Here is a 43,689-nt window from a genome sequence, read left to right as displayed (position 1 = left end):
ACGCGCCGAGAACCCCGGCGGTCGCGCCGCTCGCGCCGATGCTTGGAACCGTAACGTCGTAGTTCAGTATGGTGTGAACGATGCCGGCGCCGAATCCGCAGAGCAGATAAAATACCAGGTACGTCAGATGGCCCAGCCGGTCCTCAATGTTGTCGCCGAAGATCCACAGGTACCACATGTTTCCGATCAGATGGAGCCAGCCGCCGTGCAGGAACATGGAGGTGAAGAAGGGGGCGATCCGCTCGGCCCAGGAGCCCGAGCCGGAATCGAGCTGGTAGCTGATGCGCCCCGGCGTGAGGGCGAACTGATCGAAGAAAGCCTTGAGCCCATCGGTGGGCAGGGTCACTTCGTAGAGAAATACAACGGTGCAGGCCGCGATCAGCAGCACGTTGACGATCGGGAAGCTTCCCGACCGGTTCTCGTCGCGGAGCGGGATCATTCAAAGCGCCCGGCGCGGCGCCGCCGCGGAACGGCAGGCCGGAGCGCGCTGGAATGTCCGATCATTTCGCGTATCCTCTGCCGCTCATGGCGAACCCTCCAGCGCCTCGGGCGCGCTCCCGGTCCCTCGCCCGCAAATTCAAGCCGCTCTCCGTGTTCCTGCGGGACCGCATCGCCGGCGGGCTGATCCCCGGCGCCGTCGTGGTCGCGGGCCGCCGCGGCCGCGTAGTCTATCACGCGGCCTACGGCCACCGGGCCCTGCGCCCGCGCCGCGAGCGGGTGACCCGGAACACCATCTTCGACCTGGCCTCGCTCACCAAGGTGATGGCGACCGCGCCGGTGCTGGTGGAGCACGCAGCGCGCGGCGCCTTCTCGCTCCTCGACCCGGTCGAGCGCCACCTGCCCGAGACGGCCGGCACCGAGGTGGGCCGGATTCCGCTCCACCGCCTGCTCACCCACACGGCCGGCTTCGTCCCCGACAATCCCCTTCCCGACTACGGCGGGAGCAAGCGCGCGCTCTTCGCCGCGATCGCGCGCGAGCCGCTCGAGGCGCCGCCGGGGGCCCGCTTCACCTACAGCGACGTCGGCTACGTGCTGGCGCAGGGCGTGGCGGAACGGCGGCTCCGGAAGGGACTGGACCTCCTCGCCGCCGAGCTCCTGTTCGAGCCGCTCCGGTTCCGCGACACCCGCTTCGGCACGAGCCGCAAGGACCGCGGACGGGTGGCGCCGACCGAGCGGGTGGACGGGAAGTGGCTGCGCGGAACGGTGCACGATCCGCGCGCCCGCACGAAAGCCCTGGGCGGGATCGGCGGGCACGCCGGGATGTTCGGCACCGCGCGCGAGGTGGCGCGCTTCTGCGAGATGATTCTCCGCCGCGGCATGCTCGGTCGCCGCCGGATCCTGGCCGAGGAGACGGTGCGCGCGATGACCACCGATCAGTGCGAGGGCAATCTCGGCGTTCGGCGCGGCTTCGGCTTCGACATCGAGAGCCCCTACTCCGCGCCGCGCGGCGCGGTCTTCTCGCGCGCCTCGTTCGGTCACAGCGGCTGGACCGGCGTCTCGCTCTGGATCGATCCGGAAATGGACGCCTATCTCGTCCTGCTCACGAACGCCGTCCACCCGGACGGGCACAAAGATCTGAAATCGCTCCGCTACGAAGCGGCGACGCTCGCCGCGAGGGCGATGCGCTAGTAGCGGTACTGCGGCTCCCAGTCGTTCACACCCTCGGCAAGAAGCGCGAATAGGTGCCACACGGAACAATAGGAATCGAAGGGACCGAATCCATCGTGCGCTACGCGCACGATTGCCTCGGTCGGCTCCAGGTGGAACGTCGAGACGCCGGGCATCCACCCCTTCTCGCTCCGGAATCCCATGTCCTGGATGAACGTGGATTCCTTGCCCGAGACCATCGGGAAGCGCCAGCCGCGCCCCGACGCGAACTCCTTCTGGACCTCGACGGCGTCGGGCGAGCAGACGACGAACGCGGCGCGGTCGGCCAGGTGCGGATAGACGCCGTTGAATCCGTCGGCCCAGAGCGTGCAGTAGCGGCAGCCGCGCCCCATGTTGTGCACCACGATCAGGTCGGGCTTCCCCGCGAACAGCTCGCTCAGCTGCACGGGGCCCTTCCATCCGGCGAGGGTGTAGTCCTTCACGGCCGGGCGCGGCGCCTTGCGCTTCAGCCCGGCGAGGCGCTCCCGCCCCTCGAGCAGCTCCCGCTCCAGGCGGTCGATTTCGGTTTGAAGGGTTGCGGTCTCGGGATTCATCGGTAGGATTCCCTCCTCTCGGGGCGGAGGGCCCCGGTTCGGCGCGATCGGCAGGTCCGGCGTGGCGCCGCGCGAGCTTATCACGGAGATCCCCATGCGACCTCTCCTCGTAGCCAAGACCTGGTTCCAGGCGGCCATTCTGGTCTTCCTCTTCGGCTTCTTCGTCCTCGGCTTCCTCGCGATGCGCACCTACCAGGCCGAGCCGCCGATCCCGAAACAGGTCCAGGACGAGAGCGGCCGCGTCCTCTTCACCGGCGCCGACGTCACCGCGGGGCAGCAGGTCTTCCTCAAGAACGGTCTCATGGAATACGGCTCGATCTTCGGGCACGGAGCCTACCTCGGACCCGACTACACGGCCGACTATCTCCGCCGGTCCGCCACGATGGTGCGCGACGCCTACGGCGGCGCGAGCTCCGACCGCGCGCGCGACCTGACGGTGGCGGCGTTCAAGACCAACCGCTACGAGCCGGCCACCGGCATCCTGCGCTTCGACGCGGCGCGCTCCGCCGCGCACGATTCGCTGGTCGCGCGCTACGCCGCCTTCTTCTCCGAGCCCACCACCCGCTTCGGCCTTCGCCCCCGCGCCATCACCGACCCGGTCGAGCTGCGGCAGCTCACGGCCTACTTCGCCTGGACCGCCTGGGCGGCCTCCACGCGGCGTCCCGGGAAGGACTACTCCTACACGAACAACTGGCCACCCGAGCCGCTCGTCGAGAACCGCCCCACCGCCGACGTGCTCCTCTGGAGCGTCCTGTCGCTGATCGCGCTCCTCGGCGGCACCGGCGTGATGCTCGCCGTGTTCGGGCGCTGGCGCTTCCTGGGATGGCACGGGCGCGACCAGGAGCGGATCGGCTTCCGCGCGCCCGGGGAGGTCGCGCTCACGCCGGCGCAGCGGGCGACCGCCTGGTACTTCCTGGTGATGGGACTCCTCTTCCTCGGCCAGGCGCTGCTCGGCGGCTCGGTGCAGCACTACCGCGCCGAGATCGCCGGCTTCTTCGGCATCGACCTGGCGCGCATCCTCCCCTTCAACCTCGCGCGCACCTGGCACCTCCAGCTCGCGATCTTCTGGGTGGCGGCCTCCTACCTGGCGGCGGGGATCTTCATCGCGCCGATGATCGCGCGGGGCGAACCGAAGGGGCAGCACTACCTGGCGTACGGGCTCCTCGGCGCCGTCGCGCTCGTCGTGTTCGGCAGCCTGGCCGGCGAGTACGCGGGGATCTTCGGCTACGCCGGGCGGCTCTGGGAGTGGTTCGGAAACCAGGGCTTCGAATACCTCGACCTGGGGCGGTTCTGGCAGGCGCTCCTCTCCGTGGGTCTCGTGCTCTGGGTGGTGATCCTCTACCGCGTGCTTCGCACGCGGCTGCATCAGGAGCACCGGGGGAACATGCCCTGGATGTTCTTCTACGCGGCGCTCGCCATCCCCGCGTTCTACGCAGTCGGGCTCCTCGCGCAGACCGCGTCGCACGTCACGAGCGCCGAGTACTGGCGCTGGTGGGTGGTGCACCTGTGGGTCGAGGACTTCCTCGAGCTCTTCACGACGGTGATCGTGGCCTACATCTTCGTGCTCCTCGGCGTCGTGCACGAGCGCGTCGCGCTCACTTTGATCTACCTCGACTTCATCCTCTATTCCATCGGCGGGGTAATCGGGACGATGCACCACATGTACTTCAACGGCACGCCGGTGGAGGCGATGGCGCTGGGCGCCACCTTCTCGGCGGCCGAGGTGGTGCCGCTGACGTTCCTGACCGTCGAGGCGTGGAGCTTCCTCCAGCTCGGCGCGGCGCAGGTGGGCGAGGGGAAGCGCGCGTTCCCCCATCGCTGGGCGGTCATGTTCCTCGCCGCGGTCGGCTTCTGGAATTTCCTCGGCGCCGGGATCTTCGGCTTCCTGATCAACCTCCCGATCGTCTCCTACTACGAGATCGGCACCGCGCTCACGGCGAACCACGGGCACACCGCCTTCATGGGCGTCTACGGCATGCTCGCGATCGGGATCGCGCTCTTCTGCCTGCGCTATCTCACCCCGCCCGACCGCTGGTCGGACCGGGCGGCCAAGTTCTCGTTCTGGGCCCTCAACATCGGGCTCGCGTGGATGTCCTTCGCGACTCTCTTCCCGCTCGGCGTGCTGCAGCTCTACCACTCGGTCAAGGCGGGCTACGTCGAGGCTCGCTCCCTCGAGTTCCTCACCAGCGGGATGAACGTCTGGATCGAATGGGTGCGTCTCCCCGGGGACCTCCTCTTCATCGCGGGCACGGTCCCCATCCTCTGGCTCGCCTGGAACGCGGTGCGCGGCGCGCGGCGGGTGCCGGAAGCGGTCGGCGAGGCGGCGCCGCTCTTCATGGACGCGGCCACCCGCACCGAGCCGGCCGGAGCGGAGCGGTGACCTCCTTCGCGGGCCTGACGCCGCTTCAGGAGGCGGCGTTCGTCGGCGGCTACGCCCTGTTCCTGGTCGGCGTGGCCGCCGCGCTGGGCTGGGCCGCGCGCCGTTCGCACGCGCGGGTGCTGCGCGTGAAGGCGATCGGCTTCCGCTATCATCAGGCCTTCGACGCATGGCAGTGCTCGGAGGGAACCTACCTGTGGCGGATCGAGCGGGACGAGAAGGCGCGGCTGGTCCGCTACCGGGCCAAGGCGGAGATGTGCAACGCCTGTCCGCTCAAGAACGCATGCACCGACTCGAACGACGGGCGGGAGCTGCTCCGGCCGATGGACGCCTGGCCGCACACGGAAATGGCGCGCTTCCAGGGGGCGATCTCGCTCGCCCTGATCCTGCTCGCGGGAATCCTGGTGGCGGTGGAGGCGGGGCGGCAAGCCGATCCGCGGCTGCAGGCGACCTTCTGCGGCGCCACGCTTCCCTGCTTCGTTCTCGTGCGCCGCGAGATCGCTCGGCTCCGGGCCGTGCGCACCGCGCTCCCGCGCTGAAGCGCGCCGCGCTCGCGGCGTTGCTCGGGTACGGGCTCGCGGCTGCCGTCGCCTGCGTGGAAGGCGCCCCGCCGCGCCCTGCCCCGCGGGCGATGGCTGCGCCACCGCCCGCAGCATCCTTCGAGTCCTGGTGGCAGGATGGCCGGGCCGAGCTGAACGGCTACAGTTATCACGTCACCCGCTACGGCCAGCGCCGGGCGGGACGCTGCGCCATGATCGTCGTCACCGAGCCCTTCAGCGCGGCGAAGCGCGTGAAGGTGGACGACCCCGCGAGGAACCCGGCCGACACGTTCGAGGCGCTGAAGCTGAACCTGTCGCGCAGCTTCCAGACCGGGATCTACGACTACCACACGATGATCTCCCTCTTCACGCACAGCCGCGACTTCTCTCCGGTCAAGACGGCCTTCAGCTGCACCGAGTGGTGCGGCCAGGTCTACGAGGAGCAGGCGTTCGGCCCGCGCGCGGTCAGCGGATTCGTGCGCTCCTACTTCGAGGACGAATCGCGCGCCCTCTCCCTGCCGATGAAGCCGGGGGGGATCGCCGAGGACGACCTCTTCCTCGTGCTCCGCGGGCTGCGAGGCGACTTCCTTCCGCCCGGGCGAACGCGCTCCCTTCCCCTGCTCGCGAGCCCCTTCATCACCCGCCTCGCCCACCGTCCCGCCGCCTGGGTCGCGGCCACGATCGCCCGCGCGCGCGATCCGGTTCGCGTGAGCGTCCCCGCGGGGCCGTTCCCGGCGATCCTCTACACCGCGACCCTGGATGACGGACGCACCGGCCGTTTCTGGATCGAGGCGGCCTGGCCGCACCGCGTCCTCAAGTGGGCGTGGTCCGCCACGGGGACTCCGCGCGGCAGAATGGGCCGCGACGGACTGGACGAGGGGGAGCTTCTCCGCTCGACGCGGCTTCCCTACTGGCGCCTGAACGGGCCGGGTGGCGAGCGCTACCTCCGGGAGATGGGGCTCGCGCCATTGACGCCCTCCGCCGCCGGGCGATAGGCTTTTCCCTGCATCGGTTCCGCCGCCGCGTCCCGTGCGGCGCGCGCCTCCACCGGGAGCCCTCCACGTGCCCAAGGCCCTTCTCCGCCATGTGAACCTCGGGTTCGGCCTGACCCTCTTCGCGCTGATCCTGATCGGGGTCGTGTCGTTCCTCTCCATCCGGGCCCTGATCCGCAATTCCGACTCCGTCGCCCACACCCAGGAAGTCATGGCGCACGCCGCGCGCGTGGGATCGCTGCTCGCCGACGCCGAGACCGGGCAGCGCGGCTACCTGATCACGGGCGATCCGCTCTTCCTCGAGCCCTACACCACCGCTTCCGTCTCGCTTCGCGCCGAGGTGGATTCGCTGGGGCTCCTCACGCGCGACAACGGCCACCAGCGGGAGCGCGTCGCGCACCTCCGCTCGCTCACGAACCAGCGGCTGGCCATGCTGGCCGAGGGGATCGGGATCCGGCGGCGCGGGGGCGCCGAGTCGGCGCGGCAGTGGCTGCTCCACGACCGCGGGCGGATCGTCATGGACGAGGCCCGCGCGATGCTGCAGGCCGTGCGCCAGCAGGAGTCGATCCTCCTCCACCATCGCGACGAGGCGGCGCGGCAGAGCGCCCTGGCCTCCACGGTGCTCATCCTGCTCGGCTCAATCGTCGGGATCGTGACGGTCGCCTTCGCCACGCACCGGGTGCGCCGCGACGTGCGCCGGCGGGCGGAGGTGGAGACCGACCTGATCGACGCGCGCGACCGGATGGAGGAGCGCGTCCGGGAGCGCACGGCCGAGCTCGAGGCGGTGATCGAGACCTGTCCGCTGCCGATCGCGGCCATCGATCCCAAGGGAAACATCACCCTCTGGAATCACGCGGCGGAGGTGACGTTCGGCTATGGCCGCGACGAGATGCTCGGCAAGCCCTACAGCCCCATGGACACGGAGGATCGTAAGAATTACGAGGACGTCCTGAAGCGGATCAGCGCGGGCGCCCCCGTCACGGCCTACGAGACGCGGGGGCGGAGGAAGGACGGGTCGATGATCGACATCGCCGTCTACAGCGCGCCGCTCCGGGTGCCCGGCGGCCGTCCGCTCGGCGTGCTCGCGGTGATCGCCGACCGCACGGAGCGGAACCGGCTGGAGGACCGCCTGCGCCAGTCGCAGAAGATGGAGGCGGTCGGGAAGCTGGCGGGCGGGATCGCCCACGACTTCAACAACCTCCTCACGGCCATCACCGGCTACACCGACCTTCTGTACCTGCGGCTCCCCGGCGACATCGGCAAGCGCGAGCTGAACGAGATCCGGAAAGCCTCCGACCGCGCCGCCTCCCTCACGCGGCAGCTCCTCGCCTTCAGCCGGCAGCAGGTGCTGCAGCCCAAGGTCATCGACGTGAACGAGGTGGTGGGGAACCTGAGCGGGATGCTCGGACGCCTGATCGGCGAGGACGTCGAGCTGGTCGCGTCGCTCGATCGCGAGGTCGGCCGCGTGAAGGCCGATCCTTTCCAGCTGGAGCAGGTGCTCATGAACCTCGCGGTGAACGCGCGCGACGCCATGCCGCGCGGCGGCAAGCTCACCATCGAGACGGCGAACGTGATCCTGGACGAGAGCTACACCCGGGGCCACCCCGACGTGAAGCCCGGCCCCTACGTGATGATCGCGGTGAGCGACACCGGGATCGGGATGGACTCGGAGACGCGGGCCCGCATCTTCGAGCCCTTCTTCACGACCAAGGCGCTCGGCAAGGGGACGGGCCTCGGCCTCTCCACGGTGTACGGCATCGTGAAGCAGAGCCAGGGGCACATGTGGGTCTACTCGGAGCCCGGCCAGGGCGCGACCTTCAAAGTCTACCTGCCGATCCACGAAGCGGGGGTCGAGCCGCCGCTCGCCACGCCCCAGGCGCGCGTCGTGCCGCGCGGCTGGGAGACGATCCTCGCGGTCGAGGACGAGGAGTCGCTGCTCAACCTGGTCGCCGAGATCCTGAAGGACGCGGGCTACAGCGTGATCCCGGCCCACGGGCCGAAGGAGGCGCTCCGTGTCCTCCTCGAGCACCGCGAGGCGATCCACATGCTCCTGACGGACGTCGTGATGCCCGGGATGAGCGGGCGCATCCTGGCCGACCAGGTGCTGCGCGAGCGGCCCGGCATGCGGGTGCTCTACATGTCGGGGTACACCGACAACGCCATCGTCCACCACGGGGTCCTCGACGCGGGGGTGGCGTTTCTCCAGAAGCCGTTCACGCCCGACGCGCTGATCAAGAAGGTGCGCGAGGTTCTGGACGCGGCGGAGGTGTCGGCCTAGCCTAGCGGAACTCCCCCGCCCACTTCCGGAACGCCTCGTCCTCCACTACGGCCCCGCGCCGCCAGCGCACCGCCAGCGAGTCGGGCCCGGTCCGCTCGACCGAAAACCCCGCCAGCTTCCCGTCCGGGTCGTAGTACTCGTCCAGCATGAACGAGGGCCCCACCTGATCCTCGCTCCGCTCGCGATGGCGGTAGGCCCACACCAGCCCGTTCCCCCGGTACTGATAGAGATCCTCGCGGTAGCGCGCCCCGTCGGTTTGCCGATAGCTCCGCTCGATCAGGGCGTTCTGGCCGTCCCAGACGTAGAAGGGGCCGGCATAGCGGGGGCCGCGCCACGTCCGGGAGGCGCACAGATACCGCGCCGACAGGGACTGTCCCGGCTTCCGCTGCCGGATGTCCGACAGCGCCACGGGGGTGCCGCGCACGTAGGTGCGCAGCTCCAGGGCGCAGACCCGATCGCTGTCGCCGACGCTGGGGGCCCACCGGCTCGGATCGAGGGCGGCGGGGTTCTCGTTCGGAAAGGCGGGCAGGAGGGCGGTCGCGGGGTGCAGCAGCGCGCGGACCGATTCGGGCACGGTGTCGAAAACCGCCTCGGTGCGCCCGGGCGGCGCCGGCACGGGCGAAGCGGCGGCGAGGCATACGGCGGCGAGGCATGCGGCGGCCAGGGCCGCGGCGGCCAGGCGAACGACGGCTTGGATTCGACGGATCAGGGACCCTCCCTCCCAGGATGCCAGGGAGGTGATTCTAGCGCGTGCGGGGCGCCGGCGCGGAAACGGGCTCGTGCGCGGGACGCGGCTCGGAGCCGCCCCCGTTCATGGCGGGAAGGTCGTCGGCGGGGAGGGTGGACTCGGCGATCCGCCGCGGAGGCGCCACGTTGTGCGTCACGTGCGCGATCGCAAGCTGCACCGCCGTGTAGACGACCAGGACCGCTCCGGAGATGGGCAACAGGACGGCGATCAGGTAGCGGACGCCGACGCCGCGGACCGAGGGATGGCGCATGCCGGATAGATCGGCATGCGCCTCCCGTTCTTGATCAGGCCCGGAACTGGGCCGCTTCCGTCGATTCCTTGAGCGCCAGGGTCGCGCAGTCGCTGCCGGCCGCGATCACCTGCATCACCTCGTCGAAATAGCCGGTCCCGACCTCGCGCTGGTGGCGCGTGGCGGAGTAGCCGTCCTTCTCCGAGGCGAACTCGGCCTCCTGAAGCTGCACGTAGCCGGTCATCCCCTTCTCCTTGTAGGCCCGCGCCAGCTCGAACATCGAGTGGTTGAGCGCGTGGAAGCCGGCGAGCGTGACGAACTGGAACCGATAGCCCATCGCCCCCAGCTCGCGCTGGAACTTGGCGATGGTCTCCTCGTTCAGGTTCTTCTTCCAGTTGAACGAGGGGGAGCAGTTGTAGGCGAGGAGCTTCCCCGGGAATTCGCGGTGAACGCCCTCGGCGAAGGCGCGCGCCTCGTCCAGGTCCGGCGTCGAGGTCTCGCACCAGAGGAGATCGGCGTAGGGCGCGTAGGCCTTCGCCCGCGCGATGGCGCAGTCCAGGCCGCCCCGCATCCGGAAGAACCCCTCGGGGGTGCGCTCCCCCGTCAGGAACTCGTGGTCGCGCGGGTCGATGTCGCTGGTCACGAGCCGCGCGCTGTCGGCGTCGGTGCGCGCCACGACCAGCGTCGGGACGTCCAGGACGTCGGCGGCCAGGCGCGCCGCCACCAGGGTGCGGATGAAATGCCCGGTGGGGATGAGCACCTTGCCTCCCAGGTGCCCGCACTTCTTCTCGCTCGAGAGCTGGTCCTCGAAATGGACGCCCGCGGCGCCCGCCTCGATCATCCCCTTCATCAGCTCGAACGCGTTCAGCGGGCCGCCGAATCCGGCTTCGGCGTCGGCGACGATCGGCGCGAGCCAGAAGCGCGGCGCCTTGGCCGGACCGTGTCCGTTGCCATTCCCGTTGCCGTTGGCCGCGCGGACCCGCTCGGCGTTCTCGATCTGGTCGGCGCGCAGGAGCGCCTGGTTGATGCGGCGCACCACGCTGGGAACGCTGTTGGCGGGATAGAGGCTCTGGTCGGGGTAGGTCTGCCCCGCCAGGTTGGCGTCGGCGGCCACCTGCCAGCCGCTCAGGTAGATCGCCTGGAGCCCCGCCTTGACCTGCTGCACCGCCTGGTTGCCGGTGAGCGCGCCCAGCGCCGACACGTACGGCTCATCGTGCAGCAACGACCACAGCCGCTCGGCGCCGCGGCGGGCGAGCGTGTGCTCGACCTGGACCGTGCCGCGCAGGGCGGCGACGTCCCGGTCGGTGTAGGGACGGACGATCCCGGCCCAGCGGTCCCTCTTCTCGAACGGTCCGGTCTGACGAATTCGCGATTTCATGGTGTGTTCTCCCGTAGCGCAGGTCGCGCGGTCAGTCCCGATCCACCCGATCCAGCAGATCGTAGGCGGGAAGGGTCAGGAAGGGCTCGAGCGCTTCGGCCGTCGAAAGCCGCACGAACAGCGCCCGCGCTTCGTCGTAACGTCCATCGCGGAACCGTTCCGGCCCCACGTCGCCGGCGATCCGCGTCATCTCATCGTCGACGACGCGCCGGAAGAGGTCCGGAGTCACGGGCCGCCCGTCCTCGAGCGTCGCGCCGTGCCGGATCCACTGCCAGACCTGCGTCCGCGAGATCTCCGCGGTCGCCGCGTCCTCCATCAGGTTGTAGAGCGGCACGCAGCCGTTGCCGCAGAGCCACGCCGCCAGGTACTGGATGCCGACCCGCGCGTTCAGGCGGAGCCCATCCTCGGTGCGCGTGCCGTCGGGCACTTCGAGCAGCGCGGGCGCGGAGGGCTCCACGTCCTCCCGCTTCCGGTCGATCTGGTTCGGCCCCTTCATGTGCGCCTCGAACATCTCGCGCGCGATCGGGACCAGGCCCGGATGGGCCACCCAGGTGCCGTCGTGGCCGTCCTTCACTTCCCGCAGCTTGTCGGCGCGGACCTTGGCCAGCGCGCGCTCGTTCGCCTCGGGATCGCCCTTGATCGGGATCTGCGCCGCCATCCCGCCCATCGCGTGGATGCCGCGGCGGTGGCAGGTCTTCACGGCAAGCTGCGCGTAGGCGCGCAGGAACGGCTGGTCCATCGTGACCTGCGAGCGGTCGGGAAGGATCGCCTCGGCCTCGTGCGCGCGCGTCTTGATGAAGGAGAAGATGTAGTCCCAGCGGCCGCAGTTGAGCCCCCCCGCGTGCTCGCGCAGCTCCCAGAGGATCTCGTCCATCTCGAAGGCGGCGGGCAGGGTCTCGATCAGCACCGTGGCGCGGACGGAGCCGCGCGGCACGCCGAGCGCGCCCTGGGACGCCACGAACACGTCGTTCCAGATCGCCGCCTCGCGGTGCGACTCCATCTTGGGGAGGTAGAAGTAGGGGCCGGTGCCGCGCGAAAGAAGCTCGCGCGCGTTGTGGAAGAAGTAGAGGCCGAAATCGAACAGGCATCCGGGAACGGGCTTCCCGTCCACGAGGAGATGCCGCTCGGGAAGGTGGAGGCCGCGGGGCCGGACGAGCAGCGTCGCGACGCGCTCGTTCAGCGCATAGGACTTCCCGCTCGCCGGATCGGCGAAGGCGATCGTCCGGCGCACGGCGTCCCGAAGGTTGATCTGCCCCTGGACGTTGTTGTCCCAGGTCGGCGCGGTCGAATCCTCGAAGTCGGCCATGAAGCAGTCGGCGCCGGAGTTCAGCGCGTTGATCACCATCTTCCGGTCGACCGGTCCGGTGATCTCGACGGCGCGCTTCAGGAGATCGGCCGGGATCGGAGCGACCGTCCATTCCTCGGGGTGCAGGTTCAGGAACTCGAGCTTCTCCCCCGCGGCCAGGCGCGCCTGCCGCTGCGCGCGGCGGGTCAGGGCTTCCTCGATGCGGGGACGGAATTCGCGGGTCAGACGAGCGAGGAACGCGAGCGCCTCGGCCGTCAGGATCTCGTCGTAAAGCGGGCGCATGGGGCCTCGGACCTCGATGCCCTCCGCGCGCTCGCGGGTAATCGTCGTGGCTTCCACGGTTCACCTCCTGACTGCGAACAGCAAAGGGGCAGGACGCGGTCGTCAGCCCGTCCCACCCCTCGTTGACGACATTCACGATAGTAAAGGCGACCTGGTTTGAAGTCAACAAGTATTTGAAAGACATGAAGTTAAGATGATAACGAAAGTACGTATCTTTCGGTAAAGTTGTAAATGATGTAAACTCTGAGAATGGCGACAGGGCTGGGCAAACGCATCCGGGCGCTCCGCGCCAAGGAGGGTCTCTCGCAGGCGGCGATGGCCGCCAAGCTCGGGATCTCCGCCTCCTATCTGAACCTGGTCGAGCACGACCGGCGCCCCCTGAGCGCCAACCTCCTGCTCGCCCTGGCGCAGCGCTTCGAGGTGGATCTCCGCGCCTTCTCCGGCGGCGAGGACTCGCAGATCTCGGCCGACCTCCTCGAAGCCTTCGGCGATCCCCTCTTCGAGTCGCAGACCGTCTCGGAGCGCGACGTGCGTGAGTTCGTGGCCACCACGCCCGATCTCGCGCGCGCCGTGCTGCACCTGCACCACGCCTACACCGCCGCGCGCGGCTCGGCCGAGATGCTCGCCGCCGAGGTCGTGGACCGCCAGGACCTCGCGGGGATCGACCGGAGCGGCCCCTCCTCGGAGCAGGTCTCCGACCTGATCCAGCGCCATCAGAATCACTTCCCTGAGCTGGAGGCCGAGGCCGAGCGGCTCTGGAAGGACGCGAAGCTGGACACCGAGGATCTCTTCGGCGCGCTGGCCGAGTACCTGGCCAAGCGGCTCAAGGTGCGGGTGAAGGTGCTGACCGTGAGCGAGATGGGGGGCGCCGTGCGCCGCTTCGACCCCGAGCGGCGCGAGCTCTGGATCTCCGAGGTGCTGCGGCGCGGCTCGCGCAACTTCCAGCTCGCGCATCAGGTCGGGCTCCTCACCTGCTCCGACACGCTCGACCTCATGTCGCGCGACCCCTCGCTCACGTCCGAGGAGGCGCGCTCGCTCTGCCGCGTGGCGCTGGCCAATTACTTCGCCGCCGCCGTGCTCACCCCCTACGAGGAGTTCCACCGTGCGGCCGAGAGCCTGCGGTACGACCTGGATCTCCTGGGACACCGCTTCCGCGTATCGTACGAGCAGGTGTGCCACCGGCTCACGACGCTGAACCGCAAGGGGGCGAAGGGGGTCGCGTTCGACATGGTGCGGATCGACCTGGCGGGGAACATCTCGAAGAAGTTCAGCGCGACCGGCATCCGGCTCCCGCGCTTCGGCGGGCTCTGCCCGCTCTGGAACGTGCACACCGCCTTCCTGCAGCCCGGCGTCATCCACACGCAGCTCTCGCGGCTGCCCGACGGCAACGCTTTCTTCTCCGTGGCGCGCACCGTGCGGAAGCACCGCGGCGGCTACCGCGCGCCCGACGTGCTCTACTCCCTGCAGCTCTCCTGCGACGTGGACTCGGCCCGGAAGGTGATCTACGCCGACGGCTACGACCTCGTGAACCTGGCCGCCTCCACCCCCGTCGGGATCACCTGCCGGCTCTGCGAGCGCAGCGACTGCCGCGCCCGCGCCTTCCCGTCCGTCCACGAGCGGCTCCGCGTCGACGAGAACGTGCGGGGCGTGTCGTTCTACGCTCCGGTGAAGGAAGAGGAGTAGCTCGGCCTAGAACGACATCCCGAGGCCGCCCAGCAGCCGCCAGTCGGTCTCGTGCTGGGTGCCGTTCACGCTCTGGACGACCGGGAATCCCGCCGAGAGGCTCGCGCTCCACGACCCCGTGCCGAAGCGCACTCCGGGCGAGAGATAGACGAGGTTGCCGCCGCTGTTGGGGTCGGTGATCCCGCCGACCCGCTCCTTCGCCCTCGATTCCCCGTTCAGCTCGAGGATGAGGTCGGCTCCCACGACGGTCGGATCGCGATGCGGCGGAGTACCGGGCGCGTGATGATGCTCGTGCGCCCCCGAGACCTTGGTCGAGACCGCCACGTTGTAGTGCAGCAGGTTGCCGAGGGTGGACTCCTGCGCGCCGTGGGTCGCGAGGACCAGCAGCAGGTTCGCGTCCAACGATCCGAACGGGACCCGCGCCGATCCCGAGATTCCCTCCAGGAAATCGAACGATCCCGACCCGGGCTGGTGCTCGGTCTCGAGGCGCTCCCCCTCGACATCCGCCACATGCGTCCGGCCCGTGGGGGCCTTGACGCCGGTGAGGGCCGCGACCTTGGCGCGCTCACGGTCCCAGACCAGGAACTGCCCCGTCAGCGTGATGTCGCCGAACCCTCGCGAGTCGCCGTGATGGTGCGCCACCGCGGTGGTCCCTTCGAGGTGCCCCTCGCGGATGTCCTGACGCACGACGTAGGGGAGCCGCGCGGCCGCCGTGAAGGTCCGGCTCACGCCGTAGGCCACCGACAGCGACGGGCTGGTCACGTTCCGAGTGCTGTGGGCCTCGATCCCGTTCTGGGCCAGTCGCACCAGCTCCGAATCGGAAAAGGTGCGGAACGAGATGTGCTCGACCCTCGCGCTGGCCGCCCACTTCCCCGCGGGCAGCGTGTAGGCCGGGATCGTGATGATCGGCCCCGCGATGCCCGACCCGAACCCGACCGCGGGGTGGTCGGCGCGCGCGGGGCGCGGCACCGCGATCAGGGCCAGCAGGGCGCACAGCGCCACGAGGCATCTCGCGAGGGAGCTAGGGAGTGGGGCGGGCGAGAGGCGGGTCTTGGCGAGGCGTGACATGCCGACCATACTCTCTGAATGATGGAGCCGCTTCAAGTCTCGCTCGATCAGGTGCGCCGGCACGAGCGGATGGAGACCGACTACTGGCGCGACTGGTACGAGGCGGCGCCCGCGGAGATCCGGGAGCGCTACGGCACGACCGCTGAGGTCGCCGAGGGCGCGCTCCTGCTCCTCAAGCCCCGGCTCGACGTTCTGATGTTCAATCGCGTGATGGGTCTCGGGATCGAGAAGCCGGTCACCGAGGCGCAGCTGGACGGCATCGTCGCCCGCTACCGGGCGGCCGGGTCGCCCCGCTTCTTCGTCCCGTTCTCGCCCGCCGCCGAACCCGCCGAGGCGCGGGAGTGGCTGCTCGCGCGCGGGCTGGTCCGGTATAACCGCTGGGCCAAGCTGGAGCGGGGCGTGGATCCCGTGCCCCCGATCCGCACCGACGCCCGGATCGAGGAGATCGGCCCCGAGCATGCGGCCGCCTTCGGCCGCGTGCTGCGCGAGGGGTTCGGCCTCGACCCCGGTCTTCAGCCGTGGGCCGCGGCACTGGTGGGGCGCAAGGACTGGCGGCACTACTTGGCGTTCGACGGCGCGTCCCCCGTGGGCACGGCGTCGCTCTACGTGCGCGGCGAGTGGGCGTCGCTCGGATTCGCGGCCACGCTGCCGCAGGCGCGAGGACGCGGCGTCCAGAGCGCCTTGATCGCGCGCCGGATCGACGACGCCCGGGCGCTCGGCTGCCGCTGCCTCTCCGTGGAGACCGCCGAGGACAAGCCCGGCCAGCCCGCGCCGTCCTTCCACAACGTGACGCGCCTGGGCTTCCGCATCGCCTACTACCGCGACAACTATCTCGGAGTGACCGCCGCGGGCTGAGCTCGTTCTGGCCCGCGCGAATCGCCGCGGCGAACCATGACGAAAACGGCGCATCGCCGCGCGGACATTTCGCGATGCAACGAATATTTTCTCCGCGCCTCCCGGCCGCGCGGATTTTTTTTGCGCCGCGCGCGCGAACGCGCAATACTTCGCGGGCAACAACGTCCCCGCGGTGATCGCGGCCGCTCGGCTGCCCTCCGGGGATATCGCGCGCCATGACCTTGCCGGGGGGATTTCGTGAGCGCCATCCGCGTGGAAGATCTGCGGAAATCGTACGGCGACCTGCTCGCCGTCGATGGCGTCTCGTTCGACGTCCGCCAGGGCGAAACCTTCGGCCTCCTCGGCCCCAACGGCGCCGGCAAGACCACCACCATCGGGATGATCGCGGGAACCCTGCGCCCCGACGGCGGCTCGGTGCGGGTCGACGGCCAGGAGGACCCCACCCGCTCCTCCGTGCGGCGCCGCATCGGCGTCGCGCCGCAGGCGCTGGCCCTCTATGGCGACCTCACCGGCGAGGAGAACCTCGCCTTCTTCGGAAGGCTCTACGGTCTCTCGGGCGCGCGGCTCCACGAGCGCGTGGAGTGGGCGCTCGCCTTCTCCGGTCTCGCCGACCGTCGGAAAGACCGTGTCCATCGCTACAGCGGCGGCATGCAGCGCCGCCTGAACCTCGTCTGCGGCCTGCTCCACGATCCCCCCGTCGTCGTCATGGACGAGCCGACCGTGGGGGTGGACCCGCAGTCGCGGAACCTCATTTTCGAGAACATCGACGAATTGAAGCTCCAGGGACGCACCATCCTCTACACCACCCATTACATGGAAGAGGCCGAGCGGCTCTGCGACCGCGTCGCGATCATGGACCATGGCAAGATCCTGGCGCTCGACACCGTGAACGCGCTGCTGCGCCAGCACGGGCGCCTCTCCACCGTGGAGATCGAGTTCGCCGACCGGCCGCGGTCGCTGGAGGGGCTGGGCGGCTCGTGGGACAAGGGGACCTGGCGGGTGCAGACGGAAGAGCCGGTGCAGGTGCTCCAGCGCGCGAGCGCGGCGGGGCACCCGGCCAACGTGTCGATCCGCCGCGCCAATCTGGAGCATGTGTTCCTGCAGTTGACAGGGCGATCGTTGAGGGATTGAGGGTCACCGGGTGTGGTGCGTGGGGTGGTGGACGTGATCGGGTCATAGGGGTGAGCCGCCGGTGAAGGCTCTCCTCACGATCGCCCGTAAAGATCTGAAGCTCCTGATCCGGAACCGGGCTTCGTTCTTCTGGGTGCTGGGCTTTCCGGTTCTCGTGGCCCTGCTCTTCGGGGCCGTCTTCTCCGGCAGCGGCGGGCGGCCCAGCCTGCCCGTCGCCGTGGTGGACCTGGACCGCACCGACTACTCCCGCGCGCTGGTGCAGCGCCTCCGCGAATCGGAGGCGCTCCGGGTGCGCGAGACCCCGCTCGACTCCGCGATCACCGCCGTGCGCCACGGCGACCTCACCGCCTACATCGCGCTCCGTCCCGGCATGAGCGAGAACTTCGGCTTCGGAGGGGACAGCACCTCCGGGATCGAGATCGGCATCGATCCGCGCCAGCGCCCGACCGCAGACATGCTCCGCGGCCTCGTGACGCAGGCGGTCTTCATGGGGATGCGCCAGTCGTTCGGGACCGGCGGAGCGGGCCGGGAGCTGATCGCGCGGCAGCTCGAGAAGCTGCAGGCCGACACGACCGCCTCGACCGACCGCCGGCTCCGGGGCGAGCGCGTGCTCCGCTCGCTCGAGTCGTTCATGACGGTGCTCGACTCGGTCGAAGCCCCCGAGCAGGCCGCCGCCGACAGCGCGGGACCGGCAGCCGGGATCGCCGCGGGCAGCGACTCCACGAGCAAGGCCATGGGCGGCCCGCGCATCCACATGGTCGAGGTGACCGAGCAGGACAACGGTCCGCGCACCGCGTACGAGGTGACCTTCCCCTCGGGGCTCGCCTGGGCGCTGATCGGGACCTGCATGGCCTTCGCGATCTCGATCGTCTACGAGCGGCTCACCGGAACGTTCCTGCGTCTCCGCCTCGCCCCGGTGAGCCGGGCGCAGGTGCTGGCGGGAAAAGCGCTCGCCTGCTTCATCGGCTGCCTCATCTCGACCGGCTTCCTCTTCGCGATCGGAAGATTCTTCTTCCACATCCGGGTGAGCGACCCGCTCATGCTCGCGGCCGCCGTCGGCGCGGCGGCCTTCTGCTTCACGGGGCTCATGATGCTGATCGCAGCGATCGGCCGCTCGCCGCAGAGCGTCTCGGGCGCGGGGTGGGCCGTCATGCTGGTCCTCTCCATGACGGGCGGCGGCATGATCCCTCTCTTCGCGATGCCCCCCTGGCTGCAGGCCCTCAGCAACTTCAGCCTCGTGAAGTGGGCGATCCTGGGCGTCGAGGGCGCGGTCTGGCGCGGCTTCGGCTGGGCGGAGATGGCGAGGCCGCTCGGCATCCTCGTCGTGGCGGGCATGATCGCGTTCGCGCTCGGGGCCGCGGCGCTCCGCCGCTCGGAAGGCTAGGGGCCGGCCGGCGCCCGCCGCGAACCGACCCTCCGCACATGACCGAATCCGCCGGCGAGCGCGACACCTACCGCGTCGAGGCCTTCAGCGACGGCGTCTTCGCGATCGCGATCACGCTCCTGGTGCTGGAGTTCAAGGTGCCGCGCCTGGGACCGGCGGCCTCCGGCCCGGAGCTCTGGGCGGCGCTCCAGACCCTCTGGCCCTCGCTGGTCGCCTTCCTCGGCTCTTTCGCGGCGATCCTCATCATGTGGATCAACCATCACGGCCTCTTCCGCATGGTGCGGCGGGTGGACGCGCCCTTCCTGTACGCGAACGGGGCGATGCTCCTCATGGTGACGTTCGTCCCCTTCCCCACCGCCGTGCTCGCCGAGTACCTCGGCCACGCGGGCGAGCGGGTCGCCGCCGCGTTCTACTGCGGGACGTTCGTGGCGGTCTCCCTCACGTTCCAGCTTTGGTGGTACACCGCGAACCGCCGGCGCCTGCTGCAGGCGCACGTGACGCCGGCCGCCGTCGCGCGGATCTGGGGCGCCTATCGCTTCGGGCTCGCCGTGTACGTCGCGGCGACCCTGCTCTCGTTCTGGAAGGCCGTCGCCGGACTGGGGTTGTGCGTGGCGCTCTGGGTCTACTGGGCCGCGCTCAGCTACCGGGCCGAGAGCTGAGTTTGGCGCGCCGATCCAACGAATTCGGGGTTGAGGGTGTCTCCGGAAGCAGGGATGATTACGTAGGGTCGAGCAAAGGGGGACCCAAACATCAGGGGCCGGATCTGAGCGGCCCTTTGGATACAGTCCGTGTCCAGGAAGGACCCCCATGTTTCGACGAGCCTTGCTCCTCGCGCTCGTGCCGGCCCTCGTCATCTTCGCCGGCTGCAGCGACGACGACCACCACGACTTCAAGCCGATCGTCACCACCACCCTCATCAGCAACCTCTCCGGCGCGGAGAACGCCGAGATCAGCCTCGACAGCGGACGCGTCGCGGCGGTCGGCTTCACGATGCCGGACACCTCCTACGCGTTGACGGCGGCGCGGCTCAAGCTGCGCGTCGGCGCCGGCGAGTCGGACAGCATCGTCGTCCGTCTCTTCCGGAACAGCGGCGGCAATCCCAGCTCGCCGATCCTCACCTTCAACAAGCCTCTGCTGCTCCCGGAGAACAACACGCCGACGGTGAGCACGTTCACGACCCCCGTCCTGTACACGCTCCAGGCGGACTCGACCTACTGGATCGTGGTCTACAACGCGGGATCGGGCTCGGTGGGGTGGACCACCGGCAGCCCGTCCCTGACGCCGACCGGGCTGGCGACGTTCGCGGGGGCGCGATTGGACAGCCTGATCGCACCGGCGCCGCCGACGAGCAACACGAACGCGATCGGGCAGTTCTCGGTGATCGGGACCCGAATCAATCCGTAGCGAATCCTTGATGATGCCGCGCGGCGCGAGGCGGTGTACGCTTCGCGCCGCGTGCACGCTCCGGCCTATTTCTTCGCCGCGGGATTCGTCGCCGAGGTCATCGCCACGATGGCCGGCTTCGGCTCGTCGACGCTTCTCATGCCGGTGGCGACGCTCCTCTTCACGTTCCCGACCGCGCTCCTCCTGGTCGGGGTGTTTCACGTGGCCGGCAGCGGCAGCCGCGTGGTCTTCTTCCGCCACGGCCTCGTGCGGCGCGTGCTGCTGGGGTTCGGAATCCCCAGCCTCGCGCTCACGCTCCTGGGTGCCCTCCTCGTGCGCTCCACGCCGGAGCCGACCTTGAAAGGGCTGCTCGGGCTCTTCCTGATGGCCTATGCCGCGATCTCGCTAAAGCAGAGCCTGCGGCTCCGCCCCACACTCGGCGCCATGGCCGCCGGAGGGGCGGTCTCCGGCTTCCTGGCGGGGCTGATCGGCACCGGGGGCGCGCTCCGCGGCGCGTTCCTGAGCGCCTTCCGGATGCCGCGCGACGAGTACCTGGCCAACGCGGCCGCGATCGCCTTCGCGGTGGACCTGACGCGGCTCCCCGTCTACTTCGGTCAGGGCTTCTCGCGGAGCGTGCCCTGGACGTACTATCCCCTGCTCGTCGGAATCGCGTGGCTGGGCGCGTTCGTCGGGCGGCGTCTCGTCGCCAGGATCGCCCAGGAACCCTTCCGCCGGGTCGTTTTCGCCCTGCTGCTCCTCACGGGGCTCGTCTTCACGATTCGCTGGATCCAAGGAGCCGCCTGACCATGTTCGAGCCTTTGATTCCGCCCGATCAGATCCGCCTCCTCGAGCGGTACGAGATGACCTGCTGGCGCACCTGGTTCATGGCGCCGGGGCCGGCCCTGATCGACCAGCTGGGCCTCCGCTTCGAGAACCTGTACGGCGCGCAGCTCGCCATCTCCTCCAAGCTGGACCATCTCCTCTTCAACCGGGTGCTGGGCCTGGGGAACGAGGAGCCGGTGAGCCCCGCCATCGTGGACCGGATCATCCAGACCTACATCGCCTCGGGCGTGCCCCGCTTCTTCATGCAGGTGAGCCCCGTCGCCGAGCCCAAGACCATCACGGGATGGCTCAAGGATCGCGGCTTCGAGATGATCGAGCCCTGGGCCAAACTCCGCCGCGGCCTGGGCCCCGCGCGCGAGATCGAGTTCGCCCCGCGCATCGTGCAGATCCCCGCCTCCGACGGCCATCTGGCCAAGGTGTGGGGCGGCATCGTGCAGACCGCGTTCGAGTATCCGCCCGAGACCGCCGAGTGGTTCTCCGAGCTCGTGGACCTGGGCCGGTGGCGCACCTATCTCGCCTACGAGGGGGACAAGCCGGTCGGGGCGGCCGCGCTGTTCGTGAACGGCGAGTGGGCGTCGTTCGAAATCGGGGTCGTGCTCCCCGAGGCGCAGGGGCGCGGCATCCACAGCGCCCTGATCGCGCGCCGGATCCAGGACGCCGAGGCGGCCGGCTGCAAGGTGATGACGATGGAGACCTCGGCCGAGAAGGGACAGGGCCGCGCCCAGTCGTTCCGCAACGCCCGGAGGATGGGCTTCGAGCTGGCCTATTTCCGGGAGAACTGGGAGTGGAACGGAGCGGTGATCTAGCTCGTTGCGGGACGCTTCGGAGGGCGGGGCGCGATCCCGCGGGCCGCCCGGAGCGCGCCCGGCGGGCGGCTACTCCGTCCCCAAGTGCTCCACCCTCCCCCGCTTCTTGCGCTTCCACCGCGCGGCGAGCACACCGCGGTGGCAATCGGCGGGGCTGCGCTCGAAGCACATGATGCAGACGCGCTTCTCCGCCCGGGCGTAGTCGCCGATCAGCGTCGAGAACTCCTGGAGGATCTCGGGGTGGGCCTCGAGGTGTTGCTCGTAGGCGCGGATCAACCCCTCGGTTTCCGACTCCTTCGCGCGCAGCTTCTTCGGATTCCCCGCAAACTGCGCGTGCACGTATTCGAGCCCGGCGGTCCGTGTGGTCTCCGACAGCGTCCCCTTGGAAAACCCGGGCTTGTGGCTCCAGGCCACGTCGCGCACGTCCATGAGGACGTCGATGCCGGCGCGGCGCAGGATCGCGAAGAACTCCTCCTGCGTCCGTTTCTCGTAGCCGATCGTGTAGAGCGTGGGGGTCATGGCGTGCTTCCCGGCTTCCGGCGCGTCCGGGCGTCCAGGCGCGTTCAGCGCGCCGAGAGCCCCGCCGAGATCGCCGTCTCCTGATCGCGAAGTCCGTATCCGAAATCGATGCGCAGCTCGCCCCGGCCTCCGAGGCTGGCGAGCCGCAACCCGCCGCCGACGTCGAACTGCCAGGGGATGTCCCGGGGGACCAGCGGCTCCCAGGCTTTCCCTGTGTCGAGGAAGGCGGCGAGGCCGATCCGCACGGTCTTCACTTCCCACGGAAAGACGCGTCGCTCGAAGTTCCCGTAGGCGAGCCGCCTTCCGAAGATCAACCCATTCACGATGCCCTCCTCGAGCAGCGGGTGCGCGCGGAGGAGCGGGTCGCGCCCCGAACCGTTGCTCGCGCCGGGCCAGAGTGCGAGCGGCGCCCGCGAGGAGGCGGCCGAGAATCCGGCGCGCATCAGCCAGTCCCCGTGATTGAAATCGTCCGAGCCGTAGCGGGCGAGGAGATCCCCGGCGCGGAACGCCCGCTCGCCGCCGGTGGCCCATCCGGCGCCGGACAGCGTGAACGCGAAGTGGTCGCCGACGCTGTGCGCCTCGAGCGCGCCCTGGACCGTGGCCCAGTTGTGCCCTCCGGCTTCCACGACCACGAAGCGCTCCAGGCCTCCTCCGAACTCCATCCGCCAGTCGGGCGAGATCCAATCGCCGTAGCTCACCACGACGCGCCGCCGATCCTCCCGCACGCGCACGCCCTCCACCGAGGGCTGGAGGGCATAGGTCTGGCGTTCCCCCATGCCCTCCAGGCGGAAGAGCCCCGGGCGTCCCCCCAGCGCGGGCGCGTCCATCGTCAGCATCCCCCGCGGGCGGTTCTGCTGGAAGCGATAGCGCGCCGTCCACAGCTCGCCCAGGCGAAGGGGGCTGGAGAGGCGCAGGGCCACCTCGTTGCTCGCGACGGCGCGGCCCGCCGCGATGCCGAGGTCGAGCGGGCCGTCGAACAGGAGCGGGCGCTCCGAGACCGCGATGCGCACCTGAGCGGCGCCGTCGGCCGAGGGGCGCACTTCCATGCGCGCGCGGGAGGCCGCGGGGACTTCGTCCAGGCGGCGCTGCGCGCGGCGGTACTCGTCCCACGTGATGAGGTACCCGGGCGGGAGATCCACCTGGTCGGACACGGCCTCGTAGCGCGTGCGCCGGAGTCCCTCGACCTTGATGAGGTCGCTGCGCGGCTCGGAGACGTGGTTCCAGGCTTCGAGCGCCTCCTGCACGTCGCCGTCCATGTATCGGCTCCCGGCAAGGAGGCGCCACGTATAGGCGTCGTTCGGCTCCAGCTCGATCGCCCGCCGGGCGAGCGAGCCCGCGTCGGCGTAGCGCTTCTCGCGGAAGCGGAGTCCCGCAAGCTCGCGCACCGGAGCGGCCGACGTCGGACAGATCGTGGCGGCGGCGTTGAGGAGCCCGGCGGCCTCCGCGTCGGCGCCGGTCCTCGCCTTCTGGACCCCCTCGCTCACCATGCCGTCGCAGCCCGAGATCGTCGGGCCGCTGGTCGCGACCTCCGGGATCACCGGCGTGTCGAACGCCGTGGTGTCGGGCGGAGGCGGAGCCGGCGTCCCGGTTCGCGACTGCTCCAGCGCGACGCGCGAGGGATCCGCGAGACCCTCCCTCCCCTGCGGCGGAAGCACGAGCAGGGCCCAGCGGCCCGCCGCGTTCCAGGCCTTGTCGAAGTCCTGCGCGGATCGGGTCTGGAAGGGGCCCACGGCGGGATCGTGGAGGATCACGCCGGTCGGGGTGGCCGCGAGGAGCACGACGTAGTGGCGCACCGGAGTGCCGGTATCCAGAAGCGCGATCACCGGCCGTCCGCGCGCGAGATGGTCCCGCAGGTCGGCCGCGGTCGCCTGCATCGGAAAGACCGGGCAGCCGCGGGCCCGCGCGGCCGCCACGAGCGAATCGCCCCGGATCCCGTTCTCCCCCGGGAGCACGAGCGACGCGAAATCCTCGGCGCGCGCGCGGGGATCCCCCCAGTAGCGGAGCACCATGGCCAGCGCCGCCCCGCCGCAGAGCCGCTCGCTCTGGGGGACGTAGGGAACGTCCAGGAGGCGGACTACGGGAGCGGCTTCGGCGCCGGGCGCGGGTTGTGTGGCGGCAAGCGCCGTCGGGGCGGCGGGGCTCGCCGCGGACGCCGGAATGCCGTGAAGGGCGGCCGACGCGACAATCGCGCCGGCCGCCGCCAACCGCAGCATCGTCATCACGGCTTGGGTCAGAGGATCGCGATCAGCACGACGAGCGCGACCACGACGATGATCACCATGGTCCATGTCATGGTGATCGTCTTGCCGCCCGCGAGCTGGGAGTCGGCGTCACGCGCCTGGGCCGCGAGACGGGTCAGCTCGGGACCGGAGAGGGTGCCGATGGCGGCGTCCGCGCGCCGGAGATCGAGCCCCGCCTGCCCCGCGACGCGGCGAACGTCCGGCCGTGAGAGCAGGTCGCGGATCGCCTGGCGGTCGTCCGCTTCGGACTGGATCTTCTGATCGATCCGGGCCTGGATCTCGGGGCCGGAGACGATGTGGTCCGGCTCGGCCGCATGGCCGAACGTCGGGGCGAGGCTCAGGATCAGGAGCGCTGCGAGGAAGAGCAGGGGCATCATTCGGGTCTTCATGTAGGTCCTCCAGGGCGGGCCGGCTCTGCGTCCGGCGCGCCGCGCGTGAGCGGCGAACAAAAGGGGGCATGGACCCACGGTCCAGCCCCCGCACCATTGTGGAGGAATTGCTCCGGCCAAGGAACAAACGTTTTGGAACTTCTCAATAGACCCCGGGCACCAGCCGCGACGTCCGTCCCATGTAGCCGCGATACGTCTCGCCGAACTCCTCGACCAGGAGCTGCTCCTCGACGTCCATCCGGCGCTTGAACATCCAGAAGACGATCGGCAGGAGCGCCACCGCGATCGAGCTGCGGAAGACGCCGGCGAATCCAATGTCCATGAGGAGGATTCCCACGTACGAGGGGTGCCGCACGAAGCCGTACACGCCGGAGGTCTGGAGCGAATGCCCCTTCTGGATGGCCGCCACCGACGCGAAGCGCCCCCCCAGCGCCATCATCGGCCAGACGCGAAGCAGGGCGCCGGCGGCGAGCACGGCCAGCCCCGTCCAGCGGAGGGCGTCGCCGCCCGGCAGGACCCAGATCTCCCGCGCGTCCATGTACGGCATGACCCACGCGGTGGTCAGCGAGTGCGCCATCAAGAGCGGGAAGAAGGGGCGCCAGTCGGGAGCGTGCTTCACGCCGCGGCTCCGCCCGGCGGTGCACAGCGTCATCACCGGCATCATGAGCAGGTGGATCGCGACGACGCCCACCCGGACGGGGTGGGCGAAGAAGCCGTCCCAGCTTCCCCACGCCATCACCATGAGGAAGAGGAACAGCACGACGTTCATCGGAATGCCGATGAGCTGCTTCAGCGGAACTCGGGACATGGGCGGCCTCCGGAGGACGGCGCGGGCCCATTTCGGCCCGGCGCAACGGGTCCCCAGGAAAATCGGCCGGATCGCCCCAAACTTGAGCCGCTATCCCCTCCGCCCCGCGTTCAGCGCCGCGGCCAGCGGCGCGTCGTATCCATAGATATCGTTCGCGTAGTGCACGTCGCCCTTTGCCCCGACGCTGACTGTCCAGTAGACGATCAGCACCGGGATCGGGTGCTCCAGCGCCACGTTCCGCGTCGCACCCTCCGCCACGGCGTTCCGGACGCCGCCGGCTCCGATCTGGTCGCGAAGCAGGAGATCCGCCAGCTCCATCGCGTTCTCCACGCGGATGCACCCGTGGCTGAAGGTCCGGTCGCGCGCCGCGAAGAGGCGCTGGTTCGGCGTGTCGTGGAGGTAGATGGAGTACTTGTTCGGGAAGAGGAACTTGACGCGGCCGAGCGGATTGCGCGAGCCCGGAAGCTGCCGCAGCGTGTAGGGGAAGCGGTCGGGCGACGCGTTCCAGTCGACCGAGGCGGGGTGGACCTCGCGTCCGCGCCGGTCGTAGATCCTGAGCCCCCACTTCATGAGCACGTTGTCGCCGTTCCGCATGGCGTCCAGCACCTCGTATTTCGCGATCGTGGGAGGCAGCGTCCAGTCGGGATTGAAGACCACGGTCTGCATCGTCGAGCGGAAGGTCGGCGTCTTCATGTACTCGTCGCCGACCTGCGTCCGCGCCTCCCAGATCCGGCGCTGGTCGCGGATCAGGTAGGCCTTGAAGGCCGGGATGTTCACGAGCAGGAAGTCGTCGCGGAGGCCGTTCAGCACCCAGCGGGCCCGCTCGAGATTCGCGCGGACCTGGTTGATCCGCTCCTGCACCGGCACGTTCATCGCGGCGACCGTCGTGGGACCAATCACGCCGTCCGCGGGGATCCGATGCAGATCCTGGAAGCGGCGTACCGCTTTGGCGAGCGCGGCGTCGTAGTGCGCCGGGTCGGCGCCCGCGCCTCCGCGGAATTCCCCGCTCGCCTCCAGCCGGCGCCGCACGGCGGCGACCCGCTCGTCGCGGGCGCCGGGCGCGATGGGGCGCCCCGAGGCGACGCGCGGCCAGCCGCCCTGGTCGGCAATGTCGCGCAGCGACGCCAGCTCGCGCACGAGTCCCTTGTAGATGAAGTGGTTGGGCCGACGCGCCTCGATCGCCCGCGACAGGTCGGGCGCCGACCGGATCTCGGCCAGCTGCTGCTCCACCGGGGGCGCTCCCTCGCGCGGATCCACATTCCAGGCGGCATTCAGCGTCACGGGCCGCACGCGCCCATAGCGCACGTGGTCCGCCATCGCCGCCACCGCGTCGGAGAGCAGGATGTCCAGGTCCCCTTCCAGCTCGGGGCTCGAGCCGTTGTCCCGCTCGGACACCATCTGCTCGATCGCCTTCAGGTGGTAGTCGGCGGGATTGAGACCGTCGGCCGTCACGCCGCGGATCGCCTGCACGATGTCCTCGGCGTCGCGGCCGCTCCAGGCGGGACGGGCCTGGCGCGCCCGATAGAAGCGCCCCAGCGCCTTCGGCTGCCAGAGCCGCTCCCCGCGCAGCGTGAGCGAGCCCTGCTCCAGCCCGGGCAGGCGCACCTGCACCCGCTCGGTCACGCCGGGCGGGGCCGGCGCATAGTTGGCCGTGGCCAGGATGAGCAGGACGAAGAGGGCAGGGATGGAAACGTTCCGTAGCGAAACCATGTAGGGCTCCTCGCGCGGGGAGCGGCGCCCGGCGCGGCCGTCCGGAGTCCGAACGGCGGCGCCGACGCGCGGTCAGCGACTCCCGGGATGCGCGCTCGAGTAGAGAACGTGGGTCTTCATGCGGAACTCGTCGTAGGGGACGACCGTTCCCATCCAGGCGTACGCCGAATCGCGGGAACGGGCGGTCATGTCCTCGTAGGCGACCGCGATCAGCCGGCCGTCCTTGGAGAAGAACTCGGACAGGAACTGATAGGGGCTCCCGCTGATCCGCGCGGACCGGCGCTTTTCCTCACGCCGGGAATAGCCCAGCAGCTTCCCATTCTTGTAGTAGGTGTAGTCGTGCGTCACGAGGCGGGTGCTGTCCGGCTCGTACCAGATCCGCTGGATCAGCTTCCCCTTCTCGTTCCAGAGATAGCGCGGACCCCAGCCGGCGTTGGCGGCGTCCCACCGCGATCGTGTCGTGTCGTAGAACAGCATCACCCGGCTGTGCTCCTCGACGTCCTCGAGCGACGCGACCGCGATCGCGTCGTCGTCGTCCCACGCGTGAATGCGGAGCGCGCAAGGCACCCCGCCGATCGTCATGGCTTTCGGCCACCGCTTCGCATCCAGGAGCCGCGCATCGTCCATGGGAAACACCGGGACGTCGCGCGCGGCGAAGTGGACGCGATCGCGGATGGAGGCGGGGAGCGTCGCGCGGTTCCAGTCCCCCGCCGCCGCCGTCGACCCGGCGACTATTGCGAGCAAGGCGAGGGCCAGCCGCGACGGCCAGCCCCATGAGAGAGCACCGGATCTCATGGAAAAAGAATAGCAGCCCCCGAATCGGCCCACGTACCCTCCCCGTCTAAGGAAAGCGTCGGTCGACAGTTGGCGCTCCGAAGCGCCGGAACCGCGCGGGCCGCGAACCCCGCGCTCAACGAAAGGCGATTCGATGAAGATCGGAATCCTGGGATCGGGAAGCGTGGGGAAGGCGATCGGCGCCGGCTTCGCGGCGCTCGGCCACGACGTGAAGATGGGGAGCCGCGAGCCGGATCGAGACGACGTGAAGGAGTGGCGAAAGGGTGCGGGGGGCAAGACCTCGTCGGGAACCTTCGCCGAGGCGGCCGCGCACGCGCAGCTCGCGGTGCTCGCGACCGCGTGGAGCGGCACCGAGAACGCGATCAAGCTGGCCAAGCCCGAGAACCTCGTGGGCAAGGTCGTGATCGACACGACCAACCCGCTCGACTTCAGCGTCCCCGGCCGCCCCCCCGTGCTCGCCGTCGCGGGCGGCGACTCCGCGGGAGAGAACGTCCAGCGCTGGCTGCCCCAGGCCCGCGTGGTCAAGGCGTTCAACATCGTCGGCAATCCCGACATGTTCCGGCCGAGCTATCCCGGCGGACCGCCCACCATGTTCATCGCCGGCAACGACGATGGCGCCAAGAACGAGGTGCGGCAGGTGCTGGAAGCGTTCGGATGGCCCGACACCGTCGATCTCGGCGGCATCGAGAACGCCCGCTACCTCGAGCCGCTCGCGATGGTCTGGATCGTGAACTACTTCCGGAGCGGAAAGGGCGGCTCGGCGTTCAAGCTGATCCGGAAATAGGGCGCGTGACGGGACACGGCGGTCCGCCCTCGGGACAAGGCGCCTTGCCGGCGCGTCACCCTCGCGGTCTTGCGTCGTTGCGCCACATCTTCCACTGCCCGGACTCGTACTTCCAGACCTGCACGAACTGGCCCGAGTCGATCGAGGACGGTCCGCCTCGCACGGGAACGGTCTCGAACCGGTAGGTGCCGGTCTCGTAGGCGCGATCGCCCTCGACTCGGAGGGTGCGCGTGATGATCGACCCTTGGCGCATCCGGATCTTCGAGAAGACGTTTCCCATGACCGAGGTGATCCGCTCGCGCCCCTGGAGGAGCTTTCCGTCGCGGCGCATCAGGGTGCCCTCCTTCGCGAAGACGTTCGCGAAGAGATCGGCGCTTCCCACTTTCCAGGCCTGGATGTACTGGGCGTTTCCGGAATCGATGTCGGCGCGGACCTGCTCCAGCTTGGGGCGGAACGCCAGGCTGTCCAGGTCGGTGGGGATGCCCGGGGATCCCGGAGCACGCTCGGAGACTCCGGGGGCGCCGGGCCTTCCGGCAAGGCTGTCGGTGATCTGCAGGGGCGCGTTCTCGGTGCTCCGGGTCTCCGATTTCCGGCCGCAGCCGGAAAGGATCATCGCGGCGATCAGCCCCGCCAGACCCGCAACCGTCACCAGGGCCAAAACCGCCGGCCCGCCTCGCATCCTTCGGCTCATGAGCCACCTCCACCGTGGCCCCCTGTCACCTCGTCCCGTCCTAAGTGTCACCGTGACGAGCCGGCGATTCAAGATCTCCGGCAATCGACGCCGGAGGGACGGGGGTGTATACATGAGGTGCGCGCGCATCAACCAGGGCGGCGACGCGGCGCCGTCCGTGTCGAGGAGTATCCCATGACCACGCCCCGTCTCGCTCCGCCGCCGGCGCCGCACCGCCTCTCCGCCGTCATCCCCTGTGGCATCGTCCTCACCCTGCTCTGGGCCGTCTGGCCGACTGCGGCCCGGGCCCATTGCGACGGCCTCGACGGTCCCGTCGTGACCGCCGCCCGCCAGGCGCTCCAGGCCGGCGATCCCAATCTCGTGCTGATCTGGGTTCAGAAGAAGGACGAGCCCGAGCTCCGCCGCGCGTTCGAGCGCACGATGAAGCTTCGCAAGCTCGGCGCCGACGCGAAGGACCTCGCCGACACCTGGTTCTTCGAAACGCTGGTCCGCGTCCACCGCGCCGGCGAAGGCGCGCCCTACGACGGGCTGAAGCCCGCGGGACGCGACCTCGGCCCGGCGATCCCGGCCGCCGACAGGGCGATCGCGACCGGCGACGTCGCGCCACTCGTGAAGCTGCTCCAGGGGGGCGTCGAGGAAGGGCTACGCGAGCAGTTCGAGAAGGTCGCCGCGCTCAAGGGCTACGCGCCCGGCGACGTCGAGGCCGGCCGGAAGTACGTCGGGGCCTACGTGACCTACCTGCACTACGCCGAACGGCTGTACGCAGCCTCGGCGCATCCCGCGCACGGGCATTTCACGGAGGAGGAAGCCGCCACCGGCAGCCCTCACGGCCAGGAGGAGTGACGGGGCGTTACGTCTCGACCGTCGCGAGCAGGCGATTCAAGGCTTCCGGCTCGACCGGCTTCACCAGGTGATGGTCGAAGCCGGCTTCGCGGGTGCGCATGCGGTTCTCTTCGTGCCCCCATCCGGTCAGGGCGATCAGCACCGGCCGCTTGGCGGGGTTCTCGGCCAGGATCCGCCGCGCCGCTTCGTATCCGTTCAGCTTGGGCATGGCGATGTCGAGCAGCACGATCTCGGGAAGAAACGACCGCGCCACGCCCACCGCCTCGTCGCCATCGCGCGCGGTGCGCACCTCGTGCCCCTGCATCTGCAGCAGCATCGCGAGGCTGGCCGCGCTGTCCTCGAGATCGTCGGCGACCAGGATGCGGCGCCGCGGCGCCGGTCCGCTGGGCGTCCCGTCGCCGGACCCGTCGCGCCGCCGAGGGTCTCGAGGCGCCGACCCATCCGACGACGACCCGGACGACGACCCATCCGACGACGAGCGGTCGGACTCCGCCCCGGCACCGGCCATTCCAGCACCGGCCGTCCCGCCCTCGCCTGCCCCAACACCGACCGTCGCCGGGTTGGGCATCGGCAGCCGCACCGTGAACACGCTCCCCTTCCCCGGGCCGTCGCTGTGCGCCTCGACGTGCCCGCCGTGCAGCTCCACGATCTGCTTCACCAGCGTGAGCCCGATTCCCAGGCCGCCCTGCGAGCGCTCGAGCGAGCGGTCGATCTGCAGGAACGCCTCGAAGATCCGGGGCAGCATCGAGGGCATGATGCCGATCCCGTGGTCGGTCACCCGCACCACCGCTTCCCCTCCCTCACCCGAAGCGCTGATGTGGATCGTCGTGCCCGGCTCGCTGTAGCGCGCCGCGTTGTTCAGCAGATTCGAGAAGACCTGCGCGAGCCGCGTCGAATCGGCGTCGAGCCGGATCGGCTGGGGCGGGAACTCGACCACCAGGCGGTGCCGCCCCGCCTCGATCAGGGGATGGCTCGCCTCCACGGCGTGCCGCACGACCTGACCCAGGTCCACCCGCTCCGTCCGCAGCCGGAGCCGCCCGCGACTCACCCGGCTCACGTCCAGGAGATCGTCGAGAAGCCGGGCCATGTGCCCCACCTGGCGCTGGATCACCTCGCCCGACCAGGCGATCGTCGCGGGATCGGCGCCGCTGCTCCGAAGCAGCCCGACCGCGTTCCGGATCGGCGCGAGCGGATTGCGCAGCTCGTGCGCGAGCGTGGCCAGGAACTCGTCCTTGCGGCGGTCGGCCTCGAGCAGCCGCTCCTCGCTCAGCGTCAGGGCGTGCTCCACGCGGAGCCGCTCGGCGATCTCGCGCTTGGCCCGCGCGTAGAGCTCCGCGTTCTGCAGCGCCACCGCGATCGGCGCCACGATCGCCTCGAGCGAGGCCAGGTGATCGCGGCGATAGGCGCCGGCCGTGTCGCTCATCACCTGCACGATGCCCACGACGCGCCCCTCCAGCTTGAGCGGCGCCATCATGGCGCACCGCGCTCCGGGAGGCCCGGCCCCCGGGCGCGACAGATCGTGCACGCGCCCCTCGGGGTCCACGTCGAAGTAGCGCCCCGGCCGGCGGACGCGCGCGCGGACATCGGCGAAGAGCCGCGCCTTGCCGCTCCGGATCACCTCGGTCTGCATCCCCTGCCCGTCGGGATCGATCGTGAGCGGCGGAAGCGACGCGGGATCCAGCATCCGTCCGCCCACCCAGCCGTAGACGCAGCGCGCCACGTGGGAGTCGTGGTCGTAGGAGGAGACGATCATGCCGTCGAAGGGGATCGCGCGGCCGATCATCTGGCGGAGCTCGTCGTGGATCTCCTCGACGACCAGCGTTCCCGAGAGGCGGCGCGCGGCCTCCAGCATGAGCTGCGCGCGGTCGAACCGCCGCTCCAGGCCGCGGCGGACGAAGCGCAGCGAGCCGTACAGCGAGCTGATGAGGATGCCGGTCCCGAGGAGGAGGGCCAGCCGGATCTCCTCGGACCGGGGATCGACGACGAGGGAGCGCGGGACCTCTCGCGGCATCAGGATGTGCGCCGTTGCCGCGAGCAGCGTGGTCAGCACGCCGGGAACGAATCCGCCGAACCATGCGGAGAACGCGATCGCGGGAACGAAGATGAGGATCGAGATCTGCTCGCCGAAATAGCGGCTCAGATACGAGCGCGCGAACGCCGCCGCGGATGCGGCGAGAACGGCCACGAGGAACTCGGCCAGCCAGTGTCGACGGGGACGGAACACGGGGCACGAGTATACCGCGATCGGTGCTAAGATCACCCCGACATGGGAAGCGGGATGGCGAAAGCTGGAGACATCGAATGAACGGCCGGCAGGGATGGACGATCGCGATGGCGGTGCTCGCCCTCATGGGCGTCGGCGCGGCGGTCATCATCGCCGGCGACGCGTTCCGCGACGCCCGGTGGCACGAGGAGACCCGTCAGGCCTCGCTCGCGCCGGAGCAGGCGCAGGGCTCCCCCTCCGACACGGGAGTGGCGCGGGGAGGGCCCGTGCCCCGTGGACAGACGCCCGCCGTCGCCCTGACGGTGCCGCGGTTTCTCGACGCCTTCAACGCCGACGCCTCCGACCGGCGCGTGCTGATCCTGCTCTCCCCCACCTGAGGGATGTGCCTGCGGGGGGCCTCCGCGGTATCCGACATGCTGAACCGCCATCGCTCGTGGAAGCTTCGCGTCTTCGTCGTCTGGGAGCCGGTCCGCCCGGCCGATTCGATCGGCCCGCCGCCCGGCACCTATAATCGGCTGCCCGACCGGCGGGTGCGGCAGTTCTGGGATCGGGACCGGGCCCTCTCGCAGCGGATGGTGCGGGACATCGTCGAGAATCCGGCGCTCATGCCGGACAGCGAGCGGATCGCCGAGGGCACCGTCATCTGGGACGTCGCGGCCATCTACCCGCCCAAGGCGCGGTGGGACCACGCGATGCCCAAGCCCGACTGGTACGCGAGGCCGGTCGCCGAGGTCGCGGCCAATCTGGAGCAGATCCTCACGGCACAGCTCGAGCCGCGCCGGCCCTGAGCCCCTAGACCGCCCTCGGCCCGGCGTTGAGCGCGTTCAGGAGCGGCTGGTCCAGGTCGTAGATGTCGTCCGCGTAGCGCACCTCCCCCGAAGCCCCCACGGACACCGTCCAGTAGACGATCAGCACGTACGGCTTGTTCTCCAGCGCGACGTTCTGCGTCTCTCCGCTCGCGAGCGTCTCCTCGATCTTCGCGTGGTCCCACCCGTCCTGGCCGCGCAGGAGGATCTCGGCCAGGTCGAGCACGTTCTCCGTCCGGATGCAGCCATGGCTGAAGGTCCGGCTGGACGACTCGAAGAGGTGCTTGCTCGGCGTATCGTGCATGTAGATCGAGTACTTGTTCGGGAACAGCAGCTTCACCTTGCCGAGCGCGTTGTCGTCGCCCGGCGGCTGCTTCAGCGTGTAGGGGAAGTTGTCGGGCGAGCCCCAGTCCACCGACGAGGGATCGACCTCGTTCCCCTTCCCGTCGTAGACCTTGAGATGCCGCGAGCCGAGCCCGTCCTTGCCCGACTGCATGTCGGGGAAGATCTCCTCGGCCACGATCGACTGCGGCACGGTCCAGTCGGGATTGAACACCACCGTGGTCATGCGCGCGCGGAAGGTCGGCGTCTGCTTCGCTTCCTCGCCGATCTGGGTCCGCCCCTCCCACACGTTCTTTCCGCCCTGGATGTAGTAGGCCTTGAACGCGGGGAGGTTCACGAGCACGAAGTCTCCCTTGAGGCCGCCCAGCACCCAGCGCGCCCGTTCGAGATTGACACGCACCTGCGCGGCCCGGGCGGCGGCCGTCACGTTCATCGCGTCGATCGTCTTCTTGTCCACCACACCCGTCTCGGGCAGCCGGTGACGCGCCTGGAAGAGCTTCACCGCGTCCACCAGCGCCCGGTCATAGCCGCGGGTCGAGTCGGTCGCGGCCGCCTGGTCCAGCTCCCCGCTCTTGGCGAGCCGCGCGCGCACGCGCGGAACGCGCGGGTCGGAGGAGCCCGGCTTGATGGCGCGGCCGGGGGGAACCGTGCCCCATCCGCCGCTCGACTCGATCTCCCGGAGCTGGGCCAGCGCGTTCACGAGGCCCTTGTAGATGAAGTGGTCCGGCCTCGCCTGCTGGATCGCGTCCACCGGGTCCTTGGCCTTGGCCACGTCCGCGAGCGTCTGATCCAGCGGCGGCATGTCGTCGCGCGGATCGACGTTCCAGCGCGGATCGAGCGACTTGGGCCGCACCCGCCCGTAGCGGACGTGGTCCAGGACCGCCGCGATCGCGTCGGAGAGCAGGAGGTCCAGGTCCGCCTCCAGCTCCGCCGTGGTCGCGTGCTCCCGCTGGCTCTGCAGCTTCTGGATCGCGGCCAGGTGGTAATCGTCGGGGTTCAGCCCGTCGGCGTAGACGCCGCGGATCGCCTCGATGATCTTGGGCACGTCGTCGTGGTCCCACGCGATGAGCGACTTGCGCGCCTTGTAGAAGCGGCCGACCGATTTCGGCTCGATCAGCCGCTCCCCGGCGATCGCTCCCGTGGGTACGGCGGAGGCGACGCGGGTCTGGATGCTGTGGGTGACCGCGGCGCGGGAGGGACCCGGCGAGCCGCAGGCCAGGGGCATCAGGGAAAGCAGGGCGGCGAGGCCGAGTGCGGCCGGGCCGGCGAGTCGCTCTTTGAACATATGGGCTCCGGGGGGCGCTGCGCCAACTCCCCCAGGCGCTCTGCCCCATTGGCGTTTCGTCGGTTGCGGTGCGGCCCGTGTTCGGCCGGAGTGGCGACCGGTTTCACGCAAGGAGCGCGCCAGCGCTTACACGGCGATGCGCTGCAAGTCGTCCAGCGTGCAGAGCGCGCCGACCGGGACACCCTCGGCTTCGATGCTCTTCCTGCCGTTCTGCTCCTGGCGGTCGATCATGACGACCGCTTTCACGACGGTCAGGCCCGCCTCGCGGCACTTCTGGATCGCTTCGATCGTCGACTTCCCGCTCGTGATCACGTCGTCCACCACGAGCACGCGGTCACCCGCCTTCACGTCCCCTTCCAGGAGCTTCTTCAGACCGTGCGACTTCGGCTCCTTGCGCACGGCGAACGCGCGCACCGTGCGACCGGCCGCGTAGGCCGCGTCGGAGACCGCGATCGCGATCGGGTAGGCGCCGATCAAGAGCCCGCCCGCGGCGTCCACCGCCTGCCCCGCGGCCTCGGCCAGCATCAGCTCCCCGACGATCCGGCGCAGCGGCGCGTGCGAGAGACCGACGCGGCAGTCCACGTAGAAGCGGCTCATCGCGCCCGAAGCGAGCTGGAAGGTCGGCGTGTCGCTGTACTTGAACGATCCGGTTTCGAGGAGAAGATGGAGGAGCTGCTCACGGGTCGCGGTCATCGAACGATCAGCCTCCCGTCGTGAAGTAGGGGTCGCTTGGAGGAATCCAGCGCATCCGTCCGGATGCGCATCGATTCGAGCGTCATCAAAGTCCGGCCGCGCTGCTCCCGGTTCCCGTGGGGAGCCCCGACTCGACGCGCACCCCCGCGAACAGCCCCGCGATCGCGGGATCCACCGGGGGCGCTTCGCGCGGCCAGACGAGCGTCGCCGGAGCAACGCGCGGCGTGAACGGCTCGTGGTCGAGCAGCGGATGGAGCCGCGGGTTCAATCGAAGGAGCGCGGGGCTGATGTCGGCAAAGATGGGGCGGCGCGCGAAACCGAGCGCCCGATCCATGTCGTCGAGCGCCAGGCTGACCTCGATGGCGCAGAGGATCGCGTGCGGCTGGAGCTCCAGGGACGACTCGGCCACGGAGAGCAGGCGCAAGGCCTCGTCCTTGAGTCCGGCGCGGACCGCGATGTTCGCCTCGAGGACCTGGAAATTGGGGCCCATTCCAGCGGCGGCCCGCGCCTCCGCCAGGCTCTTCCGGGCGGCCGGCAGGTCGTTGCGCCGAAGGTGCACGCACACGAGCGCGCTGTAGCTTCCGCGCAGGTCGAACACGTTCCCCGAGAACCGGATCGAGCGCAGGGCCGCCTCGATCGCGTCGTCGTAGCGGCCGGACTCGCGAAAGATCGTGCTGAGCCAGGTGGACGCGAACGACGACTGAGGGTCGGTCTGCATCGCGCGACGCTGCCCGCGCTCGGCCCCCGCCACGTCGCAGGCCTCGAACGCGTGGACGGCCAGATTGATCCAGGCGCTGGTCAGGCGCGGGTTGATCTCCAGGGCGCGCACCAGCTTCTGCCTCGCTCCCTCGATGTCGCCGGAGGATCGCATCACCAGCGACTCCGCCTTGTACCCTTCGGCCAGGTTCGGGTCGAGCGCGATCGACCGCCGGGCGGCCTCGAGCCCCATTCGGACCAGGTCCCGGGTGCGGGTGCCCAGCCCCCATTGCAGCATCTGGCCGTAGCAGTCGGCGATTCCGGCCCAGGCGAGCGCGTACTCGGGCTCCATCTGGGTGGCGCGCTCGAACAGCCCCAGCGCCTCCCGAAGCGATTCCTCCGTGTACCGGTAGTACAGCTCCCTGCCCTTCAGGTACAGGTCGTACGCGCGCACGTCGCCGGGGCGGTCGCGGAGCAGGTTCTCCGATTCGCCGGGCGCGAGCGCCACCTTGAGCGCGGCGACGATGGAGGACGCGATCTCTTCCTGCACGGCGAAGACGTCCTGCAGCGTGCGGTCGTACCGCTCGGCCCAGAGGTGGAAGCCGTCGGCGGCGTTGATGAGCTGCGCCGAGATGCGGACGCGGTCGCCCGACCGGCGGACGCTCCCCTCCACGACCGCGGTGACCCCGAGGTCCGCCGCGACGCGCGGAATGTCCACCGATTCGCCGCGGAACTTCGCCACCGCGTTCCGCGACGCCACGCGAAGCCCCCGGATCTTGGAGAGATCGGTGAGGATGTCCTCGGTGATTCCCGCGCAGAAATAGTCGCTGTCGCGGTCGCTGGAGAGATTCTCGAAGTAGAGCACGGCCAGCGAGGGAATCGCCGCCGCCTGGCCCGAGCGCGGCGCGCGCGACCCGTCGGCCATCTCGGCCAGCTCCTTGCGGAGCGCGCCGATCGCCCCGGCGCGCGCGGAGGGGTCCTTCACCAGGCATCGCTTCAGGAGATCGCGCAGCCGGGCGGGCGTTCCCGAGGGGATCGCGCTCCACTCCGGCTCCCGCTCCAGCACCTTCGCGATGACGTCGGAGCCGGTCGCGCCCGGGAACGGCCTCGATCCGGAGAGACACTCGAAGAGGATGCACCCGAACGCCCAGATGTCCGTGCGATGGTCCACCGCCTGTCCGCGGGCCTGCTCGGGGCTCATGTAGGCGGTCGTGCCCAGGACCGCCCCCTCGGCGGTGATCGGCTCCGTCCCCGCGACCGAGCTCGAAGAGGGCAGTGCCGAGCGGTCTTTCGCGATGCCGAAGTCGAGCACCTTGACCACGCCCGCGGGCGTGATCATCACGTTCCCGGGCTTCAGATCCCGGTGCACGACCCCGCGCTCGTGGGCCGCCTCCACCGCCGAGGCGATCTGAACCGCGGCCGGGAGCGTCTCTTCCAGGGAGAGCGCGCCGCGCGCCAGGCGCGAGCCCAGCGTCTCCCCCGCCACGAACTCGAGCACGAGGTAGGGGACGCCGTCGGCGTCGACGATGCCGTGGATTCCCGCGATGTTCGGGTGATTCAGGGAGGCGAGAAGCTTGGCCTCGCGCTCGAAGCGCGCGAGCCGGGCGGGATCCTTCGCGAAGGTATCGGGCAGCGCCTTGATCGCGACCGTCCGGTCGAGCCGCGTGTCGCGCGCGCGATAGACCTCGCCCATGCCGCCCGCGCCGAGGGCCCCGGCGATCTCGTAGCCGCCGATCCTGGTCCCGGAGGTCAGAGCCATGGGGTCCTGGCGCGCACCGATGGCAGGGTCGGAACATTCGGAGACATGCCGGGAAAGATACCATGCGGCGAGCCGGGGCTGGCGACGCCGAGGCGACGCCATGGCGTCGCGCCGGACGCGCTCCGCCATCCCCCGTACCCGCCTCCATCGATTCTGGGCGCCGGCGCCCGCCGCGTCTACTTGAGAAGCGCCATCCTCCGGGAGAGCGACGTGCCGTCGGCGTCGAGCTTGTAGAAGTAGATGCCCGAAGCGACCGCATGGCCGGCATCGTCCTTCCCCGCCCACTCGACGCGGCGCTCACCGGCAGGCGCCGACCCGTCGAGGAGCGTGGCGACGCGCCGGCCCGCGGCGTCGTACACCGAGAGCCGCGCGTGCCCCGCGCGCGGCATCGTGAAACGGATCTCCGTCCTGGGATTGAACGGGTTGGGCGCGTTCTGCGAAAGCAGCGGCCGGGCCGGCGGCGCGGTCCCCACGGCCACGCCGGTCGGCACCGAGCCGCCGTTCAGGAAGACGGAGCCCGTCTGCTCCGTGCTGTTCCCCGCCACCACGTCGGGCTTTCCGTCACGATTCATGTCGAGGATCGCGAGCCCCTGCGCCGTCGCCGCCGGGTAGCTCGTCGTCGAAGAGAAGCCGCCGCCCGGCCCGCCCGCGCCCAGGAGCACCGAGACGCTCCCCGGCTCCGACGCGATGAGGTCGAGGACGCCGTCCCCGTTGATGTCGGCCGTGCGCACCTGCGTCGGCGGGGACGGCAGCGAGTACTGGTTCCCGCTCCCGCCCATGCCGCCGAACCCATCCCCGAGAATGACGGTGATGCGCCCGCCTCCGCCCGAGTTTCCGACCGCCACGTCCGGCCAGCCGTCGCGATTGAAATCGCCGAACACGGGACTGATCGTGCCCGGGCCGAGCGTGACATTGCCGTTCGTCGCGAAGGTCCCGTTGGACTGCTGCAGGTGCAGGCGAATGACCCCCGTGCCGCCGCCGGTGGCCACGATGTCGGGCAGCCCATCCCGGTTCATGTCGCCGATCGCGATGCCGGTCACGCCGTTCACGGTCGAGAGCGTGGTCGGCGCCCCGAAGTTGCCCGTCCCGTCTCCGAGCAGGATGGAGATGTCCTGCGCGCCGTTGTTGGCGGTGATCACGTCGGGAATCCCGTCGCGGTTCAGATCGCCGACGGCGACGCGCTGCGGCGGGAAATTCGTCGCTCGCGCAAGCGCCGGCCCGAACGTGCTGAACGAGCCCAGCATCACGTAGATGTTCGTCGAGTTGCCGTTACCCACCACCAGGTCCAGACGTCCGTCGCGGTTCAGATCGGCGAGCACGCAGGAGCGCGGATCGCCGCCGGTGATCGGCGCCACCGAGCCGCCGAGGAACGCGCCCGCGCCGTTTCCGGAGAGCGTTCCCGCGTACGGCATCCCGCCGATCGTGCCCACCATCACGAAGTCGGGATCGCCGTCCCCGTCGACGTCGGCGCCGTCGGCGCCCGCCGTGAGCACGCCGACGTTGCCGTAGTCGGTCCGGGGCCCCAGGTTCCCGAAGGCCGCGCCCGCGATCCCGCGCAGGACGCCGATCGCGCCCCCGTTCGCGGCGGTCATGCCCGCCACGTCCATCAACCCGTCGCGATTGAAATCGCCGAGCGCCATTCCGAGCGGGTTCGAGCCCGCGGCGTAATCGGCGCGCACGGCGAGGCTGCCCCCGAGGAGCACCGACAATCCCTGGGGATCGGCCGGCGTCGCGGCGCCGTTCTTCGCGAGGATGTCGGGCTTGCCGTCGCGGTTCACGTCGGCGATCGCCAGGCTCTGCGGCACGTCGAGCGCCGGGAAGAGCTGCGGCGACCCGAACCCGCCCACGCCGTTTCCGTACAGCACGTCGACCCCCTGCTTCTCGTCGGGCCCGAGCGGCGTCGTTCCCTCCTCGCCCACGGCCAGGTCGGGGACTCCGTCCTGGTTCACGTCGGCGACGGCGCCGCCGCGAATCGAATGCCCGGAGAGAACCGTCGAGGCGCTCCCGAACGTGCCGTCCCCGTTTCCGAGGTACCGGACGACGCCGGCATCGGTGCTCAGCGCCACGTCCAGCTTCGCGTCGCGGTTCCAGTCGCCGAGGGTGAGGGCGCGGATCGCGGTCGGCCCGACGACCGAGATCGGGCCGAACGCGGAGAAGGTGCCGGTTCCCGATCCGATAAAGACACGGAAGGAGGCGCCGCTCGTGGCGACGAAGTCGGGGATGCCGTCCCGGTTCAGGTCGCCGATGACGCAGGGCTCGCCGTAGCCGGTCTCGGCGACCGTTGGCCCCGCGAATCCGGAGCCGGTGCCCAGGCAGATCCGCATCTCGGCGGCGGCCGGGTTGTAGAAGAGAACGTCCGAAATCGCGTCGCGATTGGCGTCCAGCGCGCCGACCCACGTGTGGGTGCCACCGCCGCTGGCGATCGTGGTGCGGTTCTGGAACGTGCCGTCGCCCAAGCCCTGCATCCAGACGAGTCCGTTGGGATCGGCGCCGGTCATGACCGCGTCGGGGATTCCGTCGCGGTTGACGTCCACGCTCACGACGCGGTCGGTGGTGGTGGCGACGGTGGTGGAGAGGGTCGCTCCGAACCCGCCCAGCCCGTTCCGGCGCAAGAGCGAAACCGTGTGCGTCGGGTCGGCCGCCGCCATGTCGCCGGTGTTCGCGACCGCGATCTCCGTGCCGGCCGACGACGACGCGAACGCGACCCCCCACGGCGTCGGCCCGCCATTCACGTACGACTGGGCTCCCACCACCGAGGCGCCGGAGACATTGGCGAGATAGGCCACGTTCACGCCGCCCCGGCCGCCGTCGCCGGCGAGCGCGACGTCGGCGCCGGTCACGACGAACTGCTTCACCGCGATCGCGAGCGGATTGAAGGGCAGCACGAGGTTGAGGCCGCCACCGAAGCCGCCCGCGCCGTTGCTCAACCGCGTGACCACGCGCGAGGAGCATGCCACCGCGACGTCGGTGGTGGTGTTCGCGTCCAGCGGACCGGCCGCGATGGCGGCCGGCTTGTTCCCCACGGGGATGCTCACGCCGGCGTTCAATGCGCCGGTGACGTTGTTCTGGTTCGTGAACAGGGTGATCGTGCCGCCCAGGTAGTTGCACGAGACCACGTCGGGCGCCGAATCGGCGTTGAACTGCCCGATCACGACGCCGCGCGGCTCCGCCGGCGTTGCGTAGTCGGTGCGCGCGCCCAGCGAACCCGAGCCGGTGTTGAGCCAGACCGAGATCGTGTTCGAGCCCGAGTTGGCCGCGACGACGTCGAGAAATCCGTCGCCGTCCAGGTCGCCGAGCGCGACGCCGCGCGGATGCGTCCCCGCCATAGCCTGCTGGGTGAAGACCAGGTTCCCTGCGCCGTCTCCCAGCAGCACCGACACCGTGCCGCTGCCGTAGTCGGCCGTGACGGCGTCCAGCTTCCCATCGCCGTTCAGGTCCCCCACCGCGACCGCGACGGCGCCCGTCGAGGTGCCGGTCGGCGAGTCGATCTTGGGCAGGTAGGCCGGTACGGCCGTCCCGGCGCGGCGCAGGAGCACCGACACCGTGCTTCCCGTGAACGCGCCGGCGGATCCGCCGGGGCAGGCGACCACCAGGTCGGTCAGTCCGTCGCCGTTCATATCCCCCGGCGCCACGCCGGTCGGGGTCGACTGGAAGGCGCCCGGAAGGAAGGCCTGGGTGTCGCCCACGTCGTAGGATTCGGAATCGTCCTGGAAGAGGGGATCGCCGGTGACGAAGCACGGGGCGATCAGGATCGTCGCGAGCGCCAGGAAGGCGGCGGTCGTGGATGCGGCGAGGCCGCGGCGCGGCAGGCTCATGGATGCTCTCCGGGAAGGGTCGGGGCCGCGATGGACGTGCTTCCAGGAGGGCTAAGCGCGGATAAAAGAACGAGCCCGCTAAACGCGGATAAAAGAACGAGCCCGCCGACTCTCCCCCCTGCTCCTTGGCTACGTCCGAGCAGGCGGGACCGAACATCGAATCGGCGGGCCGTCCAAGAGTACCGGTGCTGCGTTACGTTGGGCCCCCTGCCAGGGGCGTGCGCTCCTTAGAAGATGGCGCCGAGCAAGGCCAGCAGCAGGATTCCAAGAATCAACCCCGCGACGGGCAATAGCACCAGGAACGTCACGAAGCCAAACGTGCCGGGCACCGGTGAAACATTCAGAAGCCGGTTCATGGTCACCTCCCTCAGGCCAAAGCCTGTTGGTCGGCAAACCCGACACCGCTACTCCCTGCAGGGTTCGTACCCATGCCCCGCCCGAAGGGTGGAATTCTTAAGCTGTGAATTGGCCGCCCCTTCGCGAATCGGTCCAAAACGGCTTTGGAGTCCGAACCGCGGCGCTTCTGCCAACCTGACAGGCCCCTGACGGCCGGCGGCAGTGCGCCATTCGGCTCAAGCGCATACTCCAGAGCATGTTCGGTGCGTTTCAAGAGCGCCGAACCGTTACGATCACCAAGTTGGTTCGTTTACTCTACGCAGAGCCCATTGCAGCATTCGCCAAGAAGCGTCGTTCGTCGCCGAGAACCGTCGTTCCCTGAGAACCCGTCCGAGGTTCTGACATGACCGCAACCATCCCGCCCGGCTCGCGTCTCGGCCCTTACGAGATCCAGGGACTGCTCGGCGCGGGCGGCATGGGCGAGGTCTATCGCGCGCGCGACGCGCGCCTCGGCCGCGATGTCGCGGTCAAAGTCCTCCCCTCCTCCTTCGCGGCCGACGCGGAGCGGCTTCGTCGCTTCGAGCGCGAGGCCCGGTCGGCAGCGCAGCTCAACCATCCGAACATCGTCGCGATCCACGACGTCGGCGTCGCGGGAGCCGTGCCCTATCTCGTGAGCGAGCTGATCGAGGGGACCACGCTCCGCGCCCGCGTGGCGCAGAGCCCGCTCCCTCCCCGAAAGGCGATCGCCTTCGCGATCCAGATCGCCAACGGCCTCGCCGTCGCGCACGCGAGAGGGATCGTCCACCGCGATCTCAAGCCCGAGAATCTCATGGTGCTGAAGGGCGATCGCCTGAAGATCGTCGACTTCGGCCTGGCGAAGCTGGTGCGCGCCGAAGGGGCCGCCCCGGGCGAGGCTGGAGCCGCGAGGGACGACGACACCGCCTCCGCCATGCCGCAGCTCACCGAGACGGGCGCCATCCTCGGGACGGCAAGCTACATGGCCCCCGAGCAGATCCGCCAGCAGACCGTGGACCATCGCGCGGACCTCTTCGCCCTGGGCGCGATCCTGTACGAGATGCTGACGGGCCGCCGCGCGTTCGACGGGCCGACCCCGATGGACCGGATGAGCGCGATCCTGAACGTCACGCCCGCGCCGCTCTCCGCTTCGACCGAACGCGAGGCGCCCGGGATCACCGCGCTCGTGGAGCGCTGTCTGGACAAGGAAGTCGAGACGCGATTCCAGAGCGCGTCCGATCTGGCGTTCGCCCTGGGGCTGATCGAGGCCGCGTCGTTGCGTTCGATCGGATCGGCCTCGGCAGAGCCCGGCGGTGGCGCGCTCGCCGATGGGACCGGCGCCATCGAATCGCAGCCCGGCCCGGCGGATCTCCTGTTTCACCGTATCACCTATCGCCAGGGCTCGATCATGTCGGCCCGCTTCACGGCCGAGGGTCACTCGGTCTATCTCTGCGCG

General features: G+C 70.0%; 38 protein-coding genes. 18 read left to right on the top strand and 20 right to left on the bottom strand.

From position 1 onward, the window contains the following. A partial coding sequence (locus VE326_14150; protein ID HYJ34349.1) for a rhomboid family intramembrane serine protease occupies nt 1–439 on the bottom strand: 439 nt, incomplete at its 3' end. Nucleotides 440–525: 86 nt separating this feature from the next. Here VE326_14150 and VE326_14145 point away from each other — a divergent pair. Further along, a complete protein-coding gene (locus VE326_14145; protein HYJ34348.1) occupies nt 526–1,629 on the top strand; it encodes a serine hydrolase domain-containing protein in 1,104 nt (367 codons plus the stop codon). Here the strand turns inward: VE326_14145 and VE326_14140 are convergent. Then, nucleotides 1,626–2,201, bottom strand: a complete 576-nt coding sequence (locus tag VE326_14140) for a DUF899 family protein (protein HYJ34347.1) — start codon at nt 2,199–2,201, stop codon at nt 1,626–1,628. The genes VE326_14145 and VE326_14140 overlap by 4 nt on opposite strands. A gap of 94 nt (nt 2,202–2,295) precedes the next feature. Here VE326_14140 and VE326_14135 point away from each other — a divergent pair, with 94 nt between their 5' ends. The 4 genes from VE326_14135 (at nt 2,296) to VE326_14120 (ending at nt 8,387) form a co-directional block, all read left to right on the top strand. Next, nucleotides 2,296–4,581, top strand: coding sequence for a cbb3-type cytochrome c oxidase subunit I (locus VE326_14135; GenBank protein ID HYJ34346.1), 2,286 nt, complete (start codon nt 2,296–2,298; stop codon nt 4,579–4,581). Beyond that, nucleotides 4,578–5,117, top strand: coding sequence for a hypothetical protein (locus VE326_14130; GenBank protein HYJ34345.1), 540 nt, complete (start codon nt 4,578–4,580; stop codon nt 5,115–5,117). Before VE326_14135 ends, VE326_14130 begins: the two co-directional genes overlap by 4 nt. A 92-nt stretch (nt 5,118–5,209) precedes the next feature. Next, the gene (locus VE326_14125) at nt 5,210–6,112 is read left to right on the top strand and encodes a hypothetical protein (protein ID HYJ34344.1); all 903 of its coding nucleotides are present in this window, start codon (nt 5,210–5,212) and stop codon (nt 6,110–6,112) included. A gap of 67 nt (nt 6,113–6,179) precedes the next feature. Then, the gene (locus tag VE326_14120; GenBank protein HYJ34343.1) at nt 6,180–8,387 is read left to right on the top strand and encodes a CHASE3 domain-containing protein; all 2,208 of its coding nucleotides are present in this window, start codon (nt 6,180–6,182) and stop codon (nt 8,385–8,387) included. Nucleotide 8,388: 1 nt separating this feature from the next. Here the strand turns inward: VE326_14120 and VE326_14115 are convergent, their stop codons facing one another. From VE326_14115 to aceB, 4 genes are all read right to left on the bottom strand, one after another. After that, complete coding sequence (locus VE326_14115; GenBank protein HYJ34342.1) at nt 8,389–9,003, bottom strand: hypothetical protein; 615 nt, start codon at nt 9,001–9,003, stop codon at nt 8,389–8,391. A 127-nt stretch (nt 9,004–9,130) separates the two neighbouring features. Then, nucleotides 9,131–9,385, bottom strand: a complete 255-nt coding sequence (locus VE326_14110; GenBank protein HYJ34341.1) for a hypothetical protein — start codon at nt 9,383–9,385, stop codon at nt 9,131–9,133. A gap of 34 nt (nt 9,386–9,419) precedes the next feature. After that, nucleotides 9,420–10,742: an isocitrate lyase gene (gene aceA / locus VE326_14105; protein HYJ34340.1), complete on the bottom strand. Its 1,323-nt coding sequence runs from the start codon at nt 10,740–10,742 to the stop codon at nt 9,420–9,422. Between the two features lie 31 nt (nt 10,743–10,773). Then, entirely contained in the window at nt 10,774–12,330 is a 1,557-nt protein-coding gene (aceB, locus tag VE326_14100; protein HYJ34339.1) for a malate synthase A, read from the bottom strand. 249 nt (nt 12,331–12,579) lie between these two features. On the opposite strand from aceB, the gene VE326_14095 reads away from it, so the two are divergent. After that, nucleotides 12,580–14,013 (top strand): short-chain fatty acyl-CoA regulator family protein, encoded by a 1,434-nt coding sequence (locus VE326_14095; GenBank protein ID HYJ34338.1) that lies wholly within the window; start codon nt 12,580–12,582, stop codon nt 14,011–14,013. 6 nt (nt 14,014–14,019) lie between these two features. Here the strand turns inward: VE326_14095 and VE326_14090 are convergent, their stop codons facing one another. Then, nucleotides 14,020–15,015, bottom strand: a complete 996-nt coding sequence (locus VE326_14090; GenBank protein HYJ34337.1) for a transporter — start codon at nt 15,013–15,015, stop codon at nt 14,020–14,022. A gap of 84 nt (nt 15,016–15,099) precedes the next feature. Between VE326_14090 and VE326_14085 the strand changes: the two genes are divergently transcribed. The 7 genes from VE326_14085 (at nt 15,100) to VE326_14055 (ending at nt 21,483) form a co-directional block, all read left to right on the top strand. Beyond that, nucleotides 15,100–15,936 (top strand): GNAT family N-acetyltransferase, encoded by an 837-nt coding sequence (locus tag VE326_14085; protein HYJ34336.1) that lies wholly within the window; start codon nt 15,100–15,102, stop codon nt 15,934–15,936. Nucleotides 15,937–16,173: 237 nt separating this feature from the next. Next, complete coding sequence (locus VE326_14080) at nt 16,174–17,067, top strand: ABC transporter ATP-binding protein (protein ID HYJ34335.1); 894 nt, start codon at nt 16,174–16,176, stop codon at nt 17,065–17,067. A 61-nt stretch (nt 17,068–17,128) separates the two neighbouring features. After that, nucleotides 17,129–18,451 (top strand): ABC transporter permease, encoded by a 1,323-nt coding sequence (locus VE326_14075; GenBank protein HYJ34334.1) that lies wholly within the window; start codon nt 17,129–17,131, stop codon nt 18,449–18,451. A 38-nt stretch (nt 18,452–18,489) separates the two neighbouring features. After that, nucleotides 18,490–19,110, top strand: a complete 621-nt coding sequence (locus VE326_14070) for a TMEM175 family protein (protein ID HYJ34333.1) — start codon at nt 18,490–18,492, stop codon at nt 19,108–19,110. A 148-nt stretch (nt 19,111–19,258) separates the two neighbouring features. Then, nucleotides 19,259–19,855 (top strand): choice-of-anchor R domain-containing protein, encoded by a 597-nt coding sequence (locus tag VE326_14065; protein ID HYJ34332.1) that lies wholly within the window; start codon nt 19,259–19,261, stop codon nt 19,853–19,855. Nucleotides 19,856–19,906: 51 nt separating this feature from the next. Then, on the top strand, nt 19,907–20,638 hold the full coding sequence (locus tag VE326_14060; protein ID HYJ34331.1) for a sulfite exporter TauE/SafE family protein: 732 nt from the start codon (nt 19,907–19,909) through the stop codon (nt 20,636–20,638). A gap of 2 nt (nt 20,639–20,640) precedes the next feature. Then, entirely contained in the window at nt 20,641–21,483 is an 843-nt protein-coding gene (locus VE326_14055) for a GNAT family N-acetyltransferase (GenBank protein ID HYJ34330.1), read from the top strand. A gap of 69 nt (nt 21,484–21,552) precedes the next feature. On the opposite strand, the gene VE326_14050 is transcribed toward VE326_14055, so the two are convergent. The 6 genes from VE326_14050 to VE326_14025 all read right to left on the bottom strand — a co-directional run bounded on the left by VE326_14050 (nt 21,553) and on the right by VE326_14025 (nt 27,944). Then, nucleotides 21,553–22,002, bottom strand: a complete 450-nt coding sequence (locus VE326_14050; GenBank protein ID HYJ34329.1) for a DUF488 domain-containing protein — start codon at nt 22,000–22,002, stop codon at nt 21,553–21,555. A 44-nt stretch (nt 22,003–22,046) separates the two neighbouring features. Then, entirely contained in the window at nt 22,047–24,221 is a 2,175-nt protein-coding gene (locus VE326_14045; protein ID HYJ34328.1) for a C39 family peptidase, read from the bottom strand. An 11-nt stretch (nt 24,222–24,232) separates the two neighbouring features. Then, nucleotides 24,233–24,631 carry a PA2779 family protein gene (locus VE326_14040; GenBank protein HYJ34327.1) on the bottom strand — a complete coding sequence of 133 codons (399 nt, stop codon included), beginning with the start codon at nt 24,629–24,631 and terminating at the stop codon, nt 24,233–24,235. 142 nt (nt 24,632–24,773) lie between these two features. After that, complete coding sequence (locus VE326_14035) at nt 24,774–25,439, bottom strand: isoprenylcysteine carboxylmethyltransferase family protein (GenBank protein ID HYJ34326.1); 666 nt, start codon at nt 25,437–25,439, stop codon at nt 24,774–24,776. 90 nt (nt 25,440–25,529) lie between these two features. Further along, nucleotides 25,530–27,149 carry a L,D-transpeptidase family protein gene (locus VE326_14030; GenBank protein HYJ34325.1) on the bottom strand — a complete coding sequence of 540 codons (1,620 nt, stop codon included), beginning with the start codon at nt 27,147–27,149 and terminating at the stop codon, nt 25,530–25,532. A 72-nt stretch (nt 27,150–27,221) separates the two neighbouring features. After that, complete coding sequence (locus VE326_14025) at nt 27,222–27,944, bottom strand: hypothetical protein (GenBank protein ID HYJ34324.1); 723 nt, start codon at nt 27,942–27,944, stop codon at nt 27,222–27,224. A gap of 133 nt (nt 27,945–28,077) precedes the next feature. Between VE326_14025 and VE326_14020 the strand changes: the two genes are divergently transcribed. After that, nucleotides 28,078–28,728 carry an NAD(P)-binding domain-containing protein gene (locus VE326_14020; GenBank protein ID HYJ34323.1) on the top strand — a complete coding sequence of 217 codons (651 nt, stop codon included), beginning with the start codon at nt 28,078–28,080 and terminating at the stop codon, nt 28,726–28,728. A gap of 55 nt (nt 28,729–28,783) precedes the next feature. Here VE326_14020 and VE326_14015 read toward each other — a convergent pair whose 3' ends face one another. Continuing rightward, nucleotides 28,784–29,419: a nuclear transport factor 2 family protein gene (locus VE326_14015; GenBank protein ID HYJ34322.1), complete on the bottom strand. Its 636-nt coding sequence runs from the start codon at nt 29,417–29,419 to the stop codon at nt 28,784–28,786. A gap of 174 nt (nt 29,420–29,593) precedes the next feature. Here VE326_14015 and VE326_14010 point away from each other — a divergent pair, with 174 nt between their 5' ends. Then, entirely contained in the window at nt 29,594–30,262 is a 669-nt protein-coding gene (locus tag VE326_14010; protein ID HYJ34321.1) for a DUF6448 family protein, read from the top strand. A 7-nt stretch (nt 30,263–30,269) separates the two neighbouring features. Here VE326_14010 and VE326_14005 read toward each other — a convergent pair whose 3' ends face one another. Then, a complete protein-coding gene (locus VE326_14005; protein ID HYJ34320.1) occupies nt 30,270–32,486 on the bottom strand; it encodes an ATP-binding protein in 2,217 nt (738 codons plus the stop codon). A gap of 77 nt (nt 32,487–32,563) precedes the next feature. Between VE326_14005 and VE326_14000 the strand changes: the two genes are divergently transcribed. Together VE326_14000 and VE326_13995 are read left to right on the top strand one after the other, a co-directional pair. Beyond that, complete coding sequence (locus tag VE326_14000; GenBank protein HYJ34319.1) at nt 32,564–32,863, top strand: hypothetical protein; 300 nt, start codon at nt 32,564–32,566, stop codon at nt 32,861–32,863. A gap of 36 nt (nt 32,864–32,899) precedes the next feature. After that, a complete protein-coding gene (locus VE326_13995; protein HYJ34318.1) occupies nt 32,900–33,274 on the top strand; it encodes a hypothetical protein in 375 nt (124 codons plus the stop codon). A 4-nt stretch (nt 33,275–33,278) separates the two neighbouring features. Here the strand turns inward: VE326_13995 and VE326_13990 are convergent, their stop codons facing one another. The 5 genes from VE326_13990 to VE326_13970 form a co-directional block, all read right to left on the bottom strand. Further along, nucleotides 33,279–34,919, bottom strand: coding sequence for a L,D-transpeptidase family protein (locus tag VE326_13990; protein ID HYJ34317.1), 1,641 nt, complete (start codon nt 34,917–34,919; stop codon nt 33,279–33,281). 126 nt (nt 34,920–35,045) lie between these two features. Continuing rightward, nucleotides 35,046–35,612, bottom strand: a complete 567-nt coding sequence (pyrE, locus tag VE326_13985; GenBank protein HYJ34316.1) for an orotate phosphoribosyltransferase — start codon at nt 35,610–35,612, stop codon at nt 35,046–35,048. Nucleotides 35,613–35,697: 85 nt separating this feature from the next. Further along, entirely contained in the window at nt 35,698–38,067 is a 2,370-nt protein-coding gene (locus tag VE326_13980) for a protein kinase (GenBank protein HYJ34315.1), read from the bottom strand. A 176-nt stretch (nt 38,068–38,243) separates the two neighbouring features. After that, entirely contained in the window at nt 38,244–41,882 is a 3,639-nt protein-coding gene (locus VE326_13975; protein HYJ34314.1) for an FG-GAP-like repeat-containing protein, read from the bottom strand. Between the two features lie 227 nt (nt 41,883–42,109). After that, the gene (locus VE326_13970; protein HYJ34313.1) at nt 42,110–42,238 is read right to left on the bottom strand and encodes a hypothetical protein; all 129 of its coding nucleotides are present in this window, start codon (nt 42,236–42,238) and stop codon (nt 42,110–42,112) included. Nucleotides 42,239–42,621: 383 nt separating this feature from the next. On the opposite strand from VE326_13970, the gene VE326_13965 reads away from it, so the two are divergent. Continuing rightward, on the top strand, nt 42,622–43,689 hold a 1,068-nt coding region (locus tag VE326_13965), incomplete at its 3' end, for a serine/threonine-protein kinase (protein ID HYJ34312.1).

The organism is Candidatus Binatia bacterium, assembly GCA_035631035.1.
Taxonomy (GTDB): Bacteria; Eisenbacteria; RBG-16-71-46; order SZUA-252; family SZUA-252; genus DASQJL01.
Note: the sequence above shows the minus strand (reverse complement) of the source record. Positions and strands in the feature narration are given on the sequence as shown.

Bases quoted from the DNA above. Each gene is read 5' to 3' on its own strand.
- VE326_14145 (HYJ34348.1), top strand. From the start codon at position 526: ATGGCGAACCCTCCAGCGCCTCGGGCGCGCTCCCGGTCCCTCGCCCGC.
- VE326_14140 (HYJ34347.1), bottom strand. From the start codon at position 2,201: ATGAATCCCGAGACCGCAACCCTTCAAACCGAAATCGACCGCCTGGAG.
- VE326_14135 (HYJ34346.1), top strand. From the start codon at position 2,296: ATGCGACCTCTCCTCGTAGCCAAGACCTGGTTCCAGGCGGCCATTCTG.
- VE326_14125 (HYJ34344.1), top strand. From the start codon at position 5,210: ATGGCTGCGCCACCGCCCGCAGCATCCTTCGAGTCCTGGTGGCAGGAT.
- VE326_14110 (HYJ34341.1), bottom strand. From the start codon at position 9,385: ATGCGCCATCCCTCGGTCCGCGGCGTCGGCGTCCGCTACCTGATCGCC.
- aceA (HYJ34340.1), bottom strand. From the start codon at position 10,742: ATGAAATCGCGAATTCGTCAGACCGGACCGTTCGAGAAGAGGGACCGC.
- aceB (HYJ34339.1), bottom strand. From the start codon at position 12,330: ATGCGCCCGCTTTACGACGAGATCCTGACGGCCGAGGCGCTCGCGTTC.
- VE326_14095 (HYJ34338.1), top strand. From the start codon at position 12,580: ATGGCGACAGGGCTGGGCAAACGCATCCGGGCGCTCCGCGCCAAGGAG.
- VE326_14085 (HYJ34336.1), top strand. From the start codon at position 15,100: ATGATGGAGCCGCTTCAAGTCTCGCTCGATCAGGTGCGCCGGCACGAG.
- VE326_14070 (HYJ34333.1), top strand. From the start codon at position 18,490: ATGACCGAATCCGCCGGCGAGCGCGACACCTACCGCGTCGAGGCCTTC.
- VE326_14065 (HYJ34332.1), top strand. From the start codon at position 19,259: ATGTTTCGACGAGCCTTGCTCCTCGCGCTCGTGCCGGCCCTCGTCATC.
- VE326_14055 (HYJ34330.1), top strand. From the start codon at position 20,641: ATGTTCGAGCCTTTGATTCCGCCCGATCAGATCCGCCTCCTCGAGCGG.
- VE326_14050 (HYJ34329.1), bottom strand. From the start codon at position 22,002: ATGACCCCCACGCTCTACACGATCGGCTACGAGAAACGGACGCAGGAG.
- VE326_14045 (HYJ34328.1), bottom strand. From the start codon at position 24,221: ATGACGATGCTGCGGTTGGCGGCGGCCGGCGCGATTGTCGCGTCGGCC.
- VE326_14040 (HYJ34327.1), bottom strand. From the start codon at position 24,631: ATGAAGACCCGAATGATGCCCCTGCTCTTCCTCGCAGCGCTCCTGATC.
- VE326_14035 (HYJ34326.1), bottom strand. From the start codon at position 25,439: ATGTCCCGAGTTCCGCTGAAGCAGCTCATCGGCATTCCGATGAACGTC.
- VE326_14030 (HYJ34325.1), bottom strand. From the start codon at position 27,149: ATGGTTTCGCTACGGAACGTTTCCATCCCTGCCCTCTTCGTCCTGCTC.
- VE326_14025 (HYJ34324.1), bottom strand. From the start codon at position 27,944: ATGAGATCCGGTGCTCTCTCATGGGGCTGGCCGTCGCGGCTGGCCCTC.
- VE326_14020 (HYJ34323.1), top strand. From the start codon at position 28,078: ATGAAGATCGGAATCCTGGGATCGGGAAGCGTGGGGAAGGCGATCGGC.
- VE326_14015 (HYJ34322.1), bottom strand. From the start codon at position 29,419: ATGAGCCGAAGGATGCGAGGCGGGCCGGCGGTTTTGGCCCTGGTGACG.
- VE326_14010 (HYJ34321.1), top strand. From the start codon at position 29,594: ATGACCACGCCCCGTCTCGCTCCGCCGCCGGCGCCGCACCGCCTCTCC.
- VE326_14000 (HYJ34319.1), top strand. From the start codon at position 32,564: ATGAACGGCCGGCAGGGATGGACGATCGCGATGGCGGTGCTCGCCCTC.
- VE326_13995 (HYJ34318.1), top strand. From the start codon at position 32,900: ATGCTGAACCGCCATCGCTCGTGGAAGCTTCGCGTCTTCGTCGTCTGG.
- VE326_13990 (HYJ34317.1), bottom strand. From the start codon at position 34,919: ATGTTCAAAGAGCGACTCGCCGGCCCGGCCGCACTCGGCCTCGCCGCC.
- pyrE (HYJ34316.1), bottom strand. From the start codon at position 35,612: ATGACCGCGACCCGTGAGCAGCTCCTCCATCTTCTCCTCGAAACCGGA.
- VE326_13980 (HYJ34315.1), bottom strand. From the start codon at position 38,067: ATGGCTCTGACCTCCGGGACCAGGATCGGCGGCTACGAGATCGCCGGG.
- VE326_13975 (HYJ34314.1), bottom strand. From the start codon at position 41,882: ATGAGCCTGCCGCGCCGCGGCCTCGCCGCATCCACGACCGCCGCCTTC.
- VE326_13970 (HYJ34313.1), bottom strand. From the start codon at position 42,238: ATGAACCGGCTTCTGAATGTTTCACCGGTGCCCGGCACGTTTGGCTTC.